The organism is Pseudomonas sp. NPDC077451 (assembly GCF_044543345.1).
In the GTDB taxonomy this organism is placed as follows: Bacteria; Pseudomonadota; Gammaproteobacteria; order Pseudomonadales; family Pseudomonadaceae; genus Stutzerimonas.
Window position 1 is genome coordinate 1 of the sequence record NZ_JBITVX010000016.1, and the last position, 57671, is coordinate 57671.

Below are 57671 nucleotides of genomic sequence, written 5' to 3' on the forward strand. Positions count from 1 at the left end.
TTCTGCAGCACGGCATCGGCGCGTAGCTGGCTGTCGAATTCGATCAGCGTGACTTGGGCGACGATTCCGGCCAGGTCGATAGCCGCTTCCACGCCAGAGTTGCCGCCACCGATGACCGCCACACGCTTACCTTTGAACAGCGGGCCATCGCAGTGCGGGCAGTAGGCGACGCCACGGCCGCGGTATTCCTGCTCACCGGGCACGTTCATTTCGCGCCAGCGTGCGCCGGTCGCCAGGATCAGCGTTTTGGCTTTCAGCGAGCCACCGTTCTCCAGCTTGATCTCGTGTAGGCCGCCTTCGGAGCCTGGGATAAGCTGGGCGGCGCGCTGCAGGTTCATGATGTCGACGTCGTATTCGCGCACATGGTTTTCCAGCGCACGGGCCAGTTTTGGGCCTTCGGTCTCGTTGACCGAAATGAAGTTCTCGATGGCCATGGTGTCGAGCACCTGACCACCGAAACGCTCGGCTGCGACACCGGTACGGATGCCCTTGCGCGCCGCATAGATGGCCGCTGCAGCGCCGGCTGGACCACCACCGACAACGAGCACGTCGTAAGCATCCCTGGCGCTGAGCTTCTCGGCATCGCGCGCTGACGCGCCGATGTCGAGCTTGGCCAGAATTTCCTCTTCACCCATGCGGCCCTGACCGAACAGCTCGCCGTTGAGGTAGATGCTCGGCACGGACATGACCTGGCGAATGGTGACTTCTTCCTGAAACAGCGCACCGTCGATGGCGACGTGGCGGATATTCGGGTTGAGCACGGCCATCAGGTTAAGCGCCTGGACCACGTCCGGGCAGTTCTGGCAGGACAGCGAAAAATAGGTTTCGAAGTTGTATTCGCCGTCGAGATTCTTGATCTGCTCTATGACTTCAGGTGCGGTCTTGGACGGATGACCACCGACCTGCAGCAGGGCCAGCACCAGCGAGGTGAACTCGTGGCCCATCGGAATGCCGGCAAAACGCAGGCTGATGTCGCCACCGATACGGTTGAGCGCAAACGAAGGTTTACGCACGTCATTGCCGTCGGTGCGCAGGGTGATCTTGTCGCTCAGGCTGGTAATGTCTTCCAGCATGGCGAGCATTTCCTGGGATTTGGCGCCGTCATCGAGGGATGCAACGATCTCGAACGGCTGGGTGACCTTTTCCAGATAGGTTTTCAGTTGCGCTTTCAAATTGCTGTCGAGCATTGGAGACCCCGTAATAAGTGGTCCCTGCATAGGGACGGGAAACTGAACTCTTGATGGCGTTGAGCTTACGGGGAGGAGTTGGATTGTGAAAATTGAATAAACATTGCGCTGCCATGTAGCCAAGCTATCAAGAACCAATGTTTCACGTGGAACAAAAAACCCGGCTTGCGCCGGGTTTGATAACCATGAATCGAATTTGTCGGTGGGCAACAAACCTGTCAGCCACGACCTAGTAAAATCAATAACTTACAAGATAAATGGACATACTTATTGACACGTTTGCGCAGCATAAAGTGGCATTTTTCGCCGGAATGGCCGTAATAAATGTCATTTTCCGCATAGCTTGCTGATCGAACACACAAGCCGGAGGTAGGCTGCCTGTCAACGAGGATTGGCATCCTGTCAATGCTGCACAGACTAGGGGAGAAGGCAGGCTGATGAAAGCCCAAATTCATCTCTGGTCGTAGGTAAACCCCCTTACTAGTCTACCCAGACTGCCTTCTGGTCGAGGGCTACAAGCTGCTGATCTGGCGGAAGAGCTCCCGTGCAGCCTCTTTTGCCCTCGCACCATCTAACGCGTTTAGCGATTCAAGCTGAACGCCCTCGTTCCCATCGACGTAGAGAGGGCCACCTTGATCATCATCGTACTCCTGGCCTGAATACATACCGCCATCGTGGTATGCCCGCAGCGTACTTTCGCGCAGGTCGGTTCCCAGACGCTCAGCAAGGTACACCCAGACCCAGCTCTCGAATAAATTGCCATGGTCATCTTCATCGATCAAATCACGCATCGCATCAACGTCACCATGCAAAGCTGCCTGATGATTCCAATGCCTTGCGGAATCAGCGTCGCGGGACTGCTCTGCCAACCAAGCCAGAGCGCGCATCGCCTCCACATGCCCTAAAGCTGCGGCTTCCTTGTACCAATGCTCAGCCTGCCCGCGGTCGCCTTGATGCTCAGCACGCTGCGCTTTCTCAAGAGCAATATCCAACCTAGCATCCGCCCATCCCAGACGTGCAGCCTCAGCCAAATGAAGTGCTTCTCGCTCGGTGTTGAGCAGGTGCGTCTTGTAGACCGTCGCCCATTCAAGCTGCACCCCATGAAGATCACGCCCCTGCTCCATCAGCGAATACCAGTAGGATGAGCTCTCTTCTTCGCTGAGGTCATCACCTCTATATATAAGTGCCAAAGCGTAGTGAGCTGCCGCACTGCCTCTCGAAGCCGCACCGTTCAGACCATCAATCAACAATGCGATTTTTGCGGGGGCGAGTGATGGTGACGGATTGCCTACTGACTCAGAGCCCGGGGCTTCATCCTCGTACTCATCAACCTCATACCACTCTTCTCGACATGCCCAATGATCCTGTTGCAGGACATCTATAACGGACTCAACAGAGGTAACCCCCAGACGCTGATCAGCAATCATGCTTAGCAAGGCCGCGCCAGCCGTGTCAGCGACAGCTTCATAACCCAATTCAACTAATCGACGGTGAAGTGTTGCTAAGGAGGAAGCTACAGGCTCTTGCGGGCGCTCCGTTACGGCCATGATGTGCGCAGCATCCAACGAAGCGCGGGTATTGAACCCAAAGCTCGCTGCTAGCAGCTCATAGATGTGTGAATGGCGAAATGACTGCCGAGTAGCAAATTCAAGCTGTTGCTTGGTTGTGTAGGCGAGTTCTTTGAAAGCCATGAAACCAATCCTCATCGCCTGACGTACGGAGCGAACCGGCACACGTTTAAGCCCCGAACATCCAGGCTTGGAAGGGTTTCTCAGCTAGAGAGATATGAATCGAAGGAATGCGAAGCCTTTTTTAACTCGTGTGCAAGTTGGGCTGGCGCCTGCAACAGATTCTAGCTAGCTAGCTGTCGCAAAGTCGAGCACGGCGCTACTGTCAGATGTCCTGAAGACCCATGCACAAGCCACAAGCCACAAGCCACAAGCCACAAGCGAATATTGTCCAGATTAATAAGAAATTATGGCTCAGCAATAATTGATCATCTTTTGAGCTGTCGCTGCCATCGGGAGTGCAGGGAATTTTATTGCTGAGCCGCATGCCGACCTACCAACACCAGTAAGCCCAGTAGCAAATGAGTGCGTTGGATAGTCCACCAAGCAGCGAACAGAGTCCTTTACTCAGGAGGCTATCAAGCTTCCCGGCCAGCGAGAGATCAGGGAGCCGCATGGGACTCCCTCTACGCCCTTGTTGAAATCACCTGGCAAGAGCAATCGCAGCCTGCCACTGAATGGCGCCGATTTCTGAAAGCCGGCCCACGTCAGAGGATAACTCCAATTGGGACTGAACAGCCCGAAGCAACAAAAAACCCGCCGAAGCGGGTTCGTAGGAGCATGGCAGATCAGGTGAGATCTACCACCGGAGCACTCGGGCCATATCCCTTAACCGCCGCAATACCACCATCACGTGCTTGAGCAGAAGTATACATTTCACTCTTGCCAATGACCTGAGCATTACCTGCATGCAGAGTGAAGTAGTACTGGGCGTTTAAGGATGGCAGCCTTTTGTAATTGGCATCGTATGGGGAGTTGATCCTCGCCGACTGGATACCATTCTGGCAGTTCGCCTTAGTTGTATAGCCTTCGCTAGCAAGGATCTTCTCTCCATTAGGCGCCTTCAAACGGAAGTAGTACTGACGATCCGCTCCCAGGAAAATCTCGTATTTCGCGTTCATAAGCTGCTCCTATTTCTCTTTCCGTACGCCTTTGAACGGCGTCTTGTCCGAAGTTTTCACGTCCATGAACTGGCCGGTTTCCGTGTCACGTTTAACCCAATGACCAGACGGCGTCTGGGTTTGGGAGCGCTGACGTACCGCACCATTGCGATGCCCATCACCAGCCGGTGGATTGGTCGCCATATCGATCACCTATCTGCTTAATTGATCCAGTTTAACCAGAGACTGCAAAAAACCTCTGGCGTCGAGGCGAACATTACGCGCCGAATCTGGATTTGTAAAGCTGTTTAAGCAGATTCGCCGATGGCGCGATAAATGTACTCAATTCCGCCGGATTCAGCAGTCTCCTCGGCTCGAAGGATATACCCCTGATCCTTGAGCTTCTTGAGCTTCGTACTGGCATTGGCTACCGAAGTGTTCAGTGCTTCGGCCACCTTGGCGGCAGTAACCGCGCGCTGCGGCAGCACGCAATCAAGCAGCTCTCTCGTGGACGAGCTGATTTCAGGCCCGATGACTTGGTAATGGTCTTCAGCCCAGACAGTCAGAGGAATCTCTTTGGCCTGGGCCGCATAGCTCCAGTTATCCAGCAAGTCTCGACTTTTGACATCCTTGAGGAAGAAGCCGCGCTCTCCCCTAAAAAGCTTCGCGACAGCAACCACGCTTTCTCTCGGAAATGATGCATCCGTCGCTTCTATGCCCGACAGGGAGATTCCAAATACGGAGTACTGCGGATGGGAATGAACGAAGTCGAGCAGCTTCCCAAAGGTTGCCTTCCCCTGGACATTGCCAAAAGGGTGGTCGTCCTCGGTGAAGTCTCGTAGCTTGACCGTGATTGATTTCTGATTCATTTGCTCAGTTTAACGAGAGGGCTTTAGCTGTCAATCAAGAAGTCAAAGCAGATATGGGTTCCCAGGATGGTTGGCATCTCCACAGAATGGTGGCTGCGATTGAATCGTCCATCGCTGTAGACCATCGTCAGCTCGAAGTTTTTTTGTCTCACCGTAACCGTTGCGTTGAAATCAGCGGCCACCTCACCACTGCGTTTCAATCCGAGTCCCCGAGCATCATCATCAGAACTGGAGACTCGCCCCTGTTTGAATACGTGCAAGAGCAGTTCCGGCCCTGCCTCTGGTTTCGAGAAGTCGAGCTGTTGAAAAAGCTCCGGATACCTCCGCTCCAAAATGCGCTGAAGGCTTCCGACAATACCAATCCCGCTGTCAGAGATCACTGTCTGGATCTTGCGGCCTTTCGGGTAGTACTGAAGAGCTGCAACGCCCGGAATCTCGGACTTTGCATGATCCCTCACGTTACCGAATAGCTCCGAAATGAAGGTGAACGCGGACTGCATATAGCGTTCACCTGCACACTCCACCAGGCTATTTTTCAAACGCTTGGGAATGGTTTCATCGGGGATGTCGGGAGCAATCGAAGCAAGCTCAACCACACCATGATTGTTGCCACGGTAGGTTGCCGCCCCTGATAGGGAGGGACGCTCCGGTATAACATCAACGGCATCGGCTAGGTGGTCAAAAAAACCTAGCCGATTGAAGTAGTTCAGCGTTGCATTGCAGGCACTGAAATCAATCGACACCGTTTTGCCTACCATCACGAGTTGATTGCATAGCGCCAGCATTCGCGCCGCAGCATCAATCATGATCTTGCAGCCCTTGGGCACAACGAACACCGCGCCTGTGCAAAAGGAATCCAATGGTGACCCAACAGCAGCCAGCGCACCCTCAAACGAGGCACTGTCCACCCACGCCTCCTTTTTAAGGACAACGGCCAGCACACTCATCACCATCGACCACCGATGGCCAGCATCCTGGGCGAACGTATCGGGGCTCTTATAAAGAAGCGAATTCACCTCCCCCTTGTCCACTCCGAGATGCTTGGCGATATCCCTTGCTTTTGAGCCTGGGTTTTCGCGCAGAAAACGCTCAACGTCAGCAATCAACTACCTAGTCTCCTTGGCTTATTGGCATCCAGAGGGTCTACCAGACCTCGACGGATACCTATCGATCCCATACCGCCCACCTGAAAAATTTGCTGGCTGGATGCCACTATAGCTTAGTGGGAACCAGATACCAGTTGGTCGCTATCGGCCAGGGCCTCAAGCTCCTGCTGAAGAAGCGACCTTGCCCAAGATGGAAACACCCAGTTTTTGTACTTCGCGACATATCGCCCGCTGTATTTCCGAGCTAGTCGCTTGAGCTGGTCAACAATCAAAGGGCTGTAGGCAACCGACCTCACGGCCACGGAACCATACTCAAGTGTACGAACATCAACCCAAAGCCCCTGAATTGTGTACCTCGTACGCACCGGAGGCAGTGGGTTCGGATGCTGAGCGGCAATGATTTCGACAAAAGGATTCGAGACTTCATTAACCACAACAGTCACAGGCGTTGGCGGATAGAGCCACTGCTTTGAGCTCGCGTCATGCAGGATTGCTCTTTTGAGCTCCAGCAACCCTTCAGCTGAAGGCGTCACCACCAAATCGCTCACATCCACCTCAACGGCACGAATGCCCAACTGTTCGATCAGTGCTTGCTTCTGGTCATCAACAAAGGAGGTGTAAGCAAATTCAATCAACAAAGGGCCGTCCTTTAGCTCTGCGATCATGTCTGGCCTGAAATCGCCCATCCATGGTTCCTCTTTGACTGACTCAAAATCCCACCAAGAACTCTGGTCTTCAGAGTCTGGGAGATGCCCCGGCTGCGGAGGCAACTGCAACCCTAAGCTTTCCTTCACCACTTGCTTGGCGTATCGGTGCAAAAAGCTTTCAGGCATTACCTCACAGGGTCTTTTTTGCGAAGCATGAGAGAAGTGGTGCATCCGCTGTTGCCCTTGGCGAGCAACGACGACCTCATTGCATTCAATGCACCGACAGCCACAAGCCAGGCCACGTACCACTTCGTTAATCGAAACAACTCGGCCACTGGCATCCACTGCAATCGTCATGGTCATGAGACTTTCCGCTGGAGTTGAGAAGGTCTCAAGACTGAAAATATGCGGAAGAGAAAACCTCCAAGAACCGCCGCATTCCGGAATCTCCGGTTTAAACGTCTTTTTAATCAACAGCATAGGGAATTGCATGATCGAAGTACTTCAGCGTCTTAAACAACACCTAACAGAGAATCCCTCGCGCGGTCGCGCGTACGAGATCCTGTCATTCATGGCCGATGCCCACCTTGCTCGTCCTGATTACGATGAGAAACTGACGTTCGAAGCCAAGGCACTGCTAGCAGGTTGCGGTACCGCTGCGGAGCAAGAAACAGATCCCAAGGATTGGGTTCCCTCCATCACGATCCTGCGCCGAGCACTGGGTCTGGCCCAGCCATCATCAACTGGGCAGCGCCTACAAATCGGCTACAAACCGGGTGGCGGCAGAGGCGTCGTCAGCCTTTATTGGTTGGAGATGGTGCCTCAAGATGACACGGTACAAACGCCCGATATAGAACCTTCCTCGACGGTCACCTACCGACGCTCCGCCAAAGGTTCAATCAAGCCATCGCTCGCTGCTCGCTTGTTCCTGCGAGATGGAGAAATGCGCAACCTCAGCGTCCGTGGCATCACATTTCTCAGTTCCATTCTGCTCGGTAGCGGATTCTGGGTGGCGATGCTGGGAGTCTTGTTGCTCAGCCTCAGCTTGCGCGACGGGCCTATCTCTATGGGGAGCCTGATCACTCTGCTATTAACGGCGTTGGGTTTCATATTTGGCTGGCATCACATCTACGCCCCATGGTTCCGCGTCATCGACGACTGCGTCGTCAAAGCCCCACTGTGGGTCATGGCCATGAGCGAGGATGGCTGTGAGTTAGAGATGTTCCGCCATGAGAAATCCCGCTGGACACGCCTCGTGCGCTTCTCGGCAGACTGCCCATGGTGTGGGAGCAACATCGAGCTAAAACCCGGAAAACCTGATCAGAACTACCCATTGGTGGGGCGTTGCATCGAAAGCCCTCACGCACATGTGTACAGCTTCGACCGCATGACACTGAGCGGGACGTATCTTGGCCCACTCTTCTCCTCGGTAGCAGCGCGTCACAATGCACCACCGACCTAAACATCTAGTAGGGAATACGGATCTCCTGATCCAAGAGTGGATCTGGAGCTGCCACCAGTGGATCAAGCCAGTCCGCCTTGGCCCGCGCCCAAAGCAAATATGCACGTTGCTTCTCATTCACCCCGAAGCCACCAACCGCCCGGTTTTCCATGGCCAACAGATAAGACCGAATGACCTGCGCTTGCTGCCAGCGAAGCGCGGCCACTTTGAGGGCCTCCAGCTTCTCCTTCTCTGCATCCTGCACGGCTTTTTGTGCCAACGCCTCACGTCGCTGAGCCTGCCTAAGCTCCTCCGCGCGAGCGCACTCTTCGCGGAACTGCAAAATACTCACGGCCCGCCTGGCCATCCAAATGATGAGTTTGTTCAGCTGCTCTTCCACAACCTGGTGCGCGCCATCTTTGACCGATCCGCCATAACCACCACCGATGCGGATCTCCAGTCTCCCAGACGGGGTATAGCGATAGCGCGGCCAATACATCCAATCGCCACGCGCTTTGGCCGCTCGCTCCGCGTCGCTTGGCACATAGTCCGAGCGCTTCGTCGCTTCAAAAACGCTCAACGACAGGCGTACACCAAACATCTGCACGTCCAGATGATGCTCTCCTGGCACCAAGGAATACCCGCGCTCCTCCAAGGCCCGCACCAGCGCATTGGCGATGCGCAGCGCACGCGGACGTTGCTCGGATGAGACTGCAATATGGAGTCCCTTGCCACCGGGCAGCGGCAGACCACGGCTGTCTATATAGCCGGCCTGAAAGGCATCACGTGTAGCAGCTACAAGAGGATGCCAACGCGTAACGCGTATCGGCACTTTGATGAGATGTGTCGGATCGTGCTCGTAGTCAATTACGGCGGCCAAGCGTTCATCAACCAGTTCCTTCGCCCCCGAACGAGGGCGGTGGACTTTCAGTGGCTTCAGCAAATGCCGAGGATCACCGTTGTAGGCTTTAAGCCGGGGTTTAGGGGGAATGCCTCGCCCAGACTTTACCTTAGCCCAGTGTCCACGCGCCGGTGTTGGCACCTGCAAACGCCGACAGAGCTTTTTAAGTCCGACATCAGACAATCCATAGCGTGGCGCAACCAATGTCACCGGCTCGGCCCAGACCTCATCTAACAGCTGAGCGCGGTCGTACTCTTCTCGCATTGCTGAGGCCCCCATCGCAAAACACAAACGACACTACAGCGAGTGAAAGACGCTGAAGTATTCGATGCTCCATGCAGTACGTGTCGCGCGCATTTGCATGGCTGCTTAAAGGCTCTTAACCATCTTCAGCAAATGCAGTCCACGCAAGTGCTCATGCCACAGATAGCCGGCACGCTTTGAGATGCTAACGCACCACTCTCCACGCTCACCCTCAACCAGCAACACAAACCGCCGATTGCTGACAAAATTTCCGTCCCCGCCCATTGAGTACTCATTGATCCTAAGCTTTTTATTAGGCTCGATTACTGTGCACGCAACAAATGCGTACCAAGATGGCCGTATGTAGGTGATTCGCCGCAACGTTCGATTCACGAGCCAAACAGGTTGCTTGTCAGAACACCCGGCGAAGTACGGGATAGCCAAGTAGATTCCCGGCTCGGCCTCTTGCTGAAAAGCCTCCAGATTGGCCTGAGCGAGCACATCGGCAATCTGGCCACGCCGTTGGGCGAGTAGGTCGAAGACGTCTTCATCCGCTGGCGAACGAATGCCAATGAACGACTCTAGGGCGTCGCATGCGGATGTTAATCGCGCATAGCGAGCCAACTCATCAGCTTGCCGTTCTGCCACCACAGGATGGCATGCTTTTCCCAAACGCTGGGCTCGACGCGTGACTTCGTCGCTGATGGGCTGATTCAACATCAGTTCCTCACTGTAGGTGATGAGGCGTCAGGTGAACGCCCTGTTCACGAAGTTTGAGAAACGCCTCAAGTGACTGCCGACCACCGTGCGGGTGAAAGCTGACAATCACATAAAAGCTCCCGCTGAGCGTTCGTAAAATCCAGTATGGCCCGCACTGCTCCGCTTGAAGAATGTCCGACGTCCTCAGCCGGTGGCCATCTTGAAACCGACCAGACGGCTCCGCTTTGACATGCCTGTGCATAACACCGAAACCGCAGCATGAAACAATCACCGCGTCGGTGAGATATGCCGTTACCGGCTCACCGAATGCGTAATTGAACGCTTCAGCCAGACGATCTGCATCAGAATCAGAATGTGTGCTCACTGTGATCTCCCCCATGACCGACTACAGCGTTAGAACCAGGTTGGCGTTGAAGCCGGTATCCTCGCCGGGATAGCCCCTCGGATTGCACACCACGCGCGTACCCGCGACGTCATAATCGACCGCCGTATGCGAATGACCGTGCACCCATAGCGCCACCCGATCACCACCCATGAGGTCTTCCCAGCGGTTGGCATACGCAGCATCCATATGGTCACCGGCATGCGGATTGTCCCGGAGCGAACGCAGGGTAGGGGCGTGATGGGTGACCACCACGGTGCGGCCATCAAAAGGTTCAGCCAACTTAGTGCGCAGCCAATCGCGGGTTTTCACAGACTGCTCAACGAGGTCAGCAGGCCGGATGCGCCGAAAGTTTTCCGTGCGAATCTGCCGGAAATCGTTCATGGCACTTTGCGCATTGAGTGAGGCAATGGGTGGATTGCCGGTCGCGGAAAAGTCCGTCCACATCGTTGCGCCGAGAAACCGCACGCCCGCGATGACCACCTCATCTCGATCCAACACCTGCACCCGCTCATCCTGCGCCGCACGCATCTTTTCCAAGGTACGGCTCAGATGGCCACCGTAGTATTCATGGTTACCCGGCACGTATAGAACAGGGCCAGAGAAGGCCTGTTTGGCCCAGGCCACACCACGCGTTTTGACATCGATGTCACCGGCAAAGACGACGACATCGGCATCTCGAACTTGCGGGCTGAAGAGGCTGAACTCGTTGTGCAGATCGGAAAGCAAGTGAATACGCATCGTCATGCCCATTAGCGTTGAAAGTGAGTTACGACTCGCCGAAAAAGTCATCGCGCGCGATCCGGCCAAACACCTGGCCGTCTGCCGGTTGCTCATCATCGAACAATGTGTGGATACGGCGCTCCTGACGCAGATAGGTCAGCGTTTGGAAGAAACAGGACTCACACAAGTGCACCTGGTACCGCTCACCATCATGCTGCGCGCCATACCCCCAAAATGCCGTTAAGGTGCCGTACTGCTGGCCATATCCCGGCACACGCGTGGCTTCTCCACACACGGCGCAGTGAATGTTGGCATCGGTCTGCGTCGGATTACCCATCACGATCACTCCTAGCGTCTGTGGCAGAGGTCGTCCCGCCATCTAACCGAATTGGTGTTATGCGAAGCCGGGTTCGAATCCCCAACCGCTGACCAACACCATCAGCAAATTCGCCCGACGGTTTCCAGCGCGGCGCGTTTGCGTACGCCATTGCCAAGCAGCACATAAGTCGTGTTGGAGGTCTTGAAGAGGAAGCCTTCATCAAAGCGGTGTAGCGGTGAGGTGCGGACAAAATCACCGACATCCCAACGCCGGGCGGAGTCATAAATAACGCTGTGGGCATAGATCATCACGGGTTGGCGTTGGGTCTTTTCCAAAACGGTGCGCTGCTCGTCGGTGACGTCGAGATCCAGCCAGATCCAGTTCCGAACCAAACAGAACCCAGTGTTCAAACGAAGGCTTTCTATATGCGCCAGCGCTTGCGCGTCAGTCATGTCTGAGCCGGCCATCGGTTGTCCGGCGCCATAGAGCATTTCCGTAACCGCATTGAGGTCTTTCATCGTCATTCTCTTTCCACCCGGAAGATCTTCACCATCGCACTGAGCTCCGCACGCTTGCGCACGCCATGGCCAAGGAGCGCGTAAACCGTGTCGCGAGTTTCAAAAAGGCAGCCCTGCTTGAACGCCATCAACGGCGTACTGCGTAGCCAGTCCCCTTCGTCGAAACGACCCAGGCTGTCTGTGACTACACAGTTTGCGTACAACATGACCGGCAGAAGCTGTATGCGGTTGAGTTCTTCGCGGACGCCGTTCGGCAGTTCAAGATCGACCCAGATCCAATCGCGTACGAGGCAAAAATGGCGGCCCGGAAAGCCTTCGGCGATAAGATCAATAGCATGAGCGTTCGCCATCTGATGGCCGATCATGGCCGTGCCGGGCGCTTGCAACAGGGCGATTCGAGCAGTTTGCTGGCTCATAGGCTCCCCCAGCTCAATGGAGGCACCAGCGCGAATGCGCTAGGGCCGCTGTTTCAAAAAGGGCGGTCAGGTGCAGCAGCGACCGTCGCCCACCGGGGGCAAAGCTCACTATGGAGAGGCAATCACCGTCGATTGTTTTGATCAGCCAGCGCCGCTCGTACTGAATGATCTGTGTGATGGCACCGGACATGAGCCGCTCACCCTGGGCGTAGCCCCATGTTTGATAGACGGCGCCAACAAGGCAGGCGGAGACGATGCGGGCATTCATCACGTATCCGGTGATGACCTCGTCCGGGTAGCGCTCCAGAAGCGCATCGACGAGTCGTAGCTTTTGATAGCGCGTCAGCACGAGGAGGCCTCCCACTGGTCAGCTAGCTCAGCAATGGTGGGTTGGCGCAACTGCGCCGCACGTGCCAGATCGGCGGTTCGCACCAGCAACCCACGCTGCCCGCCGCCCACGTCCTGCGGCGGCACAACGGTTTCGATACGTGCCGGGCGCCACGACTGCATCATGTACTGAGTTTTAGTGTTCAGCTGCTTGGAGAGCTCAGCAGTCGGGCTGTAAGTCAGCAGAAACTGGATTAGCGCAGAGACCGGGACAACATCGCGCTTGGCTTTTCCGTGCCGCTCTTCAACCGCCTTCAGATACCCACCTTGAATCCACTTTTTGATCACGCCGGCTTTCCAACCCGACACCTGCGCCAGGTCGTCAACGCTCAGGACAACGTCAGGGTCATTGTCCCGAATCCGCTGCTCGATCTCGGCTTTGTCGAATTGCAAACCGGCGAGTCCAGGCACTGAGCTGACATGCGCCACCGGGCGAATGGTTCCATGGAGGATGTCCTGCAATACACCGACGATCTTGCTATTGGAGATGCCATGCTTAGCTGAAATGTCTTGCAGGCCGATCAATACGGATGCCTTGGACTTTTGGCGGACACCCCCCGCCAGTTGCTGGATCACTTGATCGACGTCTTCAACTCGGAACTCGCCGGCCACCAATACCGGACGCTCGTCGCGCTTGTAGCGACGCAAGCCACCGGCCTGGATAAACCGCTCAAAGAAATTTTTCGAAACGTTCAGGCGATGGCGTGCTTCCATTGCCGAGAGATAAGACGCTCGCTGCGCAGCAATTTGATCGAGAGTCGCACGTCGTATGGCAATGATCCGATTTGTGCCCTCTTGGTGAATTTTCCCCTGAACCTGCTGTGTGATGACCAGGTTCGTAAGAATGTCTGGCGCCACTCCTAGTAGCCGAGCGGCTTCCGCAGCTGAGAACCATTGCAGAGCATCGACGCCATCAGCACCGAGCAACCTTTTTCGCATGCTGGGCCTTAAACAGCCATCAAAATGGGATGCCAAAACACGTCCAGTCACCTCTGTAAAGAAGCCGTAGACTTCGTGATCAAACTGCTTATGAAAGACAGCTAACCACCGTCCTACACGCTGATGAACGGAGCGACCCTCACCCTCGCGAATCCGTGCCTCAATAAAATTCTCAAACGCAATTGGCCACTGCCCAAGCACAGACCAGATGCGCATCAGCACAGCGCGCGACTCTTGGAGTGTTTTCGGACGCGCTTCCCTCCCTGTCCGAACAGGTAGCGTACTGGGCTGAATATGACTCGCCAGGTAGGTCAGGAACGCCGCGATATCTAACGGTGGGCTGCCACACTGGAGGGCAGCTGGAAGTAACCCTCTGGCCCCATACTCTGCTCCGGCAATCAACGCAGAAATGGCCAGGTCGAAGTCCTCTGCGGAATTCGCGCTGATATCAGCAAAGGGGAAATTGCAATGCAGGCAATGAGTGATCGACTTCCGGTCACGCGTAATCGGCTCACTACACCCGGGGCAGGCATCCATCAGAAGCACACCATGCTTCGGACATGCCGTGATCAGCTCGTGATCCCACATGGCTTTAACATAGGGAGCTTCGCGGATGCAGCAGGGGCAAATAGGGCTGCATACTGATCGCTGATACTTCATGTCAGAGATCGGCGCCTTGGCAGCATGGCTTGGGCTCATCGCCGTTAGCACGTCGAGGCTCAGACCAAACTCTTCCCCCAACGCCCTAAGCTGCTCTTGGTCATAACAAAGACGAGGCTTTAGATTTACCGCTCTCAGCAACTGCTTACTGCTCTCAAGGCCATAACCTTGAGCCAACCGCAGCAGGTAGCTGTGTAGTGCCTCATCAGTGAATGGCTCTAGGTGAATCTGCATCATCGCTGGCCGCCCCCATCAACGCTGGCATCGCCGGATGTGCTTTTCTGAACTCTTTTCTGCCGAGGTGCCTTCAACCCGGATTCATTCAGCAAAGCGACATAGCGCTGCACCAAAACGCTATCGCTAAGCTCAGCATCAGACTCGAACGGATTTCCCACTTCCCCTTCATCGCCTACGCTCACCTGGAAAGCATCGGCGAGTGCCTGCATCGTGATGGTCTTGACCTTGGCTTTCTGTGCTTGGTGCCTCGCCTCTTCAAACAGCTTGACTACCATTCCGTAACGCCCATGGGTGGCGGCATAACAACGCCAGACAAGGTCAAGATCCGTCATAGATGGCAGTGTGTAGCCCTGCTGGGCCAGTACCTCCGAAACAGACAGCAAGCAGCGACAGAACTCCTTGATATCCGCTGGGTGATTCCAGTTGTATGGGTAGATGATGTGGGGAGAGGTAGCGCGGTCTCGCAGCTGGTGGTTGACTGACAGGATCTCTCGCGCCGCCGGCAAACCGACCAACAGCAGCGACAGGTTAAGCCCATCAGACAACGTCTTGAGCCAGTCGGCGACTTCATACCAGCTCCTAGCGGTGTTGCGCTCCACCACATGCTGAATCTCATCGAAGAGAAGGACTCGCACCTTGGCTGACTTCAGCAGAAAGCTGGCTCGCGCCGTTGCCTGCTCGGCCGTATAGCGCCCGTAGCGACGCTTATCTAGCGCGTCAATGATTGCTTCTGCCATAGCCTTCTTCGTCGGCCTTGTTGGCGTTACGACGCGAACGATTGGGATCACTTGCAGACCTTGAACCGAGCAGGAAGGAAAGTCCGCCAGCAGCAGCTCGCTGATCAGCGATTTCCCTTGCCGAGGCACGCCCAAGAGCATGGCGATCAGCCGCTCCCCCTCTACAGACCGCTCGACGATACCTCGTGCAAAGTCATAGGCCTTCTGGAACTCCCGGTGCATGACTCGCTGTGTCGATAGTGGCTGGAACACCTGGAATACCTCAGCTGCGCGTCGGCGCAGGTGTCAGCGCCTGCAAGTCAAGAATTGAAGAAGCAACCTTGTCTGGTGCTCTGGTGGCCTTGTTCGCCTGAAGTGCTTTCGTTTGCTGCTGCTTGTCCGCCGCCCTTGCACCCCGCTTGCGATTAGCGACCTTGGCCGCTTTGTTCAACGCGTGAATGTCTCGATAGAGCTCAACGGCAGCTTGGTGATACGCCTCCTCGGTTAGCTCGGCATCCGACTTGTAGAGTTGGCGGCGAATCTGTTTCGCTTCACCGAAACTCATCGGTGGCAGGTTGCGCTGCTTGTTCGGCACCGTGATCATGACTTTCTGATCGAGTGGCGAAACCACTGAGATTGAACTGACATCCAGCGGGTGCCAGCGAATTTCCACTTTGGATTTTCGCGGTGCCGCCAGATACAGCTCATAAAGCTCTTGGCTGTTGTACCGGAACGTCTCGAACACGACTCCTTGGCTGGTCAGCACAACTTTCTTGCTGCGATATTGCAGGCAGGCCTCCCGAAACTCTTCGGGGGTCGGCGGTGGCACCAGTGGAAAGATTTTCGCCAGCTCATTCATCGCCTGACGCGGCGAGCAGCGGTATCCAAAGCGATAGGTCAGGCGCTCCAGTGGTTTATTCATGTAAACATCGCAGATCCACCTCGCCACCAGATTTTCCAGCTGAGGCAAGGTCAATCCGGCTTCGTGCACCGCTCGCCCTTCCGGATTTTTCTCCAGAATTTCTTCCGACAAGTTGGCACCGCAGAGCTTTTTGATCAGGCCGGTTTTCGTCGATCCATGCGTGCGCTCCACATACGGGTGCGACTGAGGTTTTCCAGCTTGCGAAAACTCATTTGCCACTCCTAAGTACCAGAGCGCGTGATACATCCCTTGGCCATGATGCGCCGCACTGTTGTCGCCGCACATCTTGTGCCACAGCGCAGGTGGAGTGAGTGCTTGCTTGACGCCATAACGCTGCAAGAAGAGCTCATCCCGGGGCATGAACGCCATCTCAAGCAGCCTGAGAAAGGTCTCTTCAGATTCAGCTTGAATCGTCAGGTAGAAAGCGATGATGGCGCCGGTAGCACAATCGATCAGCAGGTAAAGCGTGGGTTTGCCGATCACAACGCCGTGCTCATTGACGATGTGAACGTTTAGCACCGTCGAGTCATATTCGACCCGTTCGAATGGCGCCTCGATACACAACAACTCCAGTGCGGCATGCAGAATCTGCCGGGCTGTGCGTGAATCCAATCGGCCCTTTACTGATTCAAAGTTGCCAATCCTACGAATGGCGCGTGAGACTGAGCGCCTCGACACCCCTGTAAATGGCAACCTCAACTCCGCGCAGATATCCCTAGCCCGGGTGTTCACCAGCTCGGTAATCGCGGTAACGCAGAAGCGATCAGACTCCTTGAAGAACTCAAGGAGGGTCTCTTGCAGTGCTTGCTCGGTTACTTCGGAAAGCTTCGACCCTCGATTACCGCGAGCCGAGTAGAGCGGTGCGACCAACTGCTTATTAACAACACTGGTGTACTTTGAGTACCAGCGCTGAATCGTGCGCATCTTGGATGCGTTCACGCCTAACATGGGTGCAATTTCTTGCCACGGCACTCCTAACTCGCGAAGTGGCTTCACTTTCGCGAGCACGTCCAACCGCGCTTTAAGCGCATCTTTTTCGGTCAAAGAGAGCTCTCTGGATGGCCCCTCTTCATTGGTCGCGCGCTGTGAGAACACCGGTTTGGTAAGGCCTTGGGCAACGCGGTTGTTGAACTCGCTGACACCGTAGAAAACGAGATTGCCTGCGGCACCTTCCAGCACGATCTGATCAGTCTGCAAGCGAATGTCATGCACATTGCACAATTGGCTATTGTCGTTAACCAGATCGCCGAGTTTGAGCAGCCGATTGTTCATACAAAACCGAGCTGTAGGTGAGTCAATTCTCCCAAGGCGGGTGTAATCACTCCCTGGCCAGACAACAGATCGCGTTGCAAATCCGCTTGAAAAATTCCATATGCAATTCCGATAAAAACGCCAAAACCGCCGTGTGGCGCTAATTGGGCGAGATCTGTGTAAGTCCAACGGGTGCGCTGCTGAGACAGTTCCAACAACCGTTCAAGCATCTCCGGCAGCGTTTTCTTCAGGTATTCAGCCGAGGTTCTAACCAAGTATTCGCAGTTGCGCAGGAGCGCCGCGCTGAGATGAGCTCCTTCAAGCATCAGGAACTCAAACCCGTTTTCCTGGCAGCGGCACTTAACCAAGGTGTACTTCTCGGAGCGCTCATCGGAGGGGAGGGCCTTTTTCACTTCGACAATCAAAATTCGCCCACCAGCTAGGCGCACGGTGAAATCAGGCGTGTAGAAGCGCATATCAGCGGTGACCGGCTTGAACGCATCTCGTGTCGGACGAATCTCCCCGCTATTCACTTCCATTGTCCAAGGCTGCTCGCTAAAACACACCACTCGTGGATCAAGCTCTAGCAGCACAGCGCGCTTGTACTCCTCATAACTCTCCATTGAGATGAGCCTGCCTGCCTTGGCGGACATAAACACATGGCACGGCCGCCCCCGGCGTGTGCGTTTCGACACGTTGCGCGCTACAGGTACAGCCTCAAGACCGCGATGCATTTCTTCTCCGATTTCGTTAACCAGCTACGTTATGCAAACAATTAGTAGCTGTGGATTCATTGCCCGTCAACCTATTTCTGTAATAGGCTACGAATTGAATCGCTAATCCTTGCAAGGAGAGCCATGGCTCGGACAGTCGATAGCCGCTGGTTTGATACCTATCTCAACGCTAAGCGGGCCTTCGAGCAGCAAGGGCAAGACGCCACAATGGCCAGCGTCGCCCAAGCTCTGGGGATGAATCAGAAAACGCTCAGCCGTATGGTTTCTGCCGGGCGCTACCTAGAGCGCTGCCTACCCGAAGCTGATCAGTTGCAGGTTCGATGCAGTTACGTGCACATGGAGCTGCTCGACAAGATTTCACGTATTGCGCCGCTGCTGGCAGAGGAGCTTCTGTCTGGAGCCCTAGTAAACCAGATCAGTATTTCAGCGCTGTCAGAGCGACTCGCAGAGTTACGCAGTCAGAGCCCCATGCTGGCACACGCCATCAATGCCCGCGCTGAAAAACGGCGTACCGCAAAGGGGTTGGTTAGGGATCTGTTTAGCTACCTAGCCGCAACACCCTTGGAGTTTTTCGAAGCACCTGACGGAGCGGTGTTGAAATCCGCCAGCGCCAATGTGTTTCAAGCGCCCACCGCTGCGGTGCTGGACAGCCAAGGCGATCCTCAAGCCGTGCTGTTCTGCAAAGTCGGAGGAGACTCGCGGCAAGCCAGCGGGGTGGCGATGGATCTCTATGAACTGGCTCTCGCGCGCCGCCACATGGCGCGTAAGGTGTGGATGGTGTTTCCGGAGCGCAGTGAGGTGTTGCTGCATCTAGCCGAGCTGTCGCTTTGGCTTGGCGGAAGCCCCTTGCATGAAGACACCGGCTGGTTGCGCCTCGCGTATTTTCGAGACTTTCATGACCGGCTGACACTTTCGGTGTTCTTCGAAAACGATAGCGCGAAATTGCTAGCGGAGGTCGAATCAGGGCACGGGCGTTTTGCACCGCATCAATTGACGTGGACTGGGGCAGCCCCCGAGCGCCCAGATGATCTGCGGGTCTTGGGCCTTGGTTATACCCCTGAGCTCCCCCAAGCAAGATTCACACGCAGTTATGAGGAATACCTTAGAACCACCGCGACTGAGGAAACGAATTTTATTAAGCGTTTAAAGATACAAGACGGCCTTGGCATCTGAATGCCCACAGCACTGCGTGTAATTTCCGCGCCTGGGCGAAACTTCCTTGAAAGAGGGCCCGGAGCCGAAGAGCTGCTCACGCTAGCCATGTCGGTGAAACGCTATTCCAGCGCATTGCTACTACTACCTTCTGACTCAACCCTGGCCCAAGAGTTGGTCACGCGTGCAGAGTAGACCGGTGCGTTCGAAAGCTTGCTGCATCTGGCAACGCCTAGTGAGGATTCACTTGTATTAATCTCCTGTCGGAATCGGCGGCGCGTCCTCGAAAAGGTCTCCAGGGAGAGGATGGCAGCGCTTGGGAAGGGGTTTAGCTGAGTGATGGCTGAAAATTGTCCAACAGCCTTCACCCCATAGAAAAAGTTGACCAGTTGCGCGCGGGCCTTCTGCCAAGCGTCTCCGTACCTTATGCCATGTAGCGATCCGCTACTCACACAGGAGATGCAGCATGATTCGTCACACGCTCAAAACAACCGCGCAAATGGCCAAGCGCAGTAGCGGAAAATCCTCTGACACAGCAGGGAAAGGTAATTCCCGACCAGCGACCAACAATCCGTTTCCCGGCGGAAACTTGCCCAGCAAAATACACGGCCACAAATCCGGTGGGAACCGTGGGCAGGGGCCAAAAGCCTGATCGCCAGAGTACTGCCCGTTGCTAGCAGCGGGCAGCTAACACGGATGAAGAGAGTACATCTGCAATGCCGAAAGCAGAAAACACCCCACTGCCACCATACCCTCGCCTAGGTGAATGCTACCGCCTACTCGCCAAGGCACTCGATACCAAAGCCAGTAACCGTCATGTCGATCAGTTGGCCAGGCAAGGTGATTTTGACTGGCAGTTGGTTACGCAGTTGCGCCGAGAACTGATCGAAGCGCCCCTGCTCGCCAGGAGCAATCCTGACTTCACTGATTTCGTAATGAGCGCGGAGAAGAGCTTTCACCAAGGCTATATAAAGCTGATCAAAACCGTTCAGCTGGATGCCCTTACCCGCCAGGAAAGCCTACCCGCCCTCATTACCCATTTGTTTGCCCCTTTTGCTGCATCCTTCTTGCTGCAAATGCAAAGGGCCGTAGCGAGTCCCCCTATCGCCATGCTGCTCAACGACCAGCAACATCCAGTGGCGGTCATCTTTTCATGGTTGGAGCATGAGCTCGGAATTGAACCCCATCGATTAGGTCATCAGCTGTATCCAGACGCCAATGGTGAGAACAAGAACGGGCGAGAACTGATTCAGCGTTGGCGTCAGGGGAAACAGCTGCCCACGCTGCAACGCATCAGCCTGCTACAGAAAACACTGTTGGGTGCGTTCACCGTCCGAGAGCGCCTCATCACCGCATTCACGGAATGGCTCATCATTGCGCGAGCCCTAGCGGTCTTCGACGAGGCCGCTGACGCACACCTGAAACTGCGCGACTGCATCTTGCGTGAAGTACTCAGCGATGTGCAGCCCGAAGATATCGGGGCAAAGCTGGCAGCACTGAATGTTCAAGCATCGGCACATAAGCGTGACATGGTCTGCCACGGGCTAGTGCTTGACGATCAGTTAAAGCGCACCACCCATAAATCCGTCGGCCAACAGGCTCGAACGCGCTTCGCCCTGGATCAATTCCGCCACCAGATATCAATCCACGAGTCAGAATCGGTCAGCACTTACTTTCTAGAATTTCTGGAGGGTCGCTGGCATGTGCTTGCGGGCCAGCTAGAGACGGCGCTAGGCCATTATGAGCAGGCTGCTGACCTGGCACTTTATCGCTCTGGCGAAACGCAAAAAACCATCCTCAGGGAAGCCTTACTGCTTGCGGCCTATCAGGGAGATCTGCCGCTCTACAAGCGCTTGAAGCATCGCGCCTTGGTTATGGGTTTCAGCTTTCTACCGGCCTGGGACAAAGCGGTGGCCACCGCCCAAGAGCTGAATATGATTCGAGGCAACTTCAAAGAGCGGTTCCCTGAGCATGGGCGCTTCCTAGAAGCGCGGAGGAGCGTCCACTAATGCCAGGCCTGCGAGTAGGGGATTCCCGTCTGTCTGGCGATGCACCAGCCCTTGGTCTCGCCAAAGGCTCGCGGATCGACGCGGTGGATCACGGCCAAGCATCCGTGCAAAGAAGACCCCGATCCGCACTGGTCACCTAACAGTAACCACTAAAGTTGCTACTTTTTATTGATAAGTAACAACCTACAAGTTATCCTGCCGCTACCGCCACCAGCCCAGGAGTCACCATGCTTCCTTACCCAGCATCCCCCGAATTCCCAGCGGCCCTGAAAGCCCGTCGGGAGTTCCTCGGCCTGAGCCGTTCCGCCTTGGCGCGGGCAGCCAATATTCATGGGGTAATGCCCCGACGCTACGAAGAGCCCGGTTGCAGGGATTTCGCGAGGCCTCGCGCTGACAGCACCTGGATTGCCCTGAATATGGCGCTTGGGTATGACGTACCAGATGAAATTCAGGCAGCACTGGCACAGGAAGAGCCTACGAACTCGACCAACACGGACACACCATCAACGGTTTCAGGGGTTATCAAGGCGTTGACCTTAGCGGAGGCAAAAGCCGGTCTGGCCATTACTTTCGGTGTAGACATCGACCGTATCGAAATCACCATTCGTGGCTAGTACATGCCAATCCATCATCATTCAAACCGATAAAGTTACAACTTTTAAGGAGCTTAGAATGGACAATATGCAGACGTCGGCTTGGGACAAGGCTTCGGACACACTGAAGAAAAATATTTCTGCAATGCCGCTCGGCCAAGCGAGCAAGATCCGCGACATCATTGGGGAAGTGACCTGGGCGCCGCTGCAACGGACAACACGCCACCGCTTCGGTAAACACGTGCGAGCCAACCTTGAGCACTACGGATTGGTATTTGCGGGCATCGCCGGGCGTATTGCCGTTTATAAAAAGTCGGTCATTTGAGATCGTAAATATGAGCCAAGCGCACCTCAGGCAGTGGGATTGGCTCATTCGGCGACAGTGATTTCTTTGTCGTAATGCAGATGGCCTGCCCCTGCGCGTAATAGGACGTTATGGTCAATCAGGCCCATCGTAGGCTGGAGTGCTGGATGTCAGAAGGGGCATAAGCGGCTGCCGGATTGAGTGTTCTGGTAGCCCAATATCTGTAGTAGAGGCTCTCTCACAGACTATCCAGCGCTTCAGAAGCAGCCTGCTTCATACAATGACGGTCGCTTCTATTACACAGCCTTCGTAGCTTACCTATCTCAGCAAAATACGGTTCCTTCTCAGCACGAGGATAATATATTGAATTCATGCTTATTTTACGCATAAATTGCTTACTTGACGCACCGAAAGCTTTCACATAATCTGAGCACATGTTCACCACTCCATTGAGCAGAACACCATGCACACCACCCATCACTGCAAGGCACGCCAATCCCAGCGCGGGATCTCGCTCGACATGGTCGATTACGTTCTGGCCCATGGCTCGCAGGAGAAGGACAAAATCGTGTTCGGTAAGAAGGAAGCGAAACAGCGCTTAGCAGCTCTGGATCGGGAACGCCGCCTCCTGATGAAAATTAACGACAAAGGAGGAGTGGTGGTCGTCGCCGACGGTGAAGCCCTGATCACAACCTACAACTGCTCGCAGCGTCAATGAACGCATTACGCCATACCAGACAGCACGGTAAAACAATGAATGATAAAGTCCTCTGGCAACTGCTCGATACCATTCGAGGAACTGGCGCAGCCCCCTCCAATGCTCTGTCCCTCGTCCTACAGTTGCTGTGCTGGTGGAAGCTCTCCAAGGAGCCGGTACTACCAGAAAACCTTCGTTTCGAGGTGTTCTGCGAGCAGAACACCTCCGCGCAGCTGGAGGCTCTCCGGAGTGTACAGCAACACACTCGCTACCCATTTTTAGATGAAGGTGCATGGCAAGGGCTTCATGGGGCGAGTGACCTTTCTGCTTTAACCCAGAAGATCCGCTTGCTAGGCACTCAAGGCCTGCTCGATACGCTGCTGCTGGATGACGTCGCGTATTGGAGTAACGAGTCGCGCCTTGAGACTTTCACCTATTCGCCAGGGCTGTGTGAGTTGATGGTGGTGCTGGCTAAGGTCGAGCAAGCCCAGAGCATTTACATACCCTGGGAAACCTCTGGCCAGCTGGCTGCGCGCGTTACTCGCACCGGAGCAAACCTTTGGGTTGAGTCACAAAATCCAAGTACCTGCGCTCAGGTGCTCAACCTGATAGGTGGTACGAACTGGGAGCTGCAAGCAACCGATCCACTGAGAGCTCCCAAAGCCATCAACCAAGGAAAGTTGGTTCAGTTCGATGCAACCATTTGCGTTCCACCAATGGGCGCGAAATACCCAAGTGACATTTGCGAAGGTGACCTCTGGGGACGCTTCCCCGAACAGACCTCAGTTGGCAATGTGCTGCATATCCGCCACCTGCTCGCGCAGACACAAGGCCTCGTTGTGCTGGCAGTTCCCAGCTCTCTGCTGTTCGGTAAGGGTGTCGAGCGACAACTGCGTGAAGATCTAGTTAATCGCGGTCAAATCCGAACGATTATCGCCTTACCGGGCGGGCTGTGTGGTAACACAGCGATTCCTATAAATATCCTCGTCTTGGACAGCAATAGTCGAAGCCAGTCGATCCGTTTTGTGAATGCCAACCATGAGGCGTTCAAGGAGACATCCGGCAGACGGCGCGTGGAACTGAAGGACTCCAGTGCAATACTGCAACTGGTAGCGAGCGACGATGCCTCCCCATTTGCCAGGAATGTGACGACTGAAGAGATTTCCAACAGCGACTTCAGTCTTGAGGCCAGTCGCTACGTTCAGGATGAGTCTGCACAGAGGCTAAGCAACACCCTGAAGCGCTATCCACTGCGCAAGTTGGGGGACTTCTTTGAGATCCTTCGTCCCAGGCAGCACAGCACTGCCTCAGAAGGTGCAAGCGTCAACGAGGTACTAGCCCAAGACATACCAGCGTTCGGCTACATACGCAGTGCCAGTAAAGAAGCATTGTTCGACCTACAATCGCCCAAAGCAGACAGCTACTTCATCAAGACTGACGACATTCTGATGACCTTCAAAGGCGTCGTAGGCAAGGCTGGCATCGCTGGCGACATTCCGCCGCCAGGCCAGAGCAGCTGGGTAGCAGGGCAATCATTAGTGCTTTTGCGCAGCCGACTCCCCAATCAATACCCTCCCAAAGCGCTGCTGATATTCCTGCGATCCGCCATTGGGCAGGGCCTGCTGCATCAAGCAGCAGTGGGGGCAAGCATTCCCTCCATTCAGCTTTCGACCCTTAAGAACATTGAGATTCCAGTGCCTCCTTTGCAGACCATGCAGGCCATGGTTCAGGCATTCGATAATGAGGCTCGAATCCAAACGGAAATTGAGAGGTTGAGCCTCCAACAGGCAGAGCTCACCAAAGCGTTCTGGCCGCTTTAACAAGCCGAATCGACGCCACGAGATAAGCGGCATATATAAGGACACTGAGAAACACATGGCCATTAAGAAATCCGAACTCTATTCCTCCCTCTGGAAATCCTGCGACGAGCTGCGTGGCGGGATGGATGCCTCGCAGTACAAGGACTACGTCCTGGTGCTGCTGTTCGTGAAGTACGTTTCTGACAAGTACGCTGGCGATCCCAACTCGCTGATCGAGGTGCCCGCAGGCGGCAGCTTTGCCGACATGGTGGCGCTCAAGGGTGACAAGGAGATCGGTGACAAGATCAATCAGATCATCGCCCGCCTGGCCGAGGCCAATAACCTGACCGGCGTCATCGACGTAGCGGATTTCAACGATCAGGAGAAGCTCGGCAAGGGCAAGGAGATGGTCGACCGCCTGTCCAACCTGGTCAGCATCTTCAACACGCCGGGGCTGGATTTCCGCAGCAACCGCGCCCAGGGCGACGACATCCTGGGTGATGCTTACGAATACCTTATGCGCCACTTCGCCACCGAGTCAGGCAAGAGCAAGGGGCAGTTCTACACCCCTGCCGAGGTGTCGCGGATTATGGCCCAGGTCATCGGCCTGGCCGGTGCCACTGACAGCAAGCAGAGCATTTACGACCCAACTTGCGGCTCAGGCTCGCTGTTGCTCAAAGCCCACGACGAAGCCAAAAGCACCACTGGCCTAGACTTGGCCATCTACGGCCAGGAAATGGACAACGCCACCAGCGCCTTGGCCAAGATGAACATGATTCTGCACGACTGCCCAACGGCGGAAATCTGGAAGGACAACAGCCTCTCCGCGCCAAACTGGAAAGACCCGCTGGGCAACCTCAAGTTGTTCGACTTTATTGTGGCTAATCCACCATTCTCCACCAAGGCCTGGAGCAATGGCTTCAACCCAGCCGAGGACGACTACAACCGATTCAGCTATGGCATTCCACCAGACAAGAACGGCGACTACGCCTTCCTCTTGCACATGCTCACTTCACTGAAGAGCACCGGCAAAGCAGCGGTGATTCTGCCCCACGGCGTGTTGTTCCGTGGCGGTGCCGAAGGAGTGATCCGCAAGCGCATCCTCCAGCAGGGCTATATCCAGGCCATTATCGGCTTGCCGGCCAACCTATTCTTCGGCACCAGCATTCCTGCTTGCATCATCATTCTCGACAAAGCCGGCAGTGCCGGGCGCAAGGGTTTGTTCTTGATCGACGCCAGCAAGGGCTTTATTAAGGACGGCAACAAGAACCGCCTGCGCGAGCAGGACATCCACAAGATCATCGACGCCTGCACCCAGCAGCGTGAGCTGCCCAAGTTCTCACGCCTCGTGCCACTGGCTGAGATCGAGTCCCACGACTTCAACCTGAATATCCCGCGCTACATCAACACCAGCGAAGCAGAAGACCTGCAAGATATCGAGGCCCACCTGCACGGAGGCATCCCCGAGCGCGATGTAGACGCCCTGCAAGCCTACTGGGAGGTAATGCCCAACCTACGCAGCGCGCTATTTGCCCCGCAGCGCCCAGGCTACTTGCAACTCAAGGTGATGCAGGCCGAGATCAAGCCCAGCATCTTTGCCCACCCCGAATTCACGTCTTTTAACCAGACCATCAGTGGCCTATTCGATGCCTGGCGCAACGAGCACCGCCCACGCCTGCAAAATATTGCCATCGGCGACCGACCCAAGCCACTGCTCAATACCCTGGCCGAAGACCTGCTGCATCGCTTTGAGGCTGCACCGCTGCTGGACGCTTACGACGTTTACCAGCACCTCCAGGACTACTGGTACGCAACCTTGCAGGATGATGTGTACCAATTGGTAATCGACGGTTGGCAGCCACTGATCGCCAGCGGCGCGGCCAAGGGCGAGCCCAATACCGACTTGCTGTCACCCGATCTGATCGTGCGCCGCTACTACGCCGCCGAAGCCGCCGCCATTGCCGAGCTGGAAGCCAAGCGTGACGCCATCAGCTGCGAGCTGGAAGAGTTGGACGAAGAACAGGGCAGCGAAGATGGCCCACTCGCCGAAGGCAAGACCGACAAGGGCAAACTCACCGCCGCCAGCGTCAAAGCGCGCCTAAAAGCCATCAAAAAAGACATGGATGCCCAAGAGGAGCGCCAGGCGCTGGAGCAATGCCAGACACTGATTGAGCGCGAAGCCGAGGCCAGCAAAAAGGTCAAAGCCGCGCAGAAAGCGCTGGAAGCCAAGGTACAGAGTCGCTATGCCCAACTCAGCGAGGCCGAACTGAAAAATCTGGTGGTGGACGATAAATGGCTGGCCACCTTGCAAGTCGACGTGCAGACCGAACTGGATCGAGTGTCACAGGCCCTCAGTGGTCGTATTCGCCAACTAGCCGAGCGCTATGCCGCACCTCTGCCGGCGTTGAGTGCCGAGGTGGAAGTGCTGGCAGCTAAGGTCAATGAGCATCTTGCGAAGATGGGGTTTGCGGTATGAATATGGAGCTGAATCCAGGGTTCAAGCCGACGGATGAGGGGGGGATCCCTGAAGGTTGGCATGAATGCGACATATCCGATCTTTGTACCCTACAACGTGGATTCGACCTCACTGAAGCGACGAGTAAACCAGGAGCCATTCCGGTTTACTCTTCATCGGGCTTATCGTACTTCCACAACGAGGCGAAACTCCCACCCCCGGCTGTCATCACGGGACGAAAGGGGATTCTTGGAAGAGTATTTCTAGTTGAGGAACCATGTTGGCCTCACGATACGACCCTTTGGGTAAAGGACTTCAAGGGTAACGATCCAAGGTTTGTTTCGGTATTTTTACGGCACTTTAGGCTTGAGCGATTTGATGCAGCCACCTCTGTTCCAACGTTGAACAGAAATAACGTCGTTGGCCATACAATTCGACTTCCATCCCTCCCAGAGCAACGCAGCATCGCCATTGCACTGTCAGATGTAGATTCATTCCTCGACAGTTTGACCCTGCTAATCGACAAAAAACGTGATATTCAGAAAGCCTCCCTGCGACTACTCCTCACCGGCCAACACCGTCTTCCGGGGTTTGGTGGGGAGTGGACAGAAGTTAACCTTGGTGAGGTTTCACTCATATCAAAAGGCGAGCAATTATCTCAAAACAAAAATACCCACGGACTGATTCCGCACTTTAACGGCGGAGTATCTGCTTCTGGCTATACAGATACTGCAAATACCCCAAAGAACACTATAGCTATAAGCGAAGGTGGGAATTCATGCGGCTTCGTTCAGTTTGTTACTACTCCGTTTTGGTGTGGAGGTCACTGCTATGCCGTTCACCCTCGCGGAATAGAGAATCTATTCCTGTATTTTTCACTTAAAGGGAAACAGGACAGCATTATGGGGTTACGTGTGGGGTCTGGACTGCCAAACATCCAAAAAACCGCTCTTAACTCTTTTAAAATAGCTTTACCCAGAAGTCGTGATGAGCAAACCGCCATCGCTACCTTCCTCTTCGATATGGACACCGAACTCGCCGCCCTTGAAGCTCGCCGCGATAAGGCCCGCCAGCTCAAGCAGGGTATGATCCAGGAACTCTTATCCGGTCGAATTCGACTTGCCTAACAAAGGTTGCAAGGATGCTGAATCAGTTCGCCAAAGGGTTGTTGGTTGCCACATCCATGACCCCCATTCTTGGGGCTGTTGCAGTCAATCAAATTGCCCAGGATCTGCCATACAGCAACTGGGCTCCCTGGCTAGCTGTTGCAATTCTTTTAGGTCTGATCTGCTGGCTGATGCTGCTACTGGTTACCCGGAACGGAGAGCAGCATCGCCTGACAGTGCAGGAATTCGAGAAAAGTGATAAAGAAATCGTCGTGTTTCTACTCACCTATCTGCTGCCATTCCTTGCAACAGACAAACTTGACTTCACTGGCGAGTGGATTACTGGCGTTTACATCTTTGCAGTCATCTTCTTCACGGTGGCCCACGCCGGTGCCTTTCATTTCAATCCGGTTATGGGGCTATTGGGCTACCACTTCTATGCGGTCAAGGACGACTCGGGAGCCTCCTGTCTGCTGATCAGCAAGAAAGTTGTCCGCCGCCCAGGCGAAGCGCTCAATGTTGTTGTGCTGACCGATGGAATCTATCTGCAAAGGACATAAGGAATGCTCGAACACTTGCACCTCGTAGCTCTGCTGAAAGAACGCAAACACATCACCCTGCGCCGCATTCCATTAGTAGCCGAGCTACAAGCGATGCTCACTGAGAAATGGCAGAGGCAGCTGGATGATTTTCTGCTTGAGGCTCAGGAAATTGATTTCGACCCTGGCTACACACCGGAGGCTCACGAGCGGTTCCGCTTAGAAGACTTCGCCCTGCCGGAGGTCGTGGCTGCTGAGCACTCAGACAGTGTTCGCCATCTCGAACCGATAGATATGCAAGGAGCAGAGCCTTCGCAAATCAAAGCCATCCTTGGCTTCGCGAGGCAGGATGATGGCAGTGAGGTTTTGCTGATTCAGAGCTTCAGCAAATCGCACATCATCAACCCAGGCCAATTCCTGTTCTTCAACAGAAACAACTTCGAAAGCTCGGAAACACCGGCCCTTTCACTCAGCGATCACCTGACGGCGGTTTATTACCCCGCTCAACAGAAATTGCTGTTCAGAAACTACCGAGTGGCCAATACCATTTTCAACCTTGCTGACTTCTACAAGGAGGCTACCGAGGACGACATCAAGGCAATTCTGGCTCACGGAAAGCTTGCTCCTGTTAACGTCGATGCAATTGCTAAAGGCGCGAGCCAATGGTTCTGCAAACGGTTCGCACTGCTAAAAGACTCGGAAATTCTTGATCAGTACACAGTCGCTCAGATTATCAATCACTCCAATGGCTACGATCTCGACATACAAATCGACGTTACCACCGGGCAAGATCGCATCGTATTCCCCGCAGAAAAGGCCCCAGCCAAGAAGCTGCTTCAGTTCCTCAACGAGGAGCTTTTCCGGGGAGCCATCACCGAGCGGCTGTTTGAGACTAACTCGAAGCGCATTGCGGGCTGATTACGCATCCACTTGCAGAAAGAGAAGTTCTGATGAGCGACGTCGGCCAGATTGAGAAGGTAGCCCTGCAACCTGTAGTCAGACAGTGGGGTGCGCCTCAAATAGGTAAACTGCAATGACTGCTGACCAACAGAGTTCGATTGATCGAAAGGAATCCATATGACCGCACAAGTGCCCGATACGCTCCAGTTTGAGGGTCGTAACTACGTCATCTTGGGCTGGCAGGGAGATGCCGATTGCATCCCCACCAACGAGAGTCTGGGCTTTCATACAGTTACACAATCCACCGCAAATTTGAGTGGACGCGTCGATCATTATGGCGTGTGGGGCAATGAGCTTTATCTGTTTAAGGTCGAAGCCACACTGGAAACCCCTTCCGATACACCAACTCCTCCTAACGCCAGACGAGAAGTCTTACTTCGCTACGAGCAATTTTTTGATTTCGAAGGCCGCCCAACCGAGCTGCGTGAGTACCGCCACGACTTCTTCATCTACGAAGACCTGAAGCTGCGGTTTACAGGACGAATCATCGCGGTAGCAGACGAAAATCTCTGGGCCAAACCCGAGGCTGCACCGGATGAGGAACCAGCAATCCCCTTCGTCATTGAGTTTCGCAAAGGCGTGGTCGAAGGTGTCCACGACCAATAGGAGTAGCGAGCGGCCCGACTCTCGTGGAGCCGGCTACAAGCTTGCGCAAGCCCTGATACAGGGCGCTGACCGATAGGATTCATTTCTTTGAGCACCATTACCCCTCACTACCGCACTGTACAACAGCTGCTACAAAGCCAGTCTTTCTCCATTGACGAGTACCAGCGCGAGTACAAATGGGAGAGGGAGAATATCGAGGAGTTGCTTGGCGACCTGCGCGATAAATTTCTGAGCTGCTATCAGGAGGGGGACAAGACCAAGGAAGTGAGCGGCTACGAGGACTACTTCCTCGGCTCGATCATTGTCAGCAAGCGCAACAGCAAGAATTATCTGGTGGATGGGCAGCAGCGAGTGACCTCGCTGACGCTACTACTGATTTACTTACACAACGCGGCTAAGGCTCAGGGTCTGAGCGTGGTTGGCAACCTAGCACCGCTGATTTACTCAGCCCCCTTCGGCGATCCGCTGTTCAATCTGGACATCGTCGAGCGCCTCCCAGTGATTGAGGCCTTGTTTAACGATGGGCCCTTCAATCCGGATGGCAAGGACGAGTCCCTTCGCACCATGTACAGCCGTTACCAAGACATCGCGCAGATCGACCTTGTGGGTGAGCTCAAAGAGGCATTGCCTCACTTCATATACTGGTTAATCAACAAGGTCGGATTGATCGAAATTGCTACGGACAATGATAGTTATGCCTATGCGATCTTCGAGACCATGAATGATCGCGGTAAGCCACTGAGTCCAGTGGATATGCTCAAGGCTTATCTGCTTGCGCCAATTGAAGATGACTTACAACGCCGAAATGCGAATCAGGTATGGAAGCGCCAAGTGCTAGATCTAATCTCATGGGGAACAGAGCCAGAGCCAGAACGAGACTCCGCATGCATTAAAGCCTGGTTTCGTTCCCAATACGCTGATACCAAGCGTGAGGGTAAAGCCGGAGCTGTTGACAAGGACTGGGAGCTTATTGGTTCGGTGTTCCATCGCTGGGTGCGTGATAACAGGGTGCGTCTTAATCTCGGGGGAGATACAGCCAATCTCGCCTTCATCACAACACACTTCCCATTCTTCAGCTCCGCGTATCGCCAGATATTGGATGCGAGCCGCCACTACACGGCAGGTCTAGAGGCTGTCTACTACAACGCTCACAACGAGTTCACATGGCAGAACACTGTACTTCTGGCACCACTGCGGGTAAACGATGATGCCGATACCGTTAAACGCAAGCTGGCCGTGACCGCCAGTTACCTGGACATTTGGCTAATGCGCCGGACGGTCAATTACATTCGCGTTGGCTACTCCAGCACGAGCTACGCAATGTGGTCGCTGTGCAAAGAAATCCGTGGTTTGGATATTGGTAAGCTCGTACAAGTACTGACGGACAAGCTAGAGGCAGATGACGTCACCTTCGCCGGAAGCCCTAGCCGAAACCGCTATGGCATAAGCGATCTGTGCATGAATCAGTTCAGCCGACGTTACATTTACCATTTGCTGGCTCGGATCACTGCATTTACCGAAGTCGGTGCAGGTAAACCAGACCTGTTTCCACACTATGTAGATCGATCCTTGCCTAATCCGTGCGACATCGAGCATATCTGGGCCGACAAATTCGAAGCATTCGCAGATGAATTCTCTAGCGAGGAGGAGTTCCAGTATGCGCGCAACCATGTCGGAGGGCTTTTGCTGTTGCCTGCCGACGTGAATCGCAGCTACCAGGCCAAGGCCTTCCCCGAGAAAGCACCGCTATACGCACAGCAGAACTTCTACGCCGCTACCCTCACCGATACGGCATACAAGAATCAGCCGAAGTTCGATGCCTTCCGCAAGGCGCAGCAGCTACCTTTCAAAGCCTACGCCACGTTCGGCAGCGCGGAGCAGATTGAGCGCCGTGAACTGGTTGAAGCACTAGCAAATCGAGTCTGGTCACCTGAGCGCCTGAAAAAATATCTACCTAATACCGCTGGTACCGTCTGATAACTTTAAGCCGAGGTGATGGAACCAGGTACATGACGAAGTCAGCCTGTCATGATGGAAGCAATAAGGAAGCAAATAGATGAGCACTGTTACGGTCGGCCAAATTGAAAAGAAAACACAGCAGCGCTTGGTCGAGCTTTTTCAGCATCAGCTAGGCTATGACTACTTGGGCGACTGGGCCGAGCGCCTAAACAACGCCAATATCGAGGCGGAGCAGCTGCGAGGCTGGTTGTTTGAACAAGGCATTGAGGCCCATCTGGCCAGCCGGGCAATTTTTGAGTTGCACAAAGTCGCGAATGACGCCGGTAAGGGGCTATACGACCGCAACAAGGCGGTTTACGAGCTGCTGCGCTATGGAGTGAAGATCAAGCCGGAAGTAGGTGAGAACACACAGACCGTATGGTTGATCGATTGGAAAAATCCCGAACTCAATCACTTCGCCATTGCCGAAGAAGTCACGGTCAAAGGGGTCGACGCTAAGGCCCATACCAAACGACCCGATATAGTGCTCTACGTTAACGGCATTGCCCTGGCAGTGCTGGAACTTAAGCGCTCGGTGAAGGCGGTTAATCACGGTATTCGTCAGAATCTGGATAACCAGAAACCCGAGTTCATCCAGCCGTTCTTCTCCACCATGCAATATGTGATGGCTGGCAACGATACCCAAGGCCTGCGCTACGGCACCATCCAGACCGGCGAGAAGTACTACCTCACCTGGAAAGAGGAAAACGCAGACAGCGCAGCTGCTGATAATCTGCTGGATCTGCATTTGCTTCAGCTGTGCAACAAGGCACGCTTTCTGGAGTTGATACACGACTACATCGTGTTCGACAGCGGAGTGAAAAAGCTCTGCCGGCATAACCAGTACTTCGGCATCCGCGAGGCGCAGCGCTACCTGCGCCGTCGCGAGGGCGGGATCATCTGGCATACCCAAGGCTCGGGTAAATCCCTGACCATGGTCTGGCTGACTAAGTGGATTCGCGAAAACATCCAGGACTCGCGGGTGCTGATCATCACCGACCGCACCGAACTAGATGAGCAGATCGAGAAGGTGTTTACCGGCGTTAACGAGCAGATCGTCCGTACCACCAGTGGTGCCGATCTGATCAACAAGCTCAATCAGCCATCGCCATGGTTGCTGTGCTCGCTGATACACAAGTTCGGTGCCCGTGAAGATGCTGACGTGGAGGGCTTCGTGGAGGAGCTGCGCAAGAGCCTGCCGCCAGACTTCCGTGCCAAGGGAGATCTCTATGTGTTCGTCGATGAGTGCCACCGCACCCAGTCCGGCGAACTGCACAAAGCCATGAAGGTGATCCTGCCCAATGCGGTGTTTATCGGTTTTACCGGTACGCCACTGCTCAAGGCGGACAAGCAGAAAAGCATTGAGGTGTTTGGCCGCTACATCCACACCTACAAATTTAATGAAGCTGTAGCCGACGGCGTGGTGCTCGATCTGCGCTACGAAGCCCGCGACATTGGCCAGAACATCACGTCACAGAAGAAGATCGATCAGTGGTTTGAGGCCAAAACCAAGGGTCTAAACGACCTGGCCAAGGCTCAGCTTAAGCAGCGTTGGGGCACCTTGCAGAAGGTACTGTCGAGCCAGTCGCGACTAGAGAAAATCGTAGCCGACATCCTGCTGGATATGTCCACCAAGCAGCGCCTGGCCGATGGCCGAGGCAATGCCATGCTGGTAACCAGCAGCATCTTCGAAGCCTGTAAGTGCTACGAGCTATTCAGCAAAGCGGGCATGGGCGACAAGTGCGCCATCGTCACTAGCTACAAGCCATCGCCTGCTGACATCAAGGGCGAGGCCACCGGTGAAGGGCTGACCGAGAAGCTGCGTCAGTACGCCATCTACAACCAGATGCTGGGCGACAAAGACCCGGAGACCTTCGAGAAAGAGGTCAAACAGACGTTCATCAAAGAACCAGGGCAGATGCGCTTGCTCATCGTGGTGGACAAGCTGCTGACAGGCTTCGACGCGCCTTCAGCGACCTACCTGTATATCGATAAGCAGATGCGCGACCATGGTCTGTTTCAGGCCATCTGCCGGGTCAACCGCCTGGATGGCGAGGACAAGCAGTACGGCTACATCATCGACTATAAGGACTTGTTCAAGCAGCTGGAAGGTGCCATTGGCGACTACACCAGCGGTGCGCTGGACGGTTACGATGACGCTGACGTGGCCGGTCTATTAGGCGACCGTCTAAGCAAGGCAGAAGAAGATCTCGAAGATGCCCGAGAGGCGATCAAGGCGCTTTGCGAGCCGGTGGAGCAACCGAAGGATACACCGGCCTATCTGCGCTTCTTCTGCGGCACCGAGTCAGGTAACGCCGAGCAGCTCAAGGCTAATGAGCCCAAACGCCTGAACCTATACAAAATGACCTCGGCGGTGATCCGCTGCTTCGGCAATATAGCCAACGAGCTGGAAGAGGCGGGTTACAGCACCAAGGAAATCGCCGAGATCCAGGCCGAGGTTGATCACTTCTCCAAAGTGCGTGATGAGGTAAAGCTCGCCAGCGGCGACTACATCGACCTCAAGGCCTACGAGCCAGACATGCGCTTTTTGATCGACACCTACATCCGTGCTGAAGATAGCGAGGAGATATCCGCCTTCGACGATATGTCACTGGTTGAGCTGATTGTTGAGCGCGGTGTCGGCGCTATCGACGCGCTGCCCAAGGGCATACGTGAAAGCCAGGAAGCTGTGGCCGAGACCATCGAGAACAACGTGCGCAAGTTGATCATCGACGAGTCGCCGATCAACCCGAAGTACTACGAAACCATGTCCTCTCTGCTCGATGCGTTGATCGCCAAGCGTAAGGAGGACGCAATCAGCTACCAGCAATACCTGGCAGATGTGGTGGAGCTGACCAAGCAGGCGAAGAATCCCACCAGCGCCAACAGCTATCCTGGCTCGATAAACAGCAATGCGCGAAAGCATCTGTATGACAACCTCGGACATGAGGCCAGTCTAGCCCTAGCAGTGGACGCGGCTGTACTGGATAGCCGGCAGGACGACTGGCGCGGCAATGCGATGAAGATCAAACGCGTGCGCCTGGCGATCAAAAACGTGCTGGATCAGTGGGGCAAAGATGCAGCCGAATCGCAGGGCAGCTACTCTGCGGGGCAAGACAACGAGCGGCTGGAAGCCTTGCTGGAACTGGTAAAGCATCAGCATGAGTATTGAGTCCCGCAATATCACGGTCAGCGGTTTGACCGTTGAGGTCGTGCGTAAGCCGATCAAGAACCTGCACTTGGGCGTTTATCCACCACAAGGGCGCGTACGTGTGGCCGCGCCCTTGGCGGTAGATGACGAAGCTGTTCGCCTAGCAGTGGTCGGTAAGCTTGGCTGGATCAAACGCCAGCGAGCAAAGTTTCAGGCCCAACCCCGGCAATCCCAGCGGCGCATGGTCAGTGGTGAAAGCCATTACTTTCTAGGCCGACGCTACCGCCTTCGCGTTCATGAAACCATGGGGGCATTACGCATCGCCCTGCATGGCACGGCCACTATGGATCTGTTTGTGCGCCCTGACACCACAGTCGAACGCCGCGAACAGATACTGCATGACTTCTACCGGGCCGAACTGAAACGTCTGCTGCCAGAACTTCTGGAGAAATGGCAGCCGAAGTTAGGGGTTGAAGCGCGGGCCTGCGGCATCAAGCGGATGAAGACCAAGTGGGGCACCTGCAACATCGAGGCACGCCGCATCTGGCTCAATCTGGAGCTAGCCAAAAAGCCGGTTCAGTGCTTGGAATACATCTTGGTGCATGAACTCGCTCACCTGCATGAGCGCCACCACAATGATCGTTTCACTGCTCTGCTGGATCAGCATCTATCCCAATGGAGATTGCTAAGAGATCAACTCAATAGCTCTCAGCTAGCTGATGAGCATTGGTAGTAAAGCTGAAATAACAAAGCCCCCTCAGATCTCATCTCAGGGGGCTTTTTCTATCTTCGACTCAACCGAGTAACTTTGGCCGATAGGGCAAATAACTTTGCCCGCCTACAGCAGGGTGGCAGGCACATCAGCATGCGGTTCGTTTTAAAGAAGCCGCAAGCGTGTCGCATCGCACTTCCCATCAGTAATCACTGCTGATGGGCGATGCCTTCTTGATTGGCATAAATTGCAGCGCCCTAGCCGTCCCGCCGAATCTCCCAGAATTCGTCCACGCCAAAACGAGCTTTTTCGCCCTTTCCTTGTAACTTCACTACACAGCACACCTATGCGGTGCTGTGTGGCTATGCCTAAAAGTCTGATCTACAAAGAAAAACCCCGGCGCTAGGCCGGGGTAGTGACAGGAATTGTCATGACAATAACTTGCACAAACATGACAATTTATCTGCCCGTCGACAGAATTTTAGAAATCCAAATTGGAAACAGCCAACGCATTGGATTCGATGAAGTCGCGGCGAGGCTCGACCGCATCCCCCATCAACGTATTGAATATCTGATCGGCTCCAATCGCATCCTCAATCGTTACCTTAAGCATGCGTCGAACAGCCGGGTCCATTGTGGTCTCCCAGAGCTGGTCGGGGTTCATCTCACCGAGACCTTTATATCGCTGAACGCTATGACGACGGGTTCCCTCAGTCATCAGCCAATCCAACGCCTGCTTGAAGGTCGTCACCGGCTTCTTGCGCTCGCCGCGCTGAACGTAGGCTCCTTCCTCGAGCAAGCTGTTCAGCTTGTCCCCGAGCACCGTTACGGTCTTGTAGTCATTACTACCGAAGAAATCGCGGTTGAATGTGATGTAACTGGCCAGGCCGTGTGAAACGATCTCGACTTCAGGGAGCCACACGTTGCGTTCCTTGTCCTCGCGCAAGCTTACCTTGTACGCAAGCCCGGAGCGTTCGACGCCTTTGAGCAACGCCGCATAAGGCGCTAACCACGCCTGCATAGCCGCATGATCACCGAGCTGTTCAACCGACACGCGTGGCAGGTAGATGAAGTGCTCGGTCAGCTCCTGTGGATAGAGTCGCGACAGGCGCTGCAGTGTCTTCATCACAGTGCGGTAATCGTTAACCAGACGCTCCAATGCTTCCCCTGACAGTCCAGGCGCATGCTCATTGACGTGCAGGCCGGCGTCTTCGAGAGCTGACTGAGTCAAATACTCGTCCATCGCCTCGTCGTCTTTGATGTATTGCTCCTGCTTGCCACGCTTAACCTTGTACAAAGGCGGCTGAGCGATGTAGATGTAGCCGCGCTCGATCAGCTCCGGCAGCTGGCGGAAGAAGAATGTCAGCAGCAGCGTCCGGATATGAGATCCGTCGACGTCCGCATCCGTCATGATGATAATGTTGTGATAGCGCAACTTATCGATGTTGTACTCGTCGCGACCGATGCCACAGCCAAGCGCGGTGATCAGCGTGCCAACCTCCTGCGAGGAGATCATCTTGTCGAAACGAGCCTTCTCGACGTTCAAGATCTTGCCCTTGAGCGGAAGGATGGCCTGGGTCCTGCGGTTGCGGCCCTGCTTGGCAGAACCGCCCGCGGAGTCACCCTCCACTATGTAGAGTTCGGAGAGGGCGGGGTCCTTCTCCTGGCAGTCGGCCAGCTTGCCGGGAAGGCCGGCAATATCCAGAGCACCCTTGCGTCGGGTCATCTCGCGCGCCTTGCGTGCGGCTTCACGAGCTCGCGCGGCATCGATCATCTTGCCGACCACCGCCTTCGCCTCGTTGGGGTGCTCGAGCAGGAAATCGGCGAAATGCTTGCCCATCTCCTGCTCGACGGCGGTCTTCACTTCGGACGAGACGAGCTTGTCCTTAGTCTGCGAACTGAACTTCGGGTCTGGGACCTTGACCGAGATGATCGCCGTGAGACCTTCACGCGCGTCATCGCCCGTCGTAGCGACCTTATGCTTCTTGGCCAGCCCTTCCTGCTCGATGTAGTTATTCAGGTTTCGGGTTAGCGCCGAACGAAAGCCCGCCAAGTGGGTTCCACCGTCGCGCTGTGGGATGTTATTGGTGAAGCAGAGTAGATTTTCGTTGAAACTGTCGTTCCACTGAAGCGCCACTTCGACACCAACGCCATCATCACGCTGGATATTGAAGTGGAACACCTCATTGACTGGCGTCTTGTTGGTGTTGAGATAAGCCACGAAGGCACTGAGCCCGCCTTCGTATTTGAACAGTTCTTCCTTGGCGTTGCGCTCATCGCGCAGCACAATGCCGACACCCGAGTTCAGAAACGACAGCTCACGCAGCCGCTTAGCCAGAATATCCCAGCTGAAGTGGATATTCGCAAAGGTCTCGGCTGAGGGTTTGAAATGGATTTCGGTGCCCGAATCCTCGGTTTCACCGACTGCAGCGAGCGGCGCTTGCGGTACACCGTGACGATAAATCTGCTCCCATACCTTTCCTTCGCGGCGAATGGTCAGGATCAGTTCCTCAGACAAGGCGTTCACCACCGAAACACCCACGCCATGCAGACCGCCGGAAACCTTATAGGAATTGTCGTCGAACTTACCGCCAGCGTGCAGGACGGTCATGATGACCTCTGCTGCAGATACGCCCTCTTCGTGAATATCTACTGGAATGCCACGGCCGTTGTCGCGAACGCTGATGGATTCATCAATATGTATGGTGATTGATATATCGTTACAGTGACCCGCCAGCGCTTCGTCGATCGAGTTATCCACGACTTCGAAGACCATATGGTGCAGACCAGTGCCGTCGTCCGTGTCGCCGATATACATGCCGGGGCGCTTACGTACTGCATCAAGGCCCTTGAGCACCTTGATACTGGACGAATCGTACGTGTGGTTTTCGCTCATGCCTTCACTCCCGAGGGGCCGTGGTCTTGGGCTATCGCACCATGTTCCACGTGAAACATTGAGACTGGCGTATCTTGACGCCAACCTTCTCGCAATACTTTCGAATCAACGCAGGTGATAAACACCTGGCAATTCAGCTGTTCCAGCAACCGGCACAGTGCCAGCCGGTGCTGATCGTCCAACTCGGACGGTAGGTCATCAACCAGATAAATACACTGGCCTCGTTTGGCTTCACTGACCAGATGGCCCTGCGCAATACGTAACGCGCACACAACCAGCTTCTGCTGGCCACGAGATAAGGTTTCCGCAGCGTTGTGGTTGGCTACCCGCAGTCGGAGGTCAGCCCGCTGAGGACCCGCCTGCGTGTGCCCCATGAGCCGGTCGCGTTCAATGGACACCGACAACACCTCAGCCAGGGAGCGCCCTTTGTCCCAGCCACGGTAGTAACTCAACTGGAAATCGTGAAGATCCAAAAGCGCGGCCAGGGTGGACTCGAATATTGGCTTCAGCGCTTGAATGTAAGCCCGCCTGTACCCGTCTATTTCCTCACTCGCGGCGCTAAGCTCGCGGCTCCAAGCCGCCTGAGAAGCGGAGTCAAGTGTACCATGACGCAGCCACGAGTTTCGTTGCCTCAAGGCCTGCTGCAGGCGCTGCCAAGCGTGCAGGAATCGGGGTTCCACGTGGAACACCCCCCAATCCAGAAACTGCCGGCGAAGCTTGGGTGCACCTTCGAGCAAGCGAAAACTGTCCGGATTGATCAGCTGCAACGGTAACGTCTCAGCGAGTTCCGCTGCGCTTCGAACGCTCTGTCCATTGATTCTGATGCGCACTTCGCCGTTGCGATCTCGTGAGATGCCAAGGGCGGTTGTCTGCTCATCAGCCAATTCGACCTGGCCGAAGACCGTGCAACTGGAGTGCTCGTGGCTTATGACCGGCGTCAAACGCGTGCTGCGGAACGAGCGAGCCATTCCGAGGAGATGAATCGCCTCGAGAAAACTGGTCTTTCCGCTACCGTTATCGCCGTAGAGGATGTTGATCCGGGGGGAAGGGATTAACGTCACCGGCTGCAGGTTGCGTATGCCGGTGACGGAGATGCGGCTAAGGGACATTCAATGCGGATTACAGGCGCATCGGCATAACGACGTACGCCGAGTCGTCGTTATCGTATTCCTGAACCAAAGCACTGCTATTCGCATCGGACAGAATTAGCCGGACCTGATCGGTGGTCATGACGCTCAGCACATCAAGCAAATAGCTGACGTTGAACCCAATCTCCAAAGCCCCACCGGTATAGTCCACCGCGACTTCTTCTTCCGCTTCTTCCTGCTCAGGGTTATTCGCCTGGATTTTCAACAGGCCATTTTCCAATTGCAGCCGGATGCCGCGATATTTTTCATTGGAAAGAATGGCCGTACGGCTGAATGCCTCGCGCAGTGTCTGACGTTCACCAACCACCAGTTTGTCGCCGCCACGGGGCAAAACGCGTTCGTAGTCAGGAAATTTTCCGTCAACGAGTTTGGAGGTAAAGGTGAATTCCCCTGTCGTGGCTCGAATGTGGTGTTGGCCAAGGACGATGCTGACTTCGCCGTCCTGGTCCGTCAGTAGCCTTGCCAGCTCAAGGATGCCCTTGCGTGGCACGATGACCTGATGTCGGTCGGGCTGTTCAATGCCGGCTTGCATGGAACACATCGCCAAACGATGTCCGTCCGTTGCCACTGCGCGCAGCATCCCGCTAGAGACCTCAATCAGCATACCGTTCAGATAGTAACGCACATCCTGCTGGGCCATGGCGAAGCTGCTGCGCTCAATGAGACGACGCATCTTGCCCTGGTTAACGCTGAAATTCAGCGAGCCAGGGCCTTCCTCTACGGTGGGGAAATCATTGGCCGGCAAGGTCGAAAGAGAAAAGCGGCTGCGTCCGGACTTGATTACGATCTTCTGATCATCCAGCCGGATATCAATGAGCGCGTCAGGCTGCAGGCTTTTGCAGATATCCATCAATTTGCGCGCCGGCACCGTGATTTCGCCGGGTTCGGATGCATCCTCCAAGGCGACACGGCCAACCAACTCTACCTCTAGATCAGTGCCTGTCAGCGACAGCTGATGGTCTTGAACCACCAGCAGTACGTTCGACAATACCGGTAAAGTCTGGCGACGCTCGACGACGCCGGCCACCAGCTGCAGAGGTTTCAACAAGGATTCGCGCTGAATAGTGAAATGCATGGTCTGGTCCCTTGCCTATTAAATGGCCGCAGTCTGTTCAGGTTGTCAAAGTGCGCAGCAAATTTTTGTAATCCTCGCGAATATCAGCATCCAATTCGCGAAGTTCGGCAATCTTACGACAGGCGTGCAGCACGGTCGTGTGATCGCGCCCACCAAAGGCGTCGCCAATTTCCGGCAAGCTATGATTGGTAAGTTCTTTGGACAAAGCCATCGCGACCTGACGGGGTCTTGCGACCGAACGCGAGCGTCGTTTTGACAGAAGGTCGGATATTTTGATTTTGTAGTATTCCGCGACGGTGCGTTGAATATTATCAACACTCACCAACTTGTCTTGCAGTGCAAGCAGGTCCTTCAGCGACTCACGAATCAGCTCGATCGTAATGTCTCGCCCCATGAAATGGGCGTGGGCGATTACGCGTTTCAGCGCACCTTCCAACTCGCGAACATTCGATCGGATGCGCTGCGCAATGAAAAACGCAGCATCATGGGGAAGCTCGACGTTGGCCTGGTCAGCCTTTTTCATCAAGATCGCCACACGGGTCTCGAGTTCTGGCGGTTCGACCGCAACTGTCAGCCCCCACCCAAAGCGAGACTTTAACCGCTCTTCAAGCCCGTCAATTTCCTTGGGGTAGCGGTCACTGGTGAGAATTACCTGCTGCCCCCCTTCTAGCAACGCGTTGAACGTGTGAAAGAACTCTTCCTGGGACCGTTCCTTTTTTGCGAAGAACTGGATGTCGTCGATCAGCAAAGCATCCACCGATCGATAGAAGCGTTTGAACTCGTTGATCGCGTTCAGCTGCAACGCCTTGACCATGTCCGCGACGAACCGCTCAGAATGAAGATAGACCACCTTGGCGTTAGGGTTCTTCTTCAGCAAATGGTTGCCGACCGCGTGCATCAGGTGAGTCTTGCCAAGCCCTACACCTCCGTAGAGGAACAACGGGTTGTAGCCATGCTTGGGATTGTCTGCAACTTGCCAGGCAGCAGCTCGCGCCAGTTGGTTGGATTTGCCCTCGACAAAATTCTCGAAGGTAAAGGTCCGATTGAGATAGCTGGTGTGCTTGAGCCCACCCTCAACCTGTACGTTACGTTCGGCCGGTCGCGAAGGCGCGCTAGGCGCAGCGACAGCCGCGGTTACTGGTTCGGTGAACGAAGCGGGAGGCGGTGCAGCGGCCGCAGGAGCGCCAACTTGCGGCTGAGAACGAGGTGCGGAACCGGCAGCCGGCCGCGTAGAAGCGACTCGCCTGCTGCCTATCAGCAACGACAAAGAGGGTGCCGGCCCTGACGCGCGTTCTGACAATAATTCCAGCAGGCGCGAAAGATACTTCTCGTTAACCCAGTCGAGAACGAAGCGATTCGGTGCGTAGATCCGTAATTCATCGCCATCTGATTCGACCTGAAGCGGACGAATCCAGGTGTTGAATTGCTGGGCCGGCAGCTCATCTCTCAAGAGGTCAACGCACTGCTGCCAAAGGTCCACCGACACAAGGTCTCCTAGAAGCTGTCGAGCTTTAAAACGGAGCTCATTGTAGCCCTGAGACGCCTCACTTATCCACAGTAAGAAGGCTGCTTATATGGGTAAAGCGACGGGCGATCCGAGCCGGAGCAACCAACATATCCAACCCTAAGCTCTGTTGATAACCGAGCCAGAGCCCATGGGAAAAGCCTGTGCACAGGATGAGATCGAACACGACTGTGGATAACGAGCCATTTAATCCACAGGAAACACAACGTAAATCCACCGTCAGCGCACCGCTTACGCAGAACGTTACGGAAAGCTGTAACCCCTACCGGGGAACGCGTCCAGCCTTTTATCCACAGAAAAGCACATCACCATTTATAAGCATTGCATTAAGAAGATCTTTATTTTCTTTCTTTATCTATTACTTTCTGCCTGGACGGTGCTGGTGGGAAATTGACCTCGCCGCGCGGCTTCTCTACAATCGCCGGTCTCTTAAAAGGGGGCCATTCCGGCCCGCAATGGATCACCAGGTAACGCATCATGAAACGCACTTTCCAACCCAGCACCCTCAAGCGCGCTCGCACCCACGGTTTCCGTGCTCGTATGGCTACCAAAAATGGTCGTGCCGTCCTGTCGCGTCGTCGCGCCAAAGGTCGTAAGCGTCTGGCAGTCTGAAGACGCCGGAACAGGTAGTGAGTCGAGACTTCGGTCGGGAAAAGCGTCTGCTGACCCCGAGCCAGTTCAAGGCTGTCTTCGACTCCCCTTCCGGCAAGTTACCGGGCAGGAACGTCCTGCTACTGGTGCGCGAAAATCAATTGCCACACCCGAGAATCGGGTTGGTCATTGGCAAGAAGAGCGTCAAGCTCTCGGTAGAGCGCAACCGCATCAAGCGGCAACTGCGTGAAACCTTTCGTCTCCACCAGATGGAACTGACGGGGTGGGACATCGTGGTCATCTCGCGTAAAGGTCTAGCTGAACTGGACAACGCAGAACTCGCAAAGCAATTTGCCAAGCTATGGAGACGTCTGTCTCGAACGCCTGCACCGGTCCAGCCACAACAGGCCCAGAGCAGTGCCGCTGATGCGTAAGCTAGCGCTGGTCCCAATTCGACTCTACCGGTACGCCATCAGTCCAATGATGGCCAGTCACTGCCGTTTCTATCCAAGTTGCTCCTGCTACGCACAAGAGGCCATCGAAACACATGGCCTGCTGCGCGGTGGCTGGCTGAGCCTGTGCAGGCTCGGCCGTTGCCATCCATGGAATCCGGGCGGCTATGATCCCGTGCCTTCCAATACCCCCTCCAATTCATCTTCGATGACCGAGTAACCATGGATATCAAACGCTCGATCCTGCTTGTCGCCCTGGCAGTCGTTGCTTACCTGATGGTTTTGCAGTGGAACCAGGACTACGGCCAGACCGCCATCCCTGACGAGACGCGCCAGTCACAAACGTCCGTCGCGCAGATTCCAAACACTCCGCTGACCAGCACCGCTGAGAATGCGCAAGGTGATATTCCGGCTGTAAGCAGCGAGCCGTCGGCCAATTCAGTTACCGACACTCAGGCCAGCTCTCAGCTGATCCACGTACGCACCGATGTTCTGGATGTCGCAATCGATCCGCGCGGCGGCGATATCGTGGACCTGCGGTTGCCAGAGTTCCCACGTCGTCAGGATCGCCCAGACGTTCCGTTCCAGTTGTTCGAGCGTAGCGGCGAACGAACCTATGAAGCCCAGAGCGGCTTGATCGGGGATGGCCCGGACAAGGCCAGTGGCCGACCGCTGTACACCAGCGAGCAACAGCAGTATCAGCTTGGCGAAAATCAGGACCAGCTGGTCGTTGATCTGAACTACAGCGAAGACGGAGTCAACTACACCAAACGCTTCACCTTCGAGCGTGGTGATTACGATCTCGGCGTGCGCTATCTGATCGACAATCAAAGTGATCAAACCTGGACCGGCCACATGTTCGGTCAGCTGAAGCGCGACGACAGCAGCGATCCGTCCTCCAGCACCGCAACCGGCACTGCGACCTATTTGGGCGCAGCGCTCTGGACCAAGGACGAGCCTTACACCAAAGTTTCCATGGGTGACATGGACGACAAGAGTCTGAAAAAGACGGTCGAAGGCGGTTGGATCGCATGGTTGCAGCATTACTTTGTAACTGCCTGGATTCCTGCGCCCGATCAGACCAACCTGGTGCAGACTCGCAAGGACAGCCAGGGCAATTACATCATCGGCTTTACCGGACCTGCTGTTTCGGTTGCACCCGGTAGTCAGGGTGAAACACACGCCACCTTGTATGCCGGTCCGAAGAGCCAGGATCAACTGGAAGAGCTGTCGCCTGGTCTACGTCTGACCGTCGATTACGGCATTCTCTGGTTCATCGCTCAGCCGATCTTCTGGCTGCTACAGAATATCCACGCACTGTTGGGTAACTGGGGCTGGTCGATCATCGTACTGACCATCGTTATCAAGCTGGCTTTCTTCCCGCTGTCGGCTGCCAGTTATCGATCGATGGCGCGCATGCGAGCGGTGTCGCCGAAGATGCAAGCCCTGAAAGAACAGTTTGGCGATGATCGCCAGAAGATGTCCCAGGCGATGATGGAGCTGTACAAAAAAGAGAAGATCAATCCGCTGGGTGGATGCTTGCCTATCCTGGTGCAGATGCCAGTGTTTCTGGCCCTGTACTGGGTACTACTGGAAAGTGTCGAAATGCGCCAGGCACCCTGGATGTTCTGGATTACCGACCTGTCGATCAAGGATCCTTTCTTCATCCTGCCGATCATCATGGGAGTCACCATGTTCATTCAGCAGCAGTTGAACCCAACACCACCGGATCCGATGCAAGCCAAGGTGATGAAGTTGCTGCCAATTATCTTCACGTTTTTCTTCCTCTGGTTCCCAGCAGGTCTGGTGCTGTACTGGGTAGTCAACAACTGCTTGTCAATTGCACAGCAGTGGTACATTACTCGCAAGATAACCGGGCAGACTGCTAGCGCAACCTGACCGTTCGAAGTGAACAGAACGCCCCTTTATTGGGGCGTTTTGCATTATCGCCACCTGGAGGGTTTGATGAGCCAAGATCGCGAAACCATCGCCGCCGTCGCCACAGCACCCGGTCGTGGTGGGATTGGCGTAGTGCGCGTTTCGGGCCCCCGAGCCAAAGCCGTCGCGATCACGCTCAGCGGTCGAGAACCGGTACCCCGGCATGCCCACTACGGTCCGTTCCATGCCGATGACGGTGAAGTCATTGATGAAGGGCTGATGCTGTTCTTCCCCGGACCCCATTCATTTACCGGCGAGGATGTACTGGAACTCCAGGGCCACGGCGGTCCGGTCGTCATGGACATGTTGTTGCGCCGTTGCGTCGAGCTCGGAATTAGGCCTGCTAGGCCCGGTGAGTTCAGTGAGCGAGCGTTCCTCAACGACAAGCTGGACCTGGCTCAGGCTGAGGCAATCGCAGACCTTATCGAGGCGAGTTCGGCGCAAGCAGCTCGAAATGCAGTCCGCTCGCTACAGGGCGATTTCTCTCGTCGCGTGCATCACCTCACCGAAAGCCTGGTGAACCTGCGCATTTACGTCGAAGCGGCAATCGATTTTCCAGAAGAAGAAATCGATTTCCTCGCCGACGGCCGGGTGCTGGCGCTGCTCGAGCAGGTCCGTGGAGAGTTATCCTCAGTTCTGCGAGAGGCAGGACAGGGCGCGCTGCTGCGCGAAGGAATGAACGTGGTCATTGCCGGTCGCCCCAACGCCGGAAAATCTAGCCTGCTAAACGCATTGGCGGGGCGTGAGGCGGCGATCGTGACCGACATAGCCGGCACCACGCGTGATCTGCTGAAGGAACATATCCAGATTGATGGTATGCCGTTGCACATCGTCGATACTGCCGGGTTGCGTAATACCCTGGACGAGGTGGAACGGATCGGGGTGGAACGGGCGATCAAAGCGATCGAGGATGCCGACCGGGTATTGCTGGTAGTGGACGGCAGTGCGGCTTCTGCTTCAGACGATGAATCCAGTTGGCCGGACTTGCTTATTACCAGACCAGACCCGGCTAAGACCACGATCATTCGAAACAAGGCCGATCTCACTGGCGACTCCGTCGCTCTATCCGTCGATGCAGACGGGGTCACCACGCTTAGCCTCTCGGCGCGCTCGGGCGATGGGCTAGAGATGCTTCGTGAGCATCTCAAGCGCTGCATGGGCTATGACCAGACTGCGGAAAGCGCCTTCAGTGCCAGGCGCAGGCATCTAGACGCACTCCGCAAGGCAGCCGAATACCTTGACCATGGCCATGCTCAGTTGACGCTGGCAGGCGCAGGCGAACTGCTGGCTGAAGATCTGCGCCAAGCGCAGCAGGCACTCGGTGAGATCACCGGCACGTTCAGCTCCGACGATCTGCTGGGCCGCATTTTCTCGAGCTTTTGCATCGGCAAATAGCCGGTCGATACAAGCGTCTTAGCTCGTACCTCAGGGCTGTGTCCAGCGATGAGCGGACCCGCTCGCTCTCTTCTTTTCCACCGTATGCCTGAAAAATGTCGACTTCGACCTCTGCAGACCCAGCGGAAGGCCGGATTTGCGACGTGCAACACTCGGACATACAACAATCATCCAGTTGCTTCATTCCAGCCTAACCGCTGTCATTTTTGTCTAGCGAGCGTGGAATAAACACTGTGGAAAACCATGCTTAAGCTCGGTCAATAAACGGTGTGCAACCATCACTCCGTAACCTGCTGTGGATAACCAGGCATTCCATGCACAGGGTATCAACCGTGCTTCCACCGTCTGTACCGCAGCTAGACACACCCTTTCTTTCTCTTACAGGACGCTCCACGTATGGCCTACAGAGATCTATCCACAGATATCGGCTGCCTATTTATAAACATAACAATAAGCTTTAAATCATTCTCTTATTTATTTCTTATTACCTGTCTCGAACTACAAAAGACTGCTACTGGTCATTTTTTGTTCAGAGGCCTTCTTTCGCGGACACCTAGTGCCTATACTGGCGAGCTTCCTGAGACTCAACCAAACAGGCACGAGGTGCGTGGTGGATTTCCCTTCCCGTTTTGACGTCATCGTTATCGGTGGCGGCCATGCCGGTACCGAAGCGGCTCTGGCAGCTGCTCGAATAGGCGTGAAGACATTGCTGCTCTCTCATAATGTCGAAACGTTGGGACAGATGAGCTGCAACCCTGCCATCGGCGGCATTGGCAAAAGCCATTTGGTCAAGGAAATCGACGCACTTGGCGGCGTTATGGCGACTGCCACGGACAAGAGCGGCATTCAGTTCCGCGTACTCAACAGCCGCAAAGGCCCAGCCGTACGGGCGACTCGCGCACAAGCTGACCGGGTTTTGTATAAGGCCGCTGTGCGCGAAGTGTTGGAAAACCAGCCCAATCTGTGGATATTTCAGCAAGCTGCTGACGACTTGATCGTTGAAGCCGATCAGGTCAAGGGCGTAGTGACCCAGATGGGCCTGCGTTTCCTTGCCGAATCGGTTGTCCTTACAACCGGGACCTTTCTTGGCGGACTTATCCACATCGGTCTGCAGAACTATTCCGGTGGTCGGGCTGGCGATCCCCCATCGATTGCATTGGCTAAACGCTTACGCGAACTCCCATTGCGGGTTGGAAGGCTGAAGACCGGAACGCCTCCGCGAATCGACGGACGCAGCGTCGACTTTTCGGTGATGACCGAGCAGCCGGGTGACAAGCCGATACCGCCCATGTCGTTTCTCGGCCACGCGGCGCAGCATCCACGGCAAGTGAGCTGCTGGATCACTCATACTAACGCGCGCACTCACGAGATCATCGCCGCTAACCTCGATCGGTCACCGATGTATTCAGGTGTCATCGAGGGTGTCGGGCCGCGTTACTGCCCGTCGATCGAGGACAAGATTCATCGTTTTGCCGACAAGGACAGCCATCAGGTCTTCATCGAGCCTGAGGGCCTGACCACCCACGAGCTCTATCCGAACGGTATTTCCACCTCATTGCCGTTCGACGTGCAGCTGCAGATCGTGCAAAGCATTCGCGGAATGGAGCAGGCGCACATCGTGCGGCCCGGGTACGCCATCGAGTACGACTATTTCGACCCGCGTGATTTGAAATACAGTCTGGAAACCAAGGTGATTGGAGGCCTGTTCTTCGCAGGACAGATCAACGGCACCACCGGTTACGAAGAGGCCGGCGCCCAAGGGTTGCTGGCCGGCACCAATGCCGCGCTACGCGCCAAAGGGCTGGAAAGTTGGTGCCCACGCCGGGACGAGGCGTATCTCGGCGTGTTGGTCGACGACCTGATCACCCTCGGCACTCAGGAGCCGTATCGCATGTTTACCTCGCGCGCCGAGTACCGGCTGATTCTGCGTGAGGACAACGCCGATCTTCGGCTGACTGAAAAAGGCCGCGAGCTGGGCTTGGTCGATGATGTTCGCTGGGCCGCCTTTGAGCGCAAGCGCGAAAGCATCATCCACGAAGAGCAGCGCTTGAGAAGCACCTGGGTTCGTCCAGGTACTGAGCAGGGCGATGCCATCGCTGAACGTTTCGGCACGCCGCTGACTCATGAATACAATTTGCTGAACCTGTTGGCGCGGCCGGAGATCGATTACCTCGGTCTCGTGCAGCTCACCGGTGGCGGAACGACAGATCAGCAGGTTGCTGAGCAGGTCGAAATCAAGACCAAGTACGCTGGCTATATCGATCGCCAACAGGAGGAAATCCTCCGCTTGCGCGCCAGCGAATCCATCGGGTTGCCGGCTGAGCTGGATTATTCGAGCATTTCCGGTCTGTCGAAGGAAATTCAGCACAAGCTTTCCCTGGCGCGCCCAGAAACGCTTGGTCAGGCGTCACGGATTCCGGGGGTAACGCCAGCGGCGGTGTCGCTGCTGATGATTCATCTGAAAAAACGTAGCGCCGGGCGGAAGCTGGAGCAGAGCGCGTGATGGCGATGGGATTGGTCAGTCATGCCGATGAACTCAAGCAGGGCGCTTCCCTGCTGGGGATCGACCTCAGTAGCATTCAGCAACAGCAGCTGCTGGACTATCTCACGTTGCTCAACAAGTGGAACAAGGCCTACAACCTAACCGCAGTGCGCGATCCGGCGGAAATGGTTTCTCGGCACTTGCTCGACAGCCTTAGCGTTGTGTCACAAGCAGAGCTAGGTGGCGCACGCTGGCTCGACGTTGGCAGTGGCGGTGGCATGCCGGGGATCCCGCTGGCGATCATGTTTCCCGAGCGCAACTTCACCCTGCTCGATTCCAATGGCAAGAAAACCCGCTTTCTAACCCAGGTAAAGCTGGAGCTGAAACTCGCCAATGTGGAAGTTGTCCACAGCCGCGTCGAGCAATTCATCCCCGCGCAGCCATTCACTGATATCACCTCGCGTGCGTTCAGTTCGCTTGAGGATTTTGCCAATTGGACGCGCCATCTCAGCGACTCAGCCACGCGCTGGCTCGCAATGAAAGGGATACAGCCGGACGATGAGGTGCAAGCGCTTCCGGCGGACTTCCAGCTGGAACGCTGCGTGGTTCTCAAGGTTCCAGGTTGCCAAGGGCAACGCCACCTGTTGATACTGCGGCGCACTTCATGAACCGGACAGACACTGACCATGGCTAAAGTATTTGCCATCGCCAACCAGAAAGGCGGTGTCGCCAAGACGACCACCTGCATCAACCTAGCGGCTTCGCTCGTGGCGACGCGTCGCCGTGTGTTGCTGATCGATCTTGATCCACAGGGCAACGCCACCACTGGCAGCGGTGTGGATAAGTTGGCGTTGGAATATTCGATATACGACGTACTGATTGGGGAATGCAGCCTGGTCGATGCCATGCAGTTTTCCGAGCACGGCGGTTACCAACTGCTGCCAGCTAACCGTGACCTGACCGCAGCCGAAGTCGCCTTGCTCAATCTACCGGCTAAAGAGAACCGCTTGCGTGAAGCGCTGGCACCAGTTCGGGAAAATTACGATTACATCCTCATCGATTGCCCACCCTCCCTGTCAATGCTGACGATCAATGCCCTGACCGCCGCCGATGGCGTGATCATTCCGATGCAATGCGAGTATTACGCGCTCGAAGGGCTGACCGATCTGGTCAATTCGATCCAGCGTATCGGTCAGGCATTGAACCCTTCGCTAAAAATTGAGGGTTTGCTCCGTACCATGTATGACCCTCGCAGCAGCCTGACCAACGATGTTACCGAGCAGTTGAAAGCGCACTTCGGTGAGAAGCTCTACGACACTGTGATTCCACGCAATGTGCGCCTGGCCGAAGCCCCCAGCCATGGCATGCCGGCGTTGGTCTATGACAAGCAATCCAAGGGCGCCTTGGCCTATCTGGCACTGGCAGGCGAATTGTCGCGCCGCCAGCGCCGGGCCGCCCGCAGCGTAACCGCATAAGGAAACTTGATGGCGACCAAAAAACGAGGCCTAGGACGAGGTCTGGATGCCCTCCTCGGCGGTGCCAACGTGGCGGCGATACAAGAGGAAGCCGCCCAGGCCGATGTGCGTGAGCTGCAACAGTTGCCGCTCGACGTGATTCAGCGCGGCAAGTACCAGCCGCGCCGCGACATTGATCCGGTGACCCTCGAAGAACTGGCCAATTCGATCCGTACTCAGGGTGTGATGCAGCCGATCGTGGTTCGCTCGATCGGCTCTGGCCGCTATGAAATCATTGCCGGCGAGCGGCGCTGGCGTGCCAGTCAGCAGGCAGGTCTGGACCGGATCCCGGCCATGGTCCGGGATGTTTCCGACGAGGCAGCCATCGCGATGGCGTTGATCGAAAACATCCAGCGCGAAGATCTCAGCCCTATCGAAGAGGCCGTTGCGCTTCAACGGTTGCAGCAGGAGTTTCAGTTGACTCAGCAACAGGTCGCGGACGCCGTGGGCAAATCCCGGGTGACCATCAGTAATCTGTTGCGTCTGATCGCCTTGCCAGAAGAGATCAAGACACTCCTCTCGCATGGCGATCTGGAAATGGGGCACGCCCGGGCTTTGCTTGGACTTCCCGCTGATCAACAGGTAGAGGGCGCGCGGCATGTTGTCGCACGAGGACTGACCGTACGGCAGACCGAAGCGCTGGTAAGGCAATGGTTGAACAAACCAGAAAGTGGCAAGGCTGAGCCGAAAAGCGACCCTGACATTGTCCGTCTGGAACAGCGTCTCGCTGAGCGGCTGGGCTCGCCGGTGCAAATCAAGCATGGCGAGAAGGGCAAAGGGCAGCTGGTAATCCGTTACAGTTCGCTGGATGAGCTGCAGGGTGTGCTTGCGCACATTCGCTGATACAAAGTTTATGTAGTGGCGGTCAGAAAGTGCTACCTGAAGGTTGAACGCAGAATGGGCTGCTCCTATACTCGCGGCGCTTTTTTGACTGCGGTCAATCTGGAAGGCGCACGTATTTTGGCGATGGACGCACGGTGAATATACGCAACAAGACACCTCTCCATCGGTTACCTGTAGTACGTGTATTAGTCGTACAGGCGATCGTTGCGGTCAGTACAGGGGTAGCATGCAGTCTGGTTTTTGGTATGGTTGCCGGCTATTCGGGATTGCTGGGTGGCCTGATTGCGCTACTGGCCAACCTGTATTTCGCGTTCAAGGCGTTTCGCTATTTTGGAGCGCGATCGGCAAAAGCCATCGTTCAGTCCCTTTGGGCTGGCGAGATGGGCAAGCAGATTCTGGCAGCGGCGCTGTTTGCGCTGGTGTTTGTAGGAGTGAAACCGCTGCAACCGGCAGCTTTGTTCGTCGGTTACCTGTTGGTTTTGAGCGCCGGAGCGAGCGCCCTCCTGCTGATGAAAAATAATCCGAAGCATTGAGCACTGAGGCGTTTATGGCGAGTACCCCGGCGGAATACATCCAGCACCACTTGCAGAATCTGACCTACGGAAAACTGCCGGAAGGTTACGTGCGCGCAGACGGCTCAGTCGTTGACCAAGCGACTTGGACCATTGCCCATTCAGGCGTGGAAGCGCGTGACATGGGTTTCATGGCCGTTCATCTCGACACGCTCGGATGGTCGCTCTTCATGGGCCTGATCTTCATCCTGGTGTTTCGCATGGCAGCCAAGGGCGCTACTGCCGGGATACCGGGCCGGTTGCAGAACTTCGTCGAGATGTGCGTCGAGTTTGTTGAAGGCGTAGTGAAGGATACCTTCCATGGTCGCAACGCCCTCATCGCTCCATTGGCCCTAACCATTTTCGTCTGGGTGTTCCTGATGAACAGCCTGAAGTGGATTCCGGTCGACTACATTCCCGGCCTGGCGAGCATGATTGGCCTGCCTTACTTCAAGATCGTTCCGACTGCTGATCCGAACGGCACCTTCGGTCTGTCGCTGGGTGTGTTCATCCTGATTCTGTTCTACAGCTTCAAGGTCAAGGGCTTCGGCGGTTTTACCAAGGAACTGGCGTTCACGCCGTTCAATCATTGGTCGCTGGTCCCGTTCAACCTGTTCCTTGAGATCCTCGGTCTGCTGACCAAGCCGTTGAGCCTGGCTCTGCGTCTGTTCGGCAACATGTATGCCGGTGAGGTGGTGTTCATCCTTATCGCGCTGCTGCCGTTCTACGTGCAGTGGACCCTGAATGTACCCTGGGCGATTTTCCACATCCTGGTGATCCCGCTGCAGGCGTTCATCTTCATGGTTCTGACCGTGGTGTACCTGAGCTCTGCGCATGAAGACCACAGTCATGCCGAACTCACGCCGTAACAGTTGAACCGGTTCAATAAGTTTCGTTTTACCCAAGAAAACCTTAACCCTTAGCTTCAGGAGCTTTACATGGAACTCGTCTACATCGCCGCCTCTATCATGATCGGTCTGGGTGCCCTGGGCACTGGCATCGGCTTCGCCCTGCTGGGCGGCAAGCTGCTGGAATCCACTGCTCGTCAACCCGAGCTGGCTCCGCAGCTGCAAACCAAGACCTTCCTGATGGCTGGTCTGCTCGACGCCGTACCGATGATCGGTGTTGGTATCGCGATGTACCTCATCTTCGTTGTCGCTGCCTAAGACTTTTCCGGTTCCTGATGGGGTTCGCCTGGCGAGCCCCGTTGCCGTGGAATTGACAACCGCGTCGAACGAGATAGCACGAGGTATATCGCTGTGAACATTAACTTGACGCTGTTCGGTCAAACGTTCGCTTTCGCTATTTTCGTCTGGTTTTGCATGAAGTACGTATGGCCGCCAATCACCAAGGCCATGCAAGAACGCCAGAAGAAAATCGCTGAAGGACTGGACGCCGCAGGCCGTGCGCAGCAAGACCTAAAATTGGCTCAGGAAAAGGTTTCCAATACCCTCCGTGAGACCAAGGGGCAAGCTGCCCAGATTCTTGAGCAAGCCAACAAGCAGGCCAACGCCATCGTTGAGGATGCCAAGCAACAGGCGCGCGTCGAAGGCGAGCGACTGGTCGCCGGCGCCCGCGCCGAGATCGAGCAGGAAGTGAATCGTGCCAAGGAGCAACTGCGCAATCAGGTAGCCGTGTTGGCTGTCATGGGTGCGGAGAAGATTCTGGAGTCCCAGGTGGACGCCAAGGCACACAACGATCTGGTCGAAAAACTGGCCTCCCAACTCTAAGCGAGGCAAGCGATGATCAATACCCAGACGCTTGCTCGGCCATACGCAAAGGCCGCTTTCGAGTTCGCCAGCGCGGCTGGCCGGATTGATGCCTGGTCGGGCATGTTGAGCCTGGCTGCGGTCGCTGTTGACGTTCCCCAAGTTGCCGAACTGCTGAAAAATCCGCGTCTGACCAGTGAAAACAAGGTCCAGACGCTGGTTCAGCTGTTCGGTAGCGACATCGATGAAGCGTTCCGAAACTTCGTCTCCACCCTGGGCGATAACGATCGTCTGGATGTGTTGCCGACCATTCGGGAGCTGTTCGAGGAACTCAAGGCTGAAGCCGAAAAGACACTCGACGTTGAAGTGCAGACAGCCTTCGAGCTGACCCCTGCACAACTCCAAACTTTGGCTGCCGCCTTGTCGAAGCGGCTAGATCGTACCGTCAACCCCCAGCAGGTCGTGAACCCTGCGCTGATCGGCGGCGTTGTTATCCGCGCCGGCGATGTGGTTGTCGATGGTTCGGTCCGCGGCAAACTGAGCCAGTTGGCCGAATCGTTGAAATCCTGATTTGAGGGTCGTGGCATGCAGCAACTGAATCCTTCCGAGATTAGTGAAATCATAAAGCAGCGTATCGGTAGTTCCGATGTGTCTGCTCAAGCGCGTAACGAAGGCACCGTCGTCAGTGTTTCCGACGGTATCGTGCGCATTTACGGCCTGGCCGACGTCATGTACGGGGAGATGATCGAATTCCCTGGTGGCGTTTTTGGCATGGCCCTGAACCTGGAGCAGGACTCTGTAGGTGCCGTGGTACTGGGCGCTTACCAGAGCCTGACCGAAGGCATGAGCGCCAAGTGCACCGGTCGCGTACTGGAAGTTCCGGTAGGTCCGGAGCTGCTGGGTCGCGTCGTTGACGCGCTGGGTAACCCGGTTGACGGTAAGGGCCCGGTTAATGCGCAGGCAACTGACGCAGTCGAAAAAGTCGCACCGGGCGTGATCTGGCGTAAGTCGGTCGACCAACCAGTCCAGACTGGCTACAAGTCGGTCGACGCGATGATCCCGGTCGGCCGTGGTCAGCGCGAGCTGATCATCGGTGACCGTCAGATCGGTAAGACCGCTCTGGCCATCGACGCGATCATCAACCAGCGCAACAGCGGCATCAAGTGCGTCTACGTCGCGATCGGTCAGAAGCAGTCGACCATCGCCAACGTAGTTCGCAAACTGGAACAGCACGGTGCTCTGGCCAACACTATCATCGTTGCCGCTTCGGCTTCCGAGTCGGCTGCGCTGCAGTTCCTGGCACCGTACGCCGGCTGCACCATGGGCGAATACTTCCGTGATCGCGGCGAAGACGCGCTGATCGTGTATGACGATCTGTCCAAGCAGGCCGTAGCCTATCGCCAGATTTCCTTGCTGCTGCGTCGTCCGCCGGGACGCGAAGCCTACCCAGGCGACGTCTTCTATCTCCACAGCCGCCTGCTGGAGCGTGCTTCGCGCGTTTCCGAAGAGTATGTTGAGAAGTTCACCAATGGCGCCGTGACCGGCAAGACCGGTTCCCTGACCGCTTTGCCTATCATTGAAACCCAGGCCGGTGACGTATCCGCGTTCGTTCCGACCAACGTGATTTCGATCACCGACGGTCAGATCTTCCTCGAGTCGTCCATGTTCAACGCTGGTATCCGTCCGGCCGTTAACGCCGGTATCTCGGTATCCCGCGTCGGTGGCGCCGCGCAGACCAAGATCATCAAGAAGCTCTCCGGTGGCATTCGTACCGCACTGGCTCAGTACCGTGAACTGGCGGCGTTTGCCCAGTTCGCCTCTGACCTGGACGAAGCGACCCGCAAGCAGCTCGAGCATGGTCAGCGTGTCACCGAGCTGATGAAGCAGAAGCAGTACGCGCCGATGTCCATTGCCGACATGGCGGTGTCCCTGTACGCAGCCGAGCGTGGCTTCCTGCAGGACATCGAAGTAGCCAAGGTTGGTGCCTTCGAGCAGGCGTTGATTGCCTATTTCCATCATGAGCATGCTGCTCTGCTGGACAAGATCAACGTGAAGGGCGACTTCAACGACGAAATCGACGCAGGCATCAAAGCCGGCATCGAGTCGTTCAAGGCCACCCAATCCTGGTAAGCCGCAGCGGGAGCCGCGAGGCTCCCGCTTGCTAACCCGATAGGTGTCAAATGGCAGGCGCAAAAGAGATTCGCAGCAAGATTGCGAGCATCAAAAGCACGCAGAAGATCACCAGCGCCATGGAAAAGGTGGCCGTCAGCAAGATGCGCAAGGCACAGATGCGCATGGCTGCCAGCCGTCCCTATGCGGAGCGGATCCAGCAGGTTATTGGCCATCTGGCCAATACCAACCCTGAATACCGTCATCCGTTCATGGTTGAGCGCCCGGTCAAGCGTGTCGGCTACATCGTCGTGTCGTCTGATCGTGGGCTTTGCGGCGGCTTGAACACAAACCTGTTCAAGGCGCTGATCAAGAACATGAAGGAATGGCACGACAGTAAAGTCGAAGCCGACCTGTGCGTGATCGGTAACAAAGGTGCGAGCTTCTTCCGCAGCTTTGGCGGCAACGTGGTCGCAGCAGTCAACGGTCTTGGTGAAGAGCCGTCGATCAATGATCTGATCGGCAGCGTTAAGGTCATGTTGGATGCTTTCGATCAAGGCCGTCTGGACCGTCTCTACCTGGTGTCGAACAAGTTCATCAACACCATGACGCAGAAACCGACCGTAGCCCAGCTGCTGCCGTTGGCCGCGAGCGACGATCAGACCGCGCCGAAAGGTAAATGGGACTATCTGTACGAACCCGACGCTCGCTTGTTGCTGGATGCGCTGCTGGTTCGTTACGTCGAATCCCAGGTCTACCAGGCCGTGGTTGAAAACGGTGCCGCTGAACAAGCTGCCCGGATGATCGCCATGAAGAACGCAACCGACAACGCCGGTGAGCTGATCGGCGACCTGCAACTGGTCTATAACAAGGCCCGTCAGGCTGCGATCACCCAGGAAATTTCGGAAATCGTCGGCGGCGCTGCCGCGGTTTAAGAACGGTTCAAATATTCAGAGGAACCAAACATGAGTAGCGGACGTATCGTTCAAATCATCGGCGCCGTTATCGACGTGGAATTTCCGCGCGATGTGGTACCGAGCATATATGACGCGCTGAAAGTCACTGGCGCCAACACCACCCTGGAAGTTCAGCAGCAGCTGGGGGACGGCATTGTCCGTACCATCGCCATGGGTTCGACCGAAGGCCTCAAGCGCGGTCTGGACGTCACCAACACTGGCGCTGCTATCTCTGTACCAGTGGGCACTGCCACGCTGGGCCGGATCATGGACGTGCTCGGCAACCCGATCGACGAAGCCGGTCCCATCGGCGAAGAAGAGCGCTGGGGCATCCATCGCGCGGCGCCGAGCTATGCCGAACAGGCTGGCGGCAATGAGCTGCTGGAAACCGGCATCAAGGTTATCGACCTGGTTTGCCCG

55 protein-coding genes (1 of these 55 running past the window's edge) are annotated in these 57671 nt (G+C 55.6%); 32 read left to right on the plus strand and 23 right to left on the minus strand.

The features are described 5' to 3' along the window. The 7 genes from ahpF to ACIGHL_RS19500 all read right to left on the minus strand — a co-directional run. A partial coding sequence (ahpF, locus tag ACIGHL_RS19470; RefSeq protein WP_499176601.1) for an alkyl hydroperoxide reductase subunit F occupies nt 1-1187 on the minus strand: 1187 nt, incomplete at its 3' end. Nucleotides 1188-1699: 512 nt separating this feature from the next. Next, nucleotides 1700-2878, minus strand: a complete 1179-nt coding sequence (locus ACIGHL_RS19475; protein WP_128121751.1) for an SEL1-like repeat protein — start codon at nt 2876-2878, stop codon at nt 1700-1702. A 665-nt stretch (nt 2879-3543) separates the two neighbouring features. After that, nucleotides 3544-3876 carry a YegP family protein gene (locus tag ACIGHL_RS19480; RefSeq protein ID WP_128121750.1) on the minus strand — a complete coding sequence of 111 codons (333 nt, stop codon included), beginning with the start codon at nt 3874-3876 and terminating at the stop codon, nt 3544-3546. A 9-nt stretch (nt 3877-3885) separates the two neighbouring features. Continuing rightward, the gene (locus tag ACIGHL_RS19485; RefSeq protein ID WP_181690058.1) at nt 3886-4059 is read right to left on the minus strand and encodes a hypothetical protein; all 174 of its coding nucleotides are present in this window, start codon (nt 4057-4059) and stop codon (nt 3886-3888) included. A 104-nt stretch (nt 4060-4163) separates the two neighbouring features. Beyond that, nucleotides 4164-4724 (minus strand): DNA-binding protein, encoded by a 561-nt coding sequence (locus tag ACIGHL_RS19490; protein WP_128121749.1) that lies wholly within the window; start codon nt 4722-4724, stop codon nt 4164-4166. Nucleotides 4725-4747: 23 nt separating this feature from the next. Then, complete coding sequence (locus ACIGHL_RS19495) at nt 4748-5830, minus strand: ATP-binding protein (protein WP_128121748.1); 1083 nt, start codon at nt 5828-5830, stop codon at nt 4748-4750. Between the two features lie 113 nt (nt 5831-5943). Continuing rightward, nucleotides 5944-6957 (minus strand): competence protein CoiA family protein, encoded by a 1014-nt coding sequence (locus tag ACIGHL_RS19500; protein ID WP_216707023.1) that lies wholly within the window; start codon nt 6955-6957, stop codon nt 5944-5946. A 10-nt stretch (nt 6958-6967) separates the two neighbouring features. On the opposite strand from ACIGHL_RS19500, the gene ACIGHL_RS19505 reads away from it, so the two are divergent. After that, nucleotides 6968-7939 carry a hypothetical protein gene (locus tag ACIGHL_RS19505; RefSeq protein WP_128121746.1) on the plus strand — a complete coding sequence of 324 codons (972 nt, stop codon included), beginning with the start codon at nt 6968-6970 and terminating at the stop codon, nt 7937-7939. Between the two features lie 4 nt (nt 7940-7943). Here ACIGHL_RS19505 and ACIGHL_RS19510 read toward each other — a convergent pair whose 3' ends face one another. From ACIGHL_RS19510 to ACIGHL_RS19565, 12 genes are all read right to left on the minus strand, one after another. Next, nucleotides 7944-8861: a hypothetical protein gene (locus tag ACIGHL_RS19510; protein WP_146760190.1), complete on the minus strand. Its 918-nt coding sequence runs from the start codon at nt 8859-8861 to the stop codon at nt 7944-7946. A 327-nt stretch (nt 8862-9188) separates the two neighbouring features. Continuing rightward, nucleotides 9189-9782, minus strand: coding sequence for a hypothetical protein (locus ACIGHL_RS19515; protein WP_128121744.1), 594 nt, complete (start codon nt 9780-9782; stop codon nt 9189-9191). A gap of 7 nt (nt 9783-9789) precedes the next feature. Further along, nucleotides 9790-10146 carry a hypothetical protein gene (locus ACIGHL_RS19520; RefSeq protein ID WP_241509304.1) on the minus strand — a complete coding sequence of 119 codons (357 nt, stop codon included), beginning with the start codon at nt 10144-10146 and terminating at the stop codon, nt 9790-9792. A gap of 21 nt (nt 10147-10167) precedes the next feature. After that, nucleotides 10168-10905 carry a metallophosphoesterase gene (locus ACIGHL_RS19525; RefSeq protein ID WP_128121753.1) on the minus strand — a complete coding sequence of 246 codons (738 nt, stop codon included), beginning with the start codon at nt 10903-10905 and terminating at the stop codon, nt 10168-10170. A gap of 28 nt (nt 10906-10933) precedes the next feature. Then, a complete protein-coding gene (locus ACIGHL_RS19530) occupies nt 10934-11224 on the minus strand; it encodes a hypothetical protein (protein WP_128121742.1) in 291 nt (96 codons plus the stop codon). Between the two features lie 101 nt (nt 11225-11325). Continuing rightward, on the minus strand, nt 11326-11724 hold the full coding sequence (locus ACIGHL_RS19535) for a DUF6957 family protein (protein ID WP_128121741.1): 399 nt from the start codon (nt 11722-11724) through the stop codon (nt 11326-11328). 2 nt (nt 11725-11726) lie between these two features. Beyond that, on the minus strand, nt 11727-12140 hold the full coding sequence (locus tag ACIGHL_RS19540) for a DUF6957 family protein (RefSeq protein WP_128121740.1): 414 nt from the start codon (nt 12138-12140) through the stop codon (nt 11727-11729). Between the two features lie 13 nt (nt 12141-12153). Further along, nucleotides 12154-12489, minus strand: a complete 336-nt coding sequence (locus tag ACIGHL_RS19545) for a hypothetical protein (RefSeq protein WP_128121739.1) — start codon at nt 12487-12489, stop codon at nt 12154-12156. After that, complete coding sequence (locus ACIGHL_RS19550) at nt 12483-14363, minus strand: TniQ family protein (RefSeq protein WP_128121738.1); 1881 nt, start codon at nt 14361-14363, stop codon at nt 12483-12485. Before ACIGHL_RS19550 ends, ACIGHL_RS19545 begins: the two co-directional genes overlap by 7 nt. After that, nucleotides 14360-15352 (minus strand): TniB family NTP-binding protein, encoded by a 993-nt coding sequence (locus ACIGHL_RS19555; protein ID WP_128121737.1) that lies wholly within the window; start codon nt 15350-15352, stop codon nt 14360-14362. Before ACIGHL_RS19555 ends, ACIGHL_RS19550 begins: the two co-directional genes overlap by 4 nt. 10 nt (nt 15353-15362) lie before the next feature. Continuing rightward, on the minus strand, nt 15363-17273 hold the full coding sequence (locus ACIGHL_RS19560; RefSeq protein WP_128121736.1) for a TnsB C-terminal domain-containing protein: 1911 nt from the start codon (nt 17271-17273) through the stop codon (nt 15363-15365). Beyond that, nucleotides 17270-17986: a PDDEXK family nuclease gene (locus tag ACIGHL_RS19565; RefSeq protein ID WP_128121735.1), complete on the minus strand. Its 717-nt coding sequence runs from the start codon at nt 17984-17986 to the stop codon at nt 17270-17272. The genes ACIGHL_RS19560 and ACIGHL_RS19565 overlap by 4 nt, the downstream gene beginning before the upstream one ends. 234 nt (nt 17987-18220) lie before the next feature. Here ACIGHL_RS19565 and ACIGHL_RS19570 point away from each other — a divergent pair, with 234 nt between their 5' ends. The 14 genes from ACIGHL_RS19570 to ACIGHL_RS19635 all read left to right on the plus strand — a co-directional run bounded on the left by ACIGHL_RS19570 (nt 18221) and on the right by ACIGHL_RS19635 (nt 36088). Next, nucleotides 18221-19159: a hypothetical protein gene (locus tag ACIGHL_RS19570; protein WP_128121734.1), complete on the plus strand. Its 939-nt coding sequence runs from the start codon at nt 18221-18223 to the stop codon at nt 19157-19159. Nucleotides 19160-19854: 695 nt separating this feature from the next. Next, nucleotides 19855-21147, plus strand: coding sequence for a hypothetical protein (locus ACIGHL_RS19575; protein WP_128121733.1), 1293 nt, complete (start codon nt 19855-19857; stop codon nt 21145-21147). 227 nt (nt 21148-21374) lie between these two features. After that, complete coding sequence (locus ACIGHL_RS19580; protein ID WP_128121732.1) at nt 21375-21761, plus strand: hypothetical protein; 387 nt, start codon at nt 21375-21377, stop codon at nt 21759-21761. Between the two features lie 58 nt (nt 21762-21819). Beyond that, on the plus strand, nt 21820-22065 hold the full coding sequence (locus tag ACIGHL_RS19585; RefSeq protein ID WP_128121731.1) for a hypothetical protein: 246 nt from the start codon (nt 21820-21822) through the stop codon (nt 22063-22065). A gap of 442 nt (nt 22066-22507) precedes the next feature. Continuing rightward, on the plus strand, nt 22508-22762 hold the full coding sequence (locus ACIGHL_RS19590; RefSeq protein ID WP_128121730.1) for a DUF4258 domain-containing protein: 255 nt from the start codon (nt 22508-22510) through the stop codon (nt 22760-22762). A 35-nt stretch (nt 22763-22797) separates the two neighbouring features. Continuing rightward, complete coding sequence (locus ACIGHL_RS19595) at nt 22798-24561, plus strand: type I restriction-modification system subunit M/S (protein WP_181690057.1); 1764 nt, start codon at nt 22798-22800, stop codon at nt 24559-24561. A 55-nt stretch (nt 24562-24616) separates the two neighbouring features. Continuing rightward, nucleotides 24617-27016: a type I restriction-modification system subunit M gene (locus tag ACIGHL_RS19600; protein ID WP_128121728.1), complete on the plus strand. Its 2400-nt coding sequence runs from the start codon at nt 24617-24619 to the stop codon at nt 27014-27016. After that, entirely contained in the window at nt 27013-28122 is a 1110-nt protein-coding gene (locus ACIGHL_RS19605; RefSeq protein WP_128121727.1) for a restriction endonuclease subunit S, read from the plus strand. Before ACIGHL_RS19600 ends, ACIGHL_RS19605 begins: the two co-directional genes overlap by 4 nt. A 14-nt stretch (nt 28123-28136) precedes the next feature. Further along, complete coding sequence (locus ACIGHL_RS19610; protein ID WP_128121726.1) at nt 28137-28661, plus strand: KwaA family protein; 525 nt, start codon at nt 28137-28139, stop codon at nt 28659-28661. A gap of 3 nt (nt 28662-28664) precedes the next feature. Beyond that, nucleotides 28665-29558 carry a Kiwa anti-phage protein KwaB-like domain-containing protein gene (locus tag ACIGHL_RS19615; protein WP_128121725.1) on the plus strand — a complete coding sequence of 298 codons (894 nt, stop codon included), beginning with the start codon at nt 28665-28667 and terminating at the stop codon, nt 29556-29558. Between the two features lie 159 nt (nt 29559-29717). After that, complete coding sequence (locus tag ACIGHL_RS19620; protein ID WP_216707028.1) at nt 29718-30206, plus strand: hypothetical protein; 489 nt, start codon at nt 29718-29720, stop codon at nt 30204-30206. A gap of 87 nt (nt 30207-30293) precedes the next feature. Next, nucleotides 30294-32183, plus strand: a complete 1890-nt coding sequence (locus ACIGHL_RS19625; protein WP_128121723.1) for a DUF262 domain-containing protein — start codon at nt 30294-30296, stop codon at nt 32181-32183. Between the two features lie 79 nt (nt 32184-32262). Beyond that, a complete protein-coding gene (locus ACIGHL_RS19630) occupies nt 32263-35376 on the plus strand; it encodes a type I restriction endonuclease subunit R (RefSeq protein WP_128121722.1) in 3114 nt (1037 codons plus the stop codon). Further along, nucleotides 35366-36088, plus strand: a complete 723-nt coding sequence (locus tag ACIGHL_RS19635) for a M48 family metallopeptidase (protein ID WP_128121721.1) — start codon at nt 35366-35368, stop codon at nt 36086-36088. Before ACIGHL_RS19630 ends, ACIGHL_RS19635 begins: the two co-directional genes overlap by 11 nt. A 460-nt stretch (nt 36089-36548) precedes the next feature. On the opposite strand, the gene gyrB is transcribed toward ACIGHL_RS19635, so the two are convergent. The 4 genes from gyrB to dnaA are packed head-to-tail and all read right to left on the minus strand — an operon-like array spanning nt 36549 to nt 42672. Beyond that, the gene (gyrB, locus tag ACIGHL_RS19640; protein WP_128121720.1) at nt 36549-38963 is read right to left on the minus strand and encodes a DNA topoisomerase (ATP-hydrolyzing) subunit B; all 2415 of its coding nucleotides are present in this window, start codon (nt 38961-38963) and stop codon (nt 36549-36551) included. Next, the gene (recF, locus tag ACIGHL_RS19645) at nt 38960-40072 is read right to left on the minus strand and encodes a DNA replication/repair protein RecF (protein WP_216707027.1); all 1113 of its coding nucleotides are present in this window, start codon (nt 40070-40072) and stop codon (nt 38960-38962) included. The genes gyrB and recF overlap by 4 nt, the downstream gene beginning before the upstream one ends. A gap of 10 nt (nt 40073-40082) precedes the next feature. Continuing rightward, nucleotides 40083-41186, minus strand: coding sequence for a DNA polymerase III subunit beta (dnaN, locus tag ACIGHL_RS19650; RefSeq protein WP_128121719.1), 1104 nt, complete (start codon nt 41184-41186; stop codon nt 40083-40085). Between the two features lie 37 nt (nt 41187-41223). Continuing rightward, nucleotides 41224-42672, minus strand: a complete 1449-nt coding sequence (dnaA, locus tag ACIGHL_RS19655; protein ID WP_128121718.1) for a chromosomal replication initiator protein DnaA — start codon at nt 42670-42672, stop codon at nt 41224-41226. Nucleotides 42673-43188: 516 nt separating this feature from the next. Here dnaA and rpmH point away from each other — a divergent pair. The 17 genes from rpmH to atpD form a co-directional block, all read left to right on the plus strand. After that, complete coding sequence (gene rpmH / locus ACIGHL_RS19660; protein ID WP_019340723.1) at nt 43189-43323, plus strand: 50S ribosomal protein L34; 135 nt, start codon at nt 43189-43191, stop codon at nt 43321-43323. A 17-nt stretch (nt 43324-43340) separates the two neighbouring features. Beyond that, nucleotides 43341-43736: a ribonuclease P protein component gene (rnpA, locus tag ACIGHL_RS19665; RefSeq protein WP_101152685.1), complete on the plus strand. Its 396-nt coding sequence runs from the start codon at nt 43341-43343 to the stop codon at nt 43734-43736. Then, nucleotides 43729-43974, plus strand: coding sequence for a membrane protein insertion efficiency factor YidD (yidD, locus tag ACIGHL_RS19670; protein WP_081262855.1), 246 nt, complete (start codon nt 43729-43731; stop codon nt 43972-43974). Before rnpA ends, yidD begins: the two co-directional genes overlap by 8 nt. Nucleotides 43975-43976: 2 nt before the next feature. Next, on the plus strand, nt 43977-45653 hold the full coding sequence (gene yidC, locus ACIGHL_RS19675; RefSeq protein WP_128121717.1) for a membrane protein insertase YidC: 1677 nt from the start codon (nt 43977-43979) through the stop codon (nt 45651-45653). A 66-nt stretch (nt 45654-45719) separates the two neighbouring features. Further along, nucleotides 45720-47087: a tRNA uridine-5-carboxymethylaminomethyl(34) synthesis GTPase MnmE gene (mnmE, locus tag ACIGHL_RS19680; RefSeq protein ID WP_128121716.1), complete on the plus strand. Its 1368-nt coding sequence runs from the start codon at nt 45720-45722 to the stop codon at nt 47085-47087. 610 nt (nt 47088-47697) lie between these two features. Next, nucleotides 47698-49590, plus strand: coding sequence for a tRNA uridine-5-carboxymethylaminomethyl(34) synthesis enzyme MnmG (gene mnmG / locus ACIGHL_RS19685; protein WP_216707026.1), 1893 nt, complete (start codon nt 47698-47700; stop codon nt 49588-49590). A 5-nt stretch (nt 49591-49595) separates the two neighbouring features. Then, nucleotides 49596-50237, plus strand: coding sequence for a 16S rRNA (guanine(527)-N(7))-methyltransferase RsmG (rsmG, locus tag ACIGHL_RS19690; RefSeq protein WP_128121752.1), 642 nt, complete (start codon nt 49596-49598; stop codon nt 50235-50237). 18 nt (nt 50238-50255) lie between these two features. Next, the gene (locus ACIGHL_RS19695) at nt 50256-51044 is read left to right on the plus strand and encodes a ParA family protein (protein WP_045422977.1); all 789 of its coding nucleotides are present in this window, start codon (nt 50256-50258) and stop codon (nt 51042-51044) included. Between the two features lie 9 nt (nt 51045-51053). Next, nucleotides 51054-51926, plus strand: coding sequence for a ParB/RepB/Spo0J family partition protein (locus tag ACIGHL_RS19700; protein WP_128121715.1), 873 nt, complete (start codon nt 51054-51056; stop codon nt 51924-51926). A gap of 134 nt (nt 51927-52060) precedes the next feature. Further along, nucleotides 52061-52459, plus strand: coding sequence for a F0F1 ATP synthase subunit I (locus tag ACIGHL_RS19705; protein WP_128121714.1), 399 nt, complete (start codon nt 52061-52063; stop codon nt 52457-52459). Between the two features lie 14 nt (nt 52460-52473). Further along, nucleotides 52474-53346: a F0F1 ATP synthase subunit A gene (gene atpB / locus ACIGHL_RS19710; protein WP_127840552.1), complete on the plus strand. Its 873-nt coding sequence runs from the start codon at nt 52474-52476 to the stop codon at nt 53344-53346. 69 nt (nt 53347-53415) lie between these two features. After that, entirely contained in the window at nt 53416-53643 is a 228-nt protein-coding gene (gene atpE, locus ACIGHL_RS19715; RefSeq protein WP_019340921.1) for a F0F1 ATP synthase subunit C, read from the plus strand. Nucleotides 53644-53736: 93 nt separating this feature from the next. After that, entirely contained in the window at nt 53737-54207 is a 471-nt protein-coding gene (locus tag ACIGHL_RS19720) for a F0F1 ATP synthase subunit B (protein ID WP_019340922.1), read from the plus strand. Between the two features lie 12 nt (nt 54208-54219). After that, entirely contained in the window at nt 54220-54756 is a 537-nt protein-coding gene (locus ACIGHL_RS19725; RefSeq protein WP_045422986.1) for a F0F1 ATP synthase subunit delta, read from the plus strand. A 15-nt stretch (nt 54757-54771) separates the two neighbouring features. Next, entirely contained in the window at nt 54772-56316 is a 1545-nt protein-coding gene (gene atpA, locus ACIGHL_RS19730; protein ID WP_045422988.1) for a F0F1 ATP synthase subunit alpha, read from the plus strand. A 50-nt stretch (nt 56317-56366) separates the two neighbouring features. Beyond that, the gene (gene atpG, locus ACIGHL_RS19735) at nt 56367-57230 is read left to right on the plus strand and encodes a F0F1 ATP synthase subunit gamma (RefSeq protein ID WP_045422989.1); all 864 of its coding nucleotides are present in this window, start codon (nt 56367-56369) and stop codon (nt 57228-57230) included. 30 nt (nt 57231-57260) lie between these two features. Then, nucleotides 57261-57671 carry the 5' end (the start) of a F0F1 ATP synthase subunit beta gene (atpD, locus tag ACIGHL_RS19740; protein WP_046163280.1) on the plus strand. Its footprint extends 966 nt past the window's final position, so the window shows 411 of its 1377 coding nt (coding positions 1-411); it begins with the start codon at nt 57261-57263; the stop codon falls past the right edge of the window.

What these genes read in the sequence shown, in the direction of transcription:
- ACIGHL_RS19570 (WP_128121734.1), top strand. Translation starts at nt 18,221, where the DNA reads ATGAATCAGAAAACGCTCAGCCGTATGGTTTCTGCCGGGCGCTACCTA.
- atpB (WP_127840552.1), top strand. Translation starts at nt 52,474, where the DNA reads ATGGCGAGTACCCCGGCGGAATACATCCAGCACCACTTGCAGAATCTG.
- ACIGHL_RS19540 (WP_128121740.1), bottom strand. Translation starts at nt 12,140, where the DNA reads ATGAGCCAGCAAACTGCTCGAATCGCCCTGTTGCAAGCGCCCGGCACG.
- ACIGHL_RS19620 (WP_216707028.1), top strand. Translation starts at nt 29,718, where the DNA reads ATGACCGCACAAGTGCCCGATACGCTCCAGTTTGAGGGTCGTAACTAC.
- ACIGHL_RS19600 (WP_128121728.1), top strand. Translation starts at nt 24,617, where the DNA reads ATGGCCATTAAGAAATCCGAACTCTATTCCTCCCTCTGGAAATCCTGC.
- ACIGHL_RS19635 (WP_128121721.1), top strand. Translation starts at nt 35,366, where the DNA reads ATGAGTATTGAGTCCCGCAATATCACGGTCAGCGGTTTGACCGTTGAG.
- rpmH (WP_019340723.1), top strand. Translation starts at nt 43,189, where the DNA reads ATGAAACGCACTTTCCAACCCAGCACCCTCAAGCGCGCTCGCACCCAC.
- ACIGHL_RS19605 (WP_128121727.1), top strand. Translation starts at nt 27,013, where the DNA reads ATGAATATGGAGCTGAATCCAGGGTTCAAGCCGACGGATGAGGGGGGG.
- ACIGHL_RS19525 (WP_128121753.1), bottom strand. Translation starts at nt 10,905, where the DNA reads ATGCGTATTCACTTGCTTTCCGATCTGCACAACGAGTTCAGCCTCTTC.
- ACIGHL_RS19505 (WP_128121746.1), top strand. Translation starts at nt 6,968, where the DNA reads ATGATCGAAGTACTTCAGCGTCTTAAACAACACCTAACAGAGAATCCC.
- atpG (WP_045422989.1), top strand. Translation starts at nt 56,367, where the DNA reads ATGGCAGGCGCAAAAGAGATTCGCAGCAAGATTGCGAGCATCAAAAGC.
- ACIGHL_RS19565 (WP_128121735.1), bottom strand. Translation starts at nt 17,986, where the DNA reads ATGCATCGCGGTCTTGAGGCTGTACCTGTAGCGCGCAACGTGTCGAAA.
- ACIGHL_RS19585 (WP_128121731.1), top strand. Translation starts at nt 21,820, where the DNA reads ATGGACAATATGCAGACGTCGGCTTGGGACAAGGCTTCGGACACACTG.
- ACIGHL_RS19700 (WP_128121715.1), top strand. Translation starts at nt 51,054, where the DNA reads ATGGCGACCAAAAAACGAGGCCTAGGACGAGGTCTGGATGCCCTCCTC.
- ACIGHL_RS19490 (WP_128121749.1), bottom strand. Translation starts at nt 4,724, where the DNA reads ATGAATCAGAAATCAATCACGGTCAAGCTACGAGACTTCACCGAGGAC.
- yidC (WP_128121717.1), top strand. Translation starts at nt 43,977, where the DNA reads ATGGATATCAAACGCTCGATCCTGCTTGTCGCCCTGGCAGTCGTTGCT.
- ACIGHL_RS19515 (WP_128121744.1), bottom strand. Translation starts at nt 9,782, where the DNA reads ATGTTGAATCAGCCCATCAGCGACGAAGTCACGCGTCGAGCCCAGCGT.
- yidD (WP_081262855.1), top strand. Translation starts at nt 43,729, where the DNA reads ATGCGTAAGCTAGCGCTGGTCCCAATTCGACTCTACCGGTACGCCATC.
- rsmG (WP_128121752.1), top strand. Translation starts at nt 49,596, where the DNA reads ATGGGATTGGTCAGTCATGCCGATGAACTCAAGCAGGGCGCTTCCCTG.
- atpA (WP_045422988.1), top strand. Translation starts at nt 54,772, where the DNA reads ATGCAGCAACTGAATCCTTCCGAGATTAGTGAAATCATAAAGCAGCGT.
- ACIGHL_RS19595 (WP_181690057.1), top strand. Translation starts at nt 22,798, where the DNA reads ATGAATGATAAAGTCCTCTGGCAACTGCTCGATACCATTCGAGGAACT.
- ACIGHL_RS19695 (WP_045422977.1), top strand. Translation starts at nt 50,256, where the DNA reads ATGGCTAAAGTATTTGCCATCGCCAACCAGAAAGGCGGTGTCGCCAAG.
- atpE (WP_019340921.1), top strand. Translation starts at nt 53,416, where the DNA reads ATGGAACTCGTCTACATCGCCGCCTCTATCATGATCGGTCTGGGTGCC.
- ACIGHL_RS19725 (WP_045422986.1), top strand. Translation starts at nt 54,220, where the DNA reads ATGATCAATACCCAGACGCTTGCTCGGCCATACGCAAAGGCCGCTTTC.
- mnmE (WP_128121716.1), top strand. Translation starts at nt 45,720, where the DNA reads ATGAGCCAAGATCGCGAAACCATCGCCGCCGTCGCCACAGCACCCGGT.
- ACIGHL_RS19550 (WP_128121738.1), bottom strand. Translation starts at nt 14,363, where the DNA reads ATGATGCAGATTCACCTAGAGCCATTCACTGATGAGGCACTACACAGC.
- recF (WP_216707027.1), bottom strand. Translation starts at nt 40,072, where the DNA reads ATGTCCCTTAGCCGCATCTCCGTCACCGGCATACGCAACCTGCAGCCG.
- ACIGHL_RS19580 (WP_128121732.1), top strand. Translation starts at nt 21,375, where the DNA reads ATGCTTCCTTACCCAGCATCCCCCGAATTCCCAGCGGCCCTGAAAGCC.
- ACIGHL_RS19480 (WP_128121750.1), bottom strand. Translation starts at nt 3,876, where the DNA reads ATGAACGCGAAATACGAGATTTTCCTGGGAGCGGATCGTCAGTACTAC.
- ACIGHL_RS19530 (WP_128121742.1), bottom strand. Translation starts at nt 11,224, where the DNA reads ATGGGTAATCCGACGCAGACCGATGCCAACATTCACTGCGCCGTGTGT.
- ACIGHL_RS19535 (WP_128121741.1), bottom strand. Translation starts at nt 11,724, where the DNA reads ATGAAAGACCTCAATGCGGTTACGGAAATGCTCTATGGCGCCGGACAA.
- ACIGHL_RS19630 (WP_128121722.1), top strand. Translation starts at nt 32,263, where the DNA reads ATGAGCACTGTTACGGTCGGCCAAATTGAAAAGAAAACACAGCAGCGC.
- ACIGHL_RS19485 (WP_181690058.1), bottom strand. Translation starts at nt 4,059, where the DNA reads ATGGCGACCAATCCACCGGCTGGTGATGGGCATCGCAATGGTGCGGTA.
- dnaN (WP_128121719.1), bottom strand. Translation starts at nt 41,186, where the DNA reads ATGCATTTCACTATTCAGCGCGAATCCTTGTTGAAACCTCTGCAGCTG.
- ACIGHL_RS19615 (WP_128121725.1), top strand. Translation starts at nt 28,665, where the DNA reads ATGCTCGAACACTTGCACCTCGTAGCTCTGCTGAAAGAACGCAAACAC.
- ACIGHL_RS19560 (WP_128121736.1), bottom strand. Translation starts at nt 17,273, where the DNA reads ATGAACAATCGGCTGCTCAAACTCGGCGATCTGGTTAACGACAATAGC.
- ACIGHL_RS19575 (WP_128121733.1), top strand. Translation starts at nt 19,855, where the DNA reads ATGCCGAAAGCAGAAAACACCCCACTGCCACCATACCCTCGCCTAGGT.
- ACIGHL_RS19475 (WP_128121751.1), bottom strand. Translation starts at nt 2,878, where the DNA reads ATGGCTTTCAAAGAACTCGCCTACACAACCAAGCAACAGCTTGAATTT.
- ACIGHL_RS19610 (WP_128121726.1), top strand. Translation starts at nt 28,137, where the DNA reads ATGCTGAATCAGTTCGCCAAAGGGTTGTTGGTTGCCACATCCATGACC.
- gyrB (WP_128121720.1), bottom strand. Translation starts at nt 38,963, where the DNA reads ATGAGCGAAAACCACACGTACGATTCGTCCAGTATCAAGGTGCTCAAG.
- ACIGHL_RS19500 (WP_216707023.1), bottom strand. Translation starts at nt 6,957, where the DNA reads ATGCTGTTGATTAAAAAGACGTTTAAACCGGAGATTCCGGAATGCGGC.
- ACIGHL_RS19590 (WP_128121730.1), top strand. Translation starts at nt 22,508, where the DNA reads ATGCACACCACCCATCACTGCAAGGCACGCCAATCCCAGCGCGGGATC.